General features: G+C 43.5%; 50 protein-coding genes (2 of these 50 only partly in view). 42 read left to right on the plus strand and 8 right to left on the minus strand.

Features of this window, described 5'->3' with window-relative positions:
* Positions 1–685 carry the 3' portion of an AraC family transcriptional regulator gene (locus CA598_RS00720; RefSeq protein WP_094874959.1) on the plus strand. 344 nt of this gene lie to the left of the window's left edge, so 685 of the gene's 1,029 nt are visible here — the last part of the coding sequence; the start codon falls outside the window, past its left edge; it ends in the stop codon at positions 683–685.
* Between the two features lie 92 nt (positions 686–777).
* Positions 778–1,572: an SDR family NAD(P)-dependent oxidoreductase gene (locus CA598_RS00725; protein ID WP_094868784.1), complete on the plus strand. Its 795-nt coding sequence runs from the start codon at positions 778–780 to the stop codon at positions 1,570–1,572.
* Between the two features lie 55 nt (positions 1,573–1,627).
* Here CA598_RS00725 and CA598_RS00730 read toward each other — a convergent pair whose 3' ends face one another.
* Positions 1,628–4,624: a hybrid sensor histidine kinase/response regulator gene (locus CA598_RS00730; protein WP_256990291.1), complete on the minus strand. Its 2,997-nt coding sequence runs from the start codon at positions 4,622–4,624 to the stop codon at positions 1,628–1,630.
* A gap of 319 nt (positions 4,625–4,943) precedes the next feature.
* On the opposite strand from CA598_RS00730, the gene CA598_RS00735 reads away from it, so the two are divergent.
* Together CA598_RS00735 and CA598_RS00740 are read left to right on the plus strand one after the other, a co-directional pair.
* Positions 4,944–5,744 carry a phosphotransferase gene (locus CA598_RS00735; RefSeq protein ID WP_094874961.1) on the plus strand — a complete coding sequence of 267 codons (801 nt, stop codon included), beginning with the start codon at positions 4,944–4,946 and terminating at the stop codon, positions 5,742–5,744.
* A 76-nt stretch (positions 5,745–5,820) separates the two neighbouring features.
* Complete coding sequence (locus CA598_RS00740; RefSeq protein WP_094874962.1) at positions 5,821–6,174, plus strand: VOC family protein; 354 nt, start codon at positions 5,821–5,823, stop codon at positions 6,172–6,174.
* A gap of 138 nt (positions 6,175–6,312) precedes the next feature.
* On the opposite strand, the gene CA598_RS00745 is transcribed toward CA598_RS00740, so the two are convergent.
* On the minus strand, positions 6,313–7,011 hold the full coding sequence (locus CA598_RS00745) for a MerR family DNA-binding transcriptional regulator (RefSeq protein WP_094868788.1): 699 nt from the start codon (positions 7,009–7,011) through the stop codon (positions 6,313–6,315).
* A 158-nt stretch (positions 7,012–7,169) separates the two neighbouring features.
* Here CA598_RS00745 and CA598_RS00750 point away from each other — a divergent pair, with 158 nt between their 5' ends.
* The 7 genes from CA598_RS00750 (at position 7,170) to CA598_RS00780 (ending at position 15,128) form a co-directional block, all read left to right on the plus strand.
* Complete coding sequence (locus tag CA598_RS00750; protein ID WP_094868789.1) at positions 7,170–8,036, plus strand: alpha/beta fold hydrolase; 867 nt, start codon at positions 7,170–7,172, stop codon at positions 8,034–8,036.
* Between the two features lie 221 nt (positions 8,037–8,257).
* The gene (locus CA598_RS00755; RefSeq protein WP_094874963.1) at positions 8,258–8,815 is read left to right on the plus strand and encodes an RNA polymerase sigma factor; all 558 of its coding nucleotides are present in this window, start codon (positions 8,258–8,260) and stop codon (positions 8,813–8,815) included.
* The gene (locus tag CA598_RS00760; RefSeq protein ID WP_256990292.1) at positions 8,812–9,720 is read left to right on the plus strand and encodes a hypothetical protein; all 909 of its coding nucleotides are present in this window, start codon (positions 8,812–8,814) and stop codon (positions 9,718–9,720) included. Before CA598_RS00755 ends, CA598_RS00760 begins: the two co-directional genes overlap by 4 nt.
* Before the next feature lie 233 nt (positions 9,721–9,953).
* Positions 9,954–10,286: an ArsR/SmtB family transcription factor gene (locus CA598_RS00765; RefSeq protein WP_373455802.1), complete on the plus strand. Its 333-nt coding sequence runs from the start codon at positions 9,954–9,956 to the stop codon at positions 10,284–10,286.
* Complete coding sequence (locus CA598_RS00770; RefSeq protein ID WP_094874965.1) at positions 10,283–10,699, plus strand: SRPBCC family protein; 417 nt, start codon at positions 10,283–10,285, stop codon at positions 10,697–10,699. Before CA598_RS00765 ends, CA598_RS00770 begins: the two co-directional genes overlap by 4 nt.
* A 137-nt stretch (positions 10,700–10,836) precedes the next feature.
* Positions 10,837–14,007, plus strand: a complete 3,171-nt coding sequence (locus CA598_RS00775) for an ATP-binding cassette domain-containing protein (RefSeq protein WP_094874966.1) — start codon at positions 10,837–10,839, stop codon at positions 14,005–14,007.
* A 194-nt stretch (positions 14,008–14,201) separates the two neighbouring features.
* Complete coding sequence (locus tag CA598_RS00780) at positions 14,202–15,128, plus strand: VanZ family protein (RefSeq protein ID WP_094874967.1); 927 nt, start codon at positions 14,202–14,204, stop codon at positions 15,126–15,128.
* Between the two features lie 47 nt (positions 15,129–15,175).
* Here CA598_RS00780 and CA598_RS00785 read toward each other — a convergent pair whose 3' ends face one another.
* Positions 15,176–16,210 carry a PocR ligand-binding domain-containing protein gene (locus tag CA598_RS00785; RefSeq protein ID WP_094874968.1) on the minus strand — a complete coding sequence of 345 codons (1,035 nt, stop codon included), beginning with the start codon at positions 16,208–16,210 and terminating at the stop codon, positions 15,176–15,178.
* Positions 16,211–16,412: 202 nt separating this feature from the next.
* Here CA598_RS00785 and CA598_RS00790 point away from each other — a divergent pair, with 202 nt between their 5' ends.
* The 5 genes from CA598_RS00790 to CA598_RS00810 all read left to right on the plus strand — a co-directional run bounded on the left by CA598_RS00790 (position 16,413) and on the right by CA598_RS00810 (position 22,842).
* Positions 16,413–17,549 (plus strand): glycerol dehydrogenase, encoded by a 1,137-nt coding sequence (locus CA598_RS00790; protein ID WP_094874969.1) that lies wholly within the window; start codon positions 16,413–16,415, stop codon positions 17,547–17,549.
* A 1-nt stretch (position 17,550) separates the two neighbouring features.
* Complete coding sequence (gene dhaK, locus CA598_RS00795) at positions 17,551–19,311, plus strand: dihydroxyacetone kinase subunit DhaK (protein ID WP_094874970.1); 1,761 nt, start codon at positions 17,551–17,553, stop codon at positions 19,309–19,311.
* Positions 19,312–19,565: 254 nt separating this feature from the next.
* On the plus strand, positions 19,566–20,540 hold the full coding sequence (locus CA598_RS00800; protein WP_094874971.1) for a helix-turn-helix domain-containing protein: 975 nt from the start codon (positions 19,566–19,568) through the stop codon (positions 20,538–20,540).
* Between the two features lie 128 nt (positions 20,541–20,668).
* Positions 20,669–21,658 (plus strand): ABC transporter substrate-binding protein, encoded by a 990-nt coding sequence (locus CA598_RS00805; protein WP_094874972.1) that lies wholly within the window; start codon positions 20,669–20,671, stop codon positions 21,656–21,658.
* A gap of 284 nt (positions 21,659–21,942) precedes the next feature.
* The gene (locus CA598_RS00810) at positions 21,943–22,842 is read left to right on the plus strand and encodes a glycerophosphodiester phosphodiesterase (protein ID WP_094874973.1); all 900 of its coding nucleotides are present in this window, start codon (positions 21,943–21,945) and stop codon (positions 22,840–22,842) included.
* Between the two features lie 35 nt (positions 22,843–22,877).
* On the opposite strand, the gene CA598_RS00815 is transcribed toward CA598_RS00810, so the two are convergent.
* Positions 22,878–23,447, minus strand: coding sequence for a hypothetical protein (locus CA598_RS00815; RefSeq protein ID WP_094869039.1), 570 nt, complete (start codon positions 23,445–23,447; stop codon positions 22,878–22,880).
* 182 nt (positions 23,448–23,629) lie between these two features.
* Positions 23,630–24,499 (minus strand): helix-turn-helix domain-containing protein, encoded by an 870-nt coding sequence (locus CA598_RS00820; protein WP_094874974.1) that lies wholly within the window; start codon positions 24,497–24,499, stop codon positions 23,630–23,632.
* A gap of 123 nt (positions 24,500–24,622) precedes the next feature.
* On the opposite strand from CA598_RS00820, the gene CA598_RS00825 reads away from it, so the two are divergent.
* The 4 genes from CA598_RS00825 to CA598_RS00840 all read left to right on the plus strand — a co-directional run bounded on the left by CA598_RS00825 (position 24,623) and on the right by CA598_RS00840 (position 29,540).
* Positions 24,623–25,681, plus strand: a complete 1,059-nt coding sequence (locus tag CA598_RS00825; RefSeq protein ID WP_094874975.1) for a Gfo/Idh/MocA family protein — start codon at positions 24,623–24,625, stop codon at positions 25,679–25,681.
* The gene (locus CA598_RS00830) at positions 25,678–26,535 is read left to right on the plus strand and encodes a sugar phosphate isomerase/epimerase family protein (RefSeq protein ID WP_094874976.1); all 858 of its coding nucleotides are present in this window, start codon (positions 25,678–25,680) and stop codon (positions 26,533–26,535) included. The genes CA598_RS00825 and CA598_RS00830 overlap by 4 nt, the downstream gene beginning before the upstream one ends.
* A 25-nt stretch (positions 26,536–26,560) precedes the next feature.
* Positions 26,561–27,454, plus strand: coding sequence for a sugar phosphate isomerase/epimerase family protein (locus CA598_RS00835; protein WP_094874977.1), 894 nt, complete (start codon positions 26,561–26,563; stop codon positions 27,452–27,454).
* A gap of 148 nt (positions 27,455–27,602) precedes the next feature.
* Entirely contained in the window at positions 27,603–29,540 is a 1,938-nt protein-coding gene (locus tag CA598_RS00840; RefSeq protein ID WP_094874978.1) for a YhfM domain-containing protein, read from the plus strand.
* A gap of 135 nt (positions 29,541–29,675) precedes the next feature.
* Here CA598_RS00840 and CA598_RS00845 read toward each other — a convergent pair whose 3' ends face one another.
* A complete protein-coding gene (locus tag CA598_RS00845; protein ID WP_094874979.1) occupies positions 29,676–30,209 on the minus strand; it encodes a GNAT family N-acetyltransferase in 534 nt (177 codons plus the stop codon).
* A gap of 294 nt (positions 30,210–30,503) precedes the next feature.
* Between CA598_RS00845 and CA598_RS00850 the strand changes: the two genes are divergently transcribed.
* The 14 genes from CA598_RS00850 (at position 30,504) to CA598_RS32830 (ending at position 41,778) form a co-directional block, all read left to right on the plus strand.
* On the plus strand, positions 30,504–31,397 hold the full coding sequence (locus CA598_RS00850) for a LysR family transcriptional regulator (protein WP_094874980.1): 894 nt from the start codon (positions 30,504–30,506) through the stop codon (positions 31,395–31,397).
* 118 nt (positions 31,398–31,515) lie between these two features.
* Complete coding sequence (locus tag CA598_RS00855; protein WP_094874981.1) at positions 31,516–32,031, plus strand: GNAT family N-acetyltransferase; 516 nt, start codon at positions 31,516–31,518, stop codon at positions 32,029–32,031.
* A 4-nt stretch (positions 32,032–32,035) separates the two neighbouring features.
* A complete protein-coding gene (locus tag CA598_RS00860; protein ID WP_094874982.1) occupies positions 32,036–32,887 on the plus strand; it encodes a transporter substrate-binding domain-containing protein in 852 nt (283 codons plus the stop codon).
* 33 nt (positions 32,888–32,920) lie between these two features.
* A complete protein-coding gene (locus CA598_RS00865; RefSeq protein WP_094874983.1) occupies positions 32,921–33,706 on the plus strand; it encodes an amino acid ABC transporter permease in 786 nt (261 codons plus the stop codon).
* Positions 33,703–34,413, plus strand: a complete 711-nt coding sequence (locus CA598_RS00870) for an amino acid ABC transporter permease (protein ID WP_094869028.1) — start codon at positions 33,703–33,705, stop codon at positions 34,411–34,413. Before CA598_RS00865 ends, CA598_RS00870 begins: the two co-directional genes overlap by 4 nt.
* The gene (locus CA598_RS00875) at positions 34,410–35,162 is read left to right on the plus strand and encodes an amino acid ABC transporter ATP-binding protein (RefSeq protein WP_094874984.1); all 753 of its coding nucleotides are present in this window, start codon (positions 34,410–34,412) and stop codon (positions 35,160–35,162) included. Before CA598_RS00870 ends, CA598_RS00875 begins: the two co-directional genes overlap by 4 nt.
* Positions 35,163–35,173: 11 nt before the next feature.
* Positions 35,174–36,190, plus strand: a complete 1,017-nt coding sequence (locus CA598_RS00880; RefSeq protein WP_094874985.1) for an LLM class flavin-dependent oxidoreductase — start codon at positions 35,174–35,176, stop codon at positions 36,188–36,190.
* A 51-nt stretch (positions 36,191–36,241) separates the two neighbouring features.
* Positions 36,242–37,423 (plus strand): amidohydrolase, encoded by a 1,182-nt coding sequence (locus CA598_RS00885; RefSeq protein ID WP_094874986.1) that lies wholly within the window; start codon positions 36,242–36,244, stop codon positions 37,421–37,423.
* Between the two features lie 44 nt (positions 37,424–37,467).
* Complete coding sequence (locus tag CA598_RS33305) at positions 37,468–38,106, plus strand: FAD-dependent oxidoreductase (RefSeq protein WP_306440442.1); 639 nt, start codon at positions 37,468–37,470, stop codon at positions 38,104–38,106.
* A complete protein-coding gene (locus tag CA598_RS33310; RefSeq protein ID WP_306440443.1) occupies positions 38,039–38,596 on the plus strand; it encodes an FAD-dependent oxidoreductase in 558 nt (185 codons plus the stop codon). The genes CA598_RS33305 and CA598_RS33310 overlap by 68 nt, the downstream gene beginning before the upstream one ends.
* Entirely contained in the window at positions 38,596–39,075 is a 480-nt protein-coding gene (locus tag CA598_RS00895) for a DinB family protein (protein WP_094869024.1), read from the plus strand. Before CA598_RS33310 ends, CA598_RS00895 begins: the two co-directional genes overlap by 1 nt.
* 75 nt (positions 39,076–39,150) lie before the next feature.
* Positions 39,151–40,488: an LLM class flavin-dependent oxidoreductase gene (locus tag CA598_RS00900; protein ID WP_094874987.1), complete on the plus strand. Its 1,338-nt coding sequence runs from the start codon at positions 39,151–39,153 to the stop codon at positions 40,486–40,488.
* Positions 40,489–40,589: 101 nt separating this feature from the next.
* Entirely contained in the window at positions 40,590–41,420 is an 831-nt protein-coding gene (locus CA598_RS00905) for a M20 metallopeptidase family protein (RefSeq protein ID WP_256990294.1), read from the plus strand.
* Entirely contained in the window at positions 41,401–41,778 is a 378-nt protein-coding gene (locus CA598_RS32830) for a M20/M25/M40 family metallo-hydrolase (protein ID WP_256990295.1), read from the plus strand. The genes CA598_RS00905 and CA598_RS32830 overlap by 20 nt, the downstream gene beginning before the upstream one ends.
* Here CA598_RS32830 and CA598_RS00910 read toward each other — a convergent pair.
* Entirely contained in the window at positions 41,751–42,797 is a 1,047-nt protein-coding gene (locus CA598_RS00910; RefSeq protein ID WP_094874988.1) for a stalk domain-containing protein, read from the minus strand. The genes CA598_RS32830 and CA598_RS00910 overlap by 28 nt on opposite strands.
* A gap of 247 nt (positions 42,798–43,044) precedes the next feature.
* On the opposite strand from CA598_RS00910, the gene CA598_RS00915 reads away from it, so the two are divergent.
* Positions 43,045–44,100, plus strand: a complete 1,056-nt coding sequence (locus CA598_RS00915) for an LLM class flavin-dependent oxidoreductase (protein ID WP_094874989.1) — start codon at positions 43,045–43,047, stop codon at positions 44,098–44,100.
* 19 nt (positions 44,101–44,119) lie between these two features.
* The gene (locus CA598_RS00920; RefSeq protein ID WP_094874990.1) at positions 44,120–44,686 is read left to right on the plus strand and encodes an NADPH-dependent FMN reductase; all 567 of its coding nucleotides are present in this window, start codon (positions 44,120–44,122) and stop codon (positions 44,684–44,686) included.
* An 85-nt stretch (positions 44,687–44,771) separates the two neighbouring features.
* Here the strand turns inward: CA598_RS00920 and CA598_RS00925 are convergent, their stop codons facing one another.
* Entirely contained in the window at positions 44,772–45,608 is an 837-nt protein-coding gene (locus tag CA598_RS00925) for an AraC family transcriptional regulator (protein ID WP_094874991.1), read from the minus strand.
* Between the two features lie 167 nt (positions 45,609–45,775).
* Here CA598_RS00925 and CA598_RS00930 point away from each other — a divergent pair, with 167 nt between their 5' ends.
* The 6 genes from CA598_RS00930 to CA598_RS00955 form a co-directional block, all read left to right on the plus strand.
* Positions 45,776–46,435 (plus strand): ThuA domain-containing protein, encoded by a 660-nt coding sequence (locus tag CA598_RS00930; protein ID WP_094874992.1) that lies wholly within the window; start codon positions 45,776–45,778, stop codon positions 46,433–46,435.
* A gap of 24 nt (positions 46,436–46,459) precedes the next feature.
* The gene (locus tag CA598_RS00935) at positions 46,460–47,563 is read left to right on the plus strand and encodes a Gfo/Idh/MocA family protein (RefSeq protein WP_179283548.1); all 1,104 of its coding nucleotides are present in this window, start codon (positions 46,460–46,462) and stop codon (positions 47,561–47,563) included.
* Between the two features lie 237 nt (positions 47,564–47,800).
* Complete coding sequence (locus tag CA598_RS00940; RefSeq protein ID WP_179283549.1) at positions 47,801–50,260, plus strand: GH39 family glycosyl hydrolase; 2,460 nt, start codon at positions 47,801–47,803, stop codon at positions 50,258–50,260.
* 370 nt (positions 50,261–50,630) lie between these two features.
* Positions 50,631–53,435: a glycoside hydrolase family 2 TIM barrel-domain containing protein gene (locus CA598_RS00945; RefSeq protein ID WP_094874994.1), complete on the plus strand. Its 2,805-nt coding sequence runs from the start codon at positions 50,631–50,633 to the stop codon at positions 53,433–53,435.
* Positions 53,436–53,899: 464 nt separating this feature from the next.
* Entirely contained in the window at positions 53,900–56,542 is a 2,643-nt protein-coding gene (locus tag CA598_RS00950; RefSeq protein ID WP_094874995.1) for a glycoside hydrolase family 2 protein, read from the plus strand.
* A protein-coding gene (locus CA598_RS00955; RefSeq protein WP_094874996.1) for a hypothetical protein crosses the window boundary here: on the plus strand, positions 56,535–57,671 show its 5' portion. The gene runs 969 nt beyond the window's last position; 1,137 of the gene's 2,106 nt are visible here — the first part of the coding sequence; its start codon is at positions 56,535–56,537; its stop codon lies off the right edge, out of view. Before CA598_RS00950 ends, CA598_RS00955 begins: the two co-directional genes overlap by 8 nt.

Raw genomic sequence — 57,671 nt, forward strand, 5'->3', positions numbered from 1 at the left:
CGAGGAGGGAGAGCTATGTACAATCGAATTGAATTGGCAGCATCCCGAGTATTCCGGTCTACCGCTGCTGCTTGGCCTTACCCTGGCGTTTTTACTGGAGCTTGGGCGGCGGGGAACAGGTATACCTATGACAGCACAGTTTGTAGAATTTTCACAACCCATAGGGGATTTACAGGTTCTTGAAGCTTATTTCGGCTGTCGAATTCAGATCGGTGCTGAGACTAACCGTTTAACACTACGCCGAAGTGATTTGGATCTGCCCTTTATCTCGTATAACGAAGAGTTGCTAGAGATTCTGACTCCCGTTTTGGATCAGACACTTGCTGAACAACAGGGCAGTCACTCCATTACGGAAAGGGTCAAATGGATTATGAAACGCAGTCTTAGCGGAGGGAAACCCGAGATTCAAACCGTTGCAAATGAGCTAAGGATGAGTGCTCGTACCTTACAACGGAGGCTTACTGAAGAAAATACGAGCTTCAAGCATTTGCTGGCACAAGCTAGACATGAGCAGGCGCGAGCGTATTTAGCAGATCCTTCCCTCGATGTTAAAGAGGTGGCTTTCTTGATCGGATATGAAGATCAGAACTCATTCTACCGTGCCTTCCGACTTTGGGAAGGAGATACTCCTTCAAATTGGCGTGTTAAACAAGAAGTTTGGCGCAAGATGCTAGTTACTGAATAATCCCGGTAAGATAGTATAATTACTAGCCGGTACACAGTACAGCGCTTGAGAAACTGCTAATTAACTCGCCATGATAAAAGGAGAAATGAAATATGGATATGGGATTAAATAATAAGATAGCTTTAATTACAGGATCAACAAAAGGTATTGGTAAAGCTATCGCCTTTGAACTTGCCAACGAAGGCGTTAATGTACTAATAAATGGACGGAATTATGAAAAGGTAGAACAAACAGTAAATGAAATTAAAGCAAAATTTCCGGAAACTTCTCCTCAGAATGCTGCTGCCGATATTGTAGATATGGGACAGAGAGAAGCTTTACTTGAAAAATACCCCCATATCGATATTTTAGTTAATAATATGGGGATTTATGAACTGATGAGCTATGACGACGTTGATGATGAAATATTTGAAAAATACATCCGTACGAATGTTCTTGCTGCAAATGGATTAACGAAATTTTATATGCCAAAAATGTTAGAAAACAATTTTGGACGCGTGATCTTCATCGCTAGTGAAGAAGCAATAATGCCGTCAGCTCAAATGCCACAGTATGCAATGACAAAATCAATGCTATTATCGTTGGCAAAAAGCTTATCTAAATTAACAATCGGAACAGAAGTTACCGTCAATACTATCATGCCAGGACCAACACTCTCTGAAAATGTGCACCAAATCATTGATGGAATGTATTCAGATGAAGCGTTGACTTTTTCAGAAAAAGAGAAAAAATTCATGGCTGCAAACTTACCGCAATCTGAAATACAGCGATTTATTAAACCTAATGAAATAGGTAGACTAGCAGCATTTATGAGCAGTCCCTATGCCTCTGCATTTAAAGGCTCTCCGATCCGGATGGATGGGGGCATGGTACCTACTATTTTCTAAATGTAGTATCGATACAAAAAAAGCCACGCCTTATGGAATGGCTTTTTTTGATATATTATTCACTGTCCTCCGGTATAACAAAGGATACCAAAGTACCTTCACCTTGTTTACTTTGAATAAAAAGACCCTGACCATACAATTGCATCAGTCTTCGATGGGTGTTAGCCAGTCCGATGCCGCTTTTAGCTTTCATGGTCGGTTCCAGCAACAACGCAAGCGTGCTATGATCCATACCTAACCCATTATCCTCCACTTCGATCTTTATAGCATTGTTCAGACGTGTGGCCCGAATATAAACGGTACCACCCTGCTGACGCTTGAGCAGACCATGCTTAATAGCATTTTCTACCAAGGGCTGGATGGATAGAGGGGGTAACAGGATATTAATGTCTGGATCCACCTCCCAAACAACAGAAATTCGTTCTGCGAATCGTGTTTGTTCAATATACAAATAAGATTCTACCAGCTCTAGTTCATGAGAAAGGTTCACGAGTTCTCCGATATTTAAAAAGTCAAAGCTGATTCGCAAAAAGGAAGTAAATGCAGTAATGAGCTCTTGCATCTTTTTAGTATCCATATCACTGAGTGCCGCAATAGAGTTCAATGTATTGAACAAGAAATGGGGTTGAATCTGTGCCTGTAGATAAGCCGCTTCAATACGCACCCGTTCATTAAAAGAAATTTTCATCGCTGTTAAGGCTCGAATGCGATATTTGAGTTCAACTGCATCCACAGGTTTGGTAACATAATCATTTGCGCCGGAGTAGAATCCTGTGTAGATATCCTCAGGTTGACTGCGGGCAGTCAGCAATATTACTGGGAGCTCATATAACGAATAACGCGCGCGAACCTTTTGCGTTAATTCATATCCTGACATATGCGGCATCATTACATCACTAATCAGTAAATCCCAACGCTTTTTATCTAGCCAATCCAGTGCTTCTTGCGCTGAGTTCACCGTCGTAATGAGATAAGGTTCGTTTTCAAGAATGCCCTTTAGCACATTCAGATTAACAGGGTCGTCATCTACCACCAAGAGATTCACCTTGGCGTCTGTAAAGAGTGGCGGGATTTTGTCAGTATGTTGATTAGTTTGTTCGGAAATCCCCCATTTAGCCATCTGCTTATAAATCTCATCTGGTGTATACGTTGTTATAGGTGCAGCCTCTCTTACTATCTGTTCGCTATAGGGATCAGCAAGGGGGAGTGCAAAACTGAAAGTTGAACCTTTGCCGAATTCAGAAAGGATGCTCAAGCTGCCACCATGCAGTTCTACCAGCTGCCTGCTAATGCTAAGTCCCAGTCCAATTCCACGCCCGTCATTTATTCCGTGAGGGCCTTGCTCATAGGGGAGGAATACCCGCGCCATGGTCTCTTCGGTCATGCCTACTCCGGTATCTGTTACATAAATAAAGATATGAGCGTCTTTTTCCTCAGCTGAAACAGAAACAAGTCCTTGCTCGGTGTATTTGAGCGCGTTGTGCACTAGATTTAATAATACTTGTACTAGTCGTTTCTCATCCGCAAGAATAGGAGGTATAGATTCTGGTATGTTCATGGATAACCGTACCGGTTTACCTTCAATCATATATTGAAGCATATTGATGACTCCGGGAACCACCGATTGAACTAAAATAGGCTCCTGATGCAAAATAACGCGATGCTCTTGAAGACGTACTACATCCAGTAGATCACCAAGCATATGGGACATACGGCGGCTGATGGTAATCAGTAACTCCATATCTTGCCGACTACTCTCGTTGAGCCTGTCCTTTTCCTTCGTTATTATATTTTGCGCGATATTCATAATTCCATGAACTGGTGTTCGCAGCTCGTGAGAGGTATTGGCAAGAAACTGATCCTTAAGTTTATCTGCTTTTTTCAGCTGCTCATTTAACTCCATGTTCTCTTTGGCATTCTGAAAATACTTTTTAAACCAATAAGCTGAGAAGCCTACGATGGCGGCAATAATATCCACAGGATAGTAGACAATTGAATAGTGGCCGTTACTATCCCACAAGTTCCATAACAAATTAGAGATGATGGCCGCACCTGATATCAGTAGAAAAACAATATCTTTATCATCTTGCCTTTTGAACAATAAGCGTCCCAAGCTATAGATCAACCAGATAAAGGGAATATACTGAAACACTTGAATGATACCCCAGTGAATCGATGTACTGACCAAATAAGCAGGAACGATAAATATAAATAAGGTATAAAGGAAAAGACACCACGTGTAAGCGCGTAACCACTTGTTGACTTCGGCACCTGAGGTGAATTTCCTGAAAACAAGCAGAATAAAAAGGTTCTGCCATAAGAAGGCGATTAAACGGATTTTTAAAGACCAAGTGTAATTAATCGGCAGTAATACTAGAACTAAATTGTCATTTCGGGCCAAAAGGATGACGGCTACAGATAATGTCATTAGCCCTACAAGGAACAGGGCACGTTCTTTAGGATTAAATAAATACAGAATACAGGCATACAGCCCATGTAGTAGCAGGATGATTGCAGTAAGCATTTGAAATCCAACGGTATAAAAATTTGTCCGGTTAACCACTTCCTGAGAGCCAAATAAAATAGGCCCGCTAATACCGCCTTTATAGGGGTGATCAAAGTTTACTACCTGAATAAGTACATCTATTTCTGTCATATTTTCCGAAAAATATGATGCTGTAAATGAGGTGGTTTTTGGTGCATATGTATTGGTATCGAGAGAAATTATCCCATTATTGTGAATAGGGCTGCCGTTAATTTCCACACTGGAGGCGGAATAAATTTGTTTGATCCAGAACGAGATAGGCTGCTGAAGCGGTTCTACCAAAATACGCAGGCGGTACGTCCCATATCCATATGATGTTGTGTGATCAGTTCCGATAGCATTGCTCCAATTCCCAGGAACTTGAAGCGCTTGGGATTGCCTTGGGATAGTGGAAGTCTTGGACGAAACAAATTGCGAAGGATAGAAGCTCCATTCACCATCTAGCCTGAATAAGTTCGCCTTCTCCAGATCCTGGCCACGTAAATCCAGTACACCGTTTCTAATCATAGGTACATTGTTGGAAACCTTAAATATGTTGAACCAAATGCAGCGTAGGCCAAAGAGAATGCTGATAAAAAGTAGAATGATTGCTAATTTGTTTAAGATAGTATTATTTTTCATGAGAACATTATAGCAAATAATTCTAATTTAGAATCTAAAATGGATTTATTAATCTAAGATGAGCAAATACCAGCATGATCTTAACGGCCAGTATAGTTATAATTGTTCTTTATAAACAATAACTTGTAAATATTGTTATTATTAGAGAGGGAGTTTTCAAAAATCTGCAATAGGTAATGCACTGAAAAGAAAAGGAATGAACCGAATGCCTAAGGAAGAAGTGTTAAAAGGCGGTAATGTAAATCATATAGTCCGTATGGCGGACACTGTTCGCCGCCCTATAGGTTATTGGAGTCCAAATGTTCATAAACTACTCAAACATTTGGAACATCAGGGCTATGAGGGAGCACCAAAATTTCTCGGAATCGATGATTCTGGCCGTGAAATATTGACATTTATTTCCGGAGAAGTTCCAGGGAATAATTATCCAAACCTTGAACCGTATATGTGGACGGACGAAACGCTTGCCGGTTTGGCACATCTTATGCGTCGTTTCCATGATGTGACTATAGTGTTCCGGCCCAATATGGAGGACAGATGGCAGCTTAGCTATGCCGATGATGCCGAACACGAAGTGATCTGTCATAATGACGCAGCGTTGTATAATGTTGTCTTTCAAAAGGAGGCTCCTGTGGCGTTGATTGATTTTGACATGGCAGGTCCAGGTCCGCGGATGTGGGACATTGCGTACACCCTTTACACTTCTGTTCCTCTTGCGAGTTTCGCACCTAACCATACTTCTGGAACCACAGAAGCATATCAATTTGAAATCCATGCCGTAGAGCGACGTCGGCGAATTCATTTGTTTTTTGAAGCTTATGGAATTCCCGTCCCAAATAATCTGCGACAGTGGATTATACAACGTTTGATAGTACTGTGTGATACGCTACGAAATGGTGCCGCCGAAGGGAATCCTGCCTTTCAGAAAATGGTTGACGAGGGTCACTTAGCCCACTATGAGAGTGAGATACGTTTTGTAACAGATCATTTCGAAGATTGGATATAAAAATCGGATATTCCGCTCACGGACAGGATAATTGAATAAAATTAAAAAAGTATACCATTGGAATTGAGGTCTGAGAATGAGAGTAAAGCGAATTGTAACCAATATTAAAACACAGAATGCTTCAGCAGCAAAAAGCTTTTACCAGGACGTCCTCGAGCTTGATTTATTGATGGATCATGGTTGGATCGAAACATACGGCTTACTAGGGAAGGAGAACATTCAAATAAGCTTCGCCTCACAGGGCGGCTCCAATACGCCAACTCCAGATCTATCAATTGAAGTTGATGATGTCGATGCGGTGTTTGAACGTATGAAGAATGCTGGATACACGATAGAATATGGACCTGTTGATGAGCCTTGGGGAGTCCGGCGATTCTATGAACGCGACCCATTTGGCAAACTTATCAACATCCTTGCTCATGGACATTAGATAAACGGTCACATCGTGCAGAGATCTAGATTGTTAATCTATCGGAATCAATTCCGTCCTTTTAGGGACGGAGTTTTTTGCGTTCTTATAAATGATTTTAAGGAAGCGTGATTAGGTCCTCCAAAAATCTATGCTCACTCAATAGTATTTCATATATTTCATAAGCTCAGAAATTCCTAAAAACTGCTTCATTAATTGACTATTTAATTTTTGTAACGCAAGCTCGAAAGACAATTCAACTTTCTTGTAGTTTTGTGTCTCTATTTCATTCAGGAGTTGTTTCATATTCTCGATATAATACACGGTCTTCCTTAAACTGCTGATGAGGATAATCTTTCTTAATTCCGTTAGCGTATAAACTCTATAGCCGTTGTCTTTGTTTCTATTCGAGGTAACTAGTCCTTCTTGTTCCCAATGTCGAATGGCTGATGGCTTAACGCCTGCTATTTGTGCAACTTCACCAATTGTCATTGCGTTTATTTCCTCTAAATCATTGTATTTTGATATATCTGCGTTTCGGAACATGCTTAATACATCCTCTAACCTATGTTTTTCCGTTTGTGTATTATACTGTTCCTGATTGATTGACCAAAGTACATACTCCATTTGCCGGGCTTTAATCTTTCTCATCACATCGTACACAACTGGAATCTCATATCCTTGTAAAAGTGTCCGAATCGTAATAAAAGCTTGAATATGAATGTCTGTATAACATCGACGATTGCTAGCAGTCCTCGGGACTTCGGGAATTAAGCCTTGATCTTCATATCTTCTTAAAGTAGTGGTACTTACATTTAATTTCTTAGCTATCATTGTTGGTGTATAAATATCTCCCATAATGGCCATCGCCCCCAAAACATTAAAGTTAAACCTTCAAGTGCTACAACAATATTAAATCTAATTTAACGACATATATCAAGCTTTAGAATGGGATAAACCGAAAGATTGCATGAATGTTATATGATATTTCTATAAAACACTAAGGAGAGGATTGTTTGAAAAAAATCATACGATTAAACAACCATTCAGCAATAGAAGTAGGATTAACAGGAGGATCAGATCGTCCAACCATCATGTTACCTATCGCTAAAAAATCCGTGTACAATCAGGAAGCAGAAAATCTAAAGCTTTGGGGCGTAGATCCTGAAATAGGTAAACATTTTGTTGAAGGTCTTTCGGATACCTTTCAAGTGCTTTACTTTGATTATGAAGGTCATCTCTTTCAACATCCAGTGGACAACTTAACTGTAGACCATATTGTGAAGGATCTGCTCCTCATTGCTGATGAAATGAACGTTAAGAGCTTTAGCTACTACGGATATTCATGGTTAGCTTTAATTGGTCTACAATTGGGTATCAGAACAAATCGTCTGGAAAGCTTGGTCATGGGAGGTTTTCCGCCTTATAAGGGTCCCTATCAAGAGATGCTGATTGTAACTCAGAAAACACATACCCAAGCTTTGAATAATCAAAATGAGGCAGCTGAAAAAAGCTCTATCGAAACAGAGAATCTTGATGAGATAGACTGGGACAACATCAAAGTATCAATGGATACCCGTGTAACAGCTCAATTTGTTGCCTTATACGAGAGCCTTACCGCTTTTGATGATCGTAGTATTCACCATTTGCTGAGTCTCCCAAAATTAGCTTTTGCAGGAGAAAATGATACTATCGTATATGGTGAGAATTTTGGGAATGTTACTGTGGACATCGGCGGGATATTAAAAAAGAATAAAGAACAATTGACTGATTTAGGCTGGGATGTTGAAATTCTAAGGGGAACCCAAATGGATCATACCAAAGCTATGCAGCCAGCCGTGGTGTTACCATTGATTAAGCCCTGGTTTGTAAAACAACTATAAATAAAAAAGGGAAAATTTAATAGATTAGCCGGTGTTGCCTATTAAAGGGTAAACCGGCTTTTTTTCACGCGTCATATTTTTAGCATGGAATGTCGAAGCTTATGAAGACCCAAAATGTTTTCTTGCTTTGATTACTTAAGAAAATAAACTTTTTTGCAACCTAAACCCTTCTTTCCTTACTTTATAAGTGAGGCCTTAATAAACTGAACGGAAGTGATGGAGTGGAAGATAGTGAAATCATACAATTGTACTTTGCGCGCAAGGAATCAGCAATAGAAGAAACCTCCCGAAAATATAGGAACTATTGTATTAAGATCGCTCATAACATTTTATCTAATATTGAAGATTCGGAAGAATGCGTGAACGATACTTTTTTAGGGGCGTGGGAAGCGATACCGCCGAAATCACCTGCAAAGCTATCATCTTTTCTGGGGAGGATCACACGAAATATCGCGTTAAATAAATACGATTATTATATGGCCAAAAAGCGGAATAAAAAATTCGATACGATTCTTGATGAATTAAATGATTGTTTATTCTCGCCAGACAATGTTGAGAGTCAATACGAGGAAGAACAGATGGCTGAATCCATAAGCAATTTCCTGCTGAAGATAAACGAAGATCATCGAAATATTTTTCTGAGACGTTACTGGTACTCCGATTCTTTGGCTGAAATCTCAGTGCGATTTGCAATAAGTGAAAGTAAGACCAAATCAGTTCTTTTCAGAACACGAAAAAAACTCCAAATATACCTTATGAAAGAGGGCTATATCCTATGAATAATAAAGATCTATTTAAGACGATTGGTTATGTAGACGAAAATCTGGTAGAAAAGGCTAACACAGCTAGACGCACTCATAAGAAAACATTTGCGAAATGGGGAACTATGGCTGCTTGCGCTGCTCTAATATTAGGAATTTCCATTTACAGCTCTCCTCTGAAGACATCAATGACTAATTCACCACAAATATCGCAGCAAACACCAGTATCAGCTCCCAACGGTGTTCGGAAAATATTAAATTACAACGGATATCGTTATGCATTCGTAAGTGATGGTGCTCAGTTTAAGTTCACAGGAATGAAGCCTGAGAAATCACTTGGAACCTTAGAGTATGATATGAACCAAGAGATCGGAAAGGACGATGGAGATAAGGATCTAGATAAGGATTATTCCTCTACGTTCGCTGTTGGCGGAAAGCTATATGAAATTCCGACGTATCCATCCCATTTCCGCATAGCGGTCAAGTATGAAGAACAATTTTATCTGGCTGAAGTCGTAGCGAAGTTAAACGATGCTAAGATGACCGCAAAGGAATATCTGGATATGTCTAACCTGAAAAAGCATGTGAAAGACATCCATGTTCTTAACCATGTGGGCAATGAAGAGTTGAAAAAAATGACGGATCATGTTGCTGTTGAATCTATCATAGATGGGCTATACACCTCGACAACAGCTAGTTTAAGCAATAAGGAATATGAGGCTATTGCAGGGGCCCAGTCTCAAGGGAAATCGTATCAACTTCAGTTCAACCTGAAGGATGGAACCCATATGGCTATGTATATCATTCCCGAATTAAAAGTCGTATCTATGGGAGATGCCTATTATCAATTGTCGGACAACTTCTTTGATCAATCCGGTGAGCTCTTTTCAGGGCTTGAACAAGAAGTGTTGCCGCTTTACTGAGTAGAGAAATTTGGAGCTGAAGAATTACCAGAACTCAATTAATCTGGAATAGGAAGGCGTGTAGTCCTCCTATTCCATATTTCAATATTTAAAAGAACAGATAATTAAATTTCAAGGATGTTGACACGACACCAAATGGTGTCCTATAATCAATTAGACACTGAATGGTGTCCAATTGGGCATCGATGAGTATAATCGGTGACACTACAGGTAATATTACGGAAAAGGTGGGGGTGGTTTTGAACGATAATAGTCAAGTGAGGGATGTTTATGACGCTGTTGCAGATCCAACTAGGCGAAAACTACTTCAAATATTGGCTGATGTTGATGAATTACCCCTACATGAAATTACGGTTCATTTTGAAATGGGTCGTACTGCAGTTTCTAAGCACTTGTCTATTCTTAAAGATGCTGATCTTGTAATGGCTCGAAAGGTTGGGAGAGAGACGAGATATAGGTTGAATGCCAGTCCATTGAAAGAAATTCGAGATTGGGTATCTTTTTATGAAGGTTTCTGGAAAGAAAGAATTGATAAACTAAAACTTTTATTGGAGGAAGAACTATGAAACCAGATGTATCCTTAGATTTTCAATTTACAAGTTCAATCGAGAAGGTATGGAACGCTTTAACGGATTCAGATACACTTGCGAAATGGATTTGGAGCAATGACTTTAAACCAGTCGTAGGACATAAATTCCAATTTCGTGCAGAGCCTAATGAATGGTGGGATGGCATTGTAAATTGTGAGGTTCTCGTAGTAGACGAGCCGAATACATTATCCTATACTTGGCATAGTGCTGGAGAAGGTACTACGGTTACTTGGACTTTGAGCAAAGAGTCCGACGGTAAGGTTCATCTTCATCTTGGTCAATCTGGATTTAGTGAAGAAACCAAAGCACGTCAAGGTGCGATCGAAGGGGCTAAATATGCCTGGACGAATATGGGCAGCCAGCTTGAAAAGGTATTAGCAGAATTGTAAAATAAATCGCAAATGATTTAAATTCATTGGCTTGGTTCAAGAATTGGGCGCTTTTCTGAAATAAGGAAAGTGCCCTTTTTAATGGAATAAATCATGGCAATACTATTTGATGAGAATGGAGATGAGATGAAATCACTATGAGAATAAACCGATTAATTGCGAACAATATTAATAAGTTAGATGCAGTACTACCCGTAGAGCAATCCCTAGGGATTGCAGGTTTGTCTGGTTCTGGTAAAACAACCTTTTGTCAAACCATCGGCGAAGAATCCAAGAAACGTCTCGTTTCTTTATTGCCAAAGGCAGAATATCAGTATTTATTCCCTAACATTATGGAAACTAACTTTAGTGCGATCCAGATGGAAGCAATGCCACTTGTACTTTTTCTAGGGAGATCATCGATTTCTTCCAATCCTCGATCAACCATAGGCACACATACGGGTGTGTTTACAGAGATTCGTGTTACGCTTGCTGAACAATTCAACCTATCTCCTGAGGTATTTTCATTTAATAATGAATTAGGTTGGTGTCCGGATTGTAAAGGTCGCGGCACCACTAAAAATATCGAATGTAAAAAGTGTAAGGGGAACCGCTATAATCACGAAACTGAACAATATAAAATAAAGGTATTGAATCAAGACATGAGTATTTCCGATATCAATGACTTGAGTATTGAAACTGTTTTTTCTTTGGCAGAAGTGCTGAATATTAGTGAAGGTAAACAAAACATTCTAAAGAACATAATCCATATGAATATTGGTTATTTAACCTTAAATCGCATTATGGGCACATTGTCAGGAGGAGAGTTAACACGACTTTACTTGGCAGAATTCATGGCAACCAGTGAAAATACAGTAATTATTATTGATGAAATCTCTGTGGGTCTGGATCATCAAACCCTTTTGAAAATATTAGAACAGATTAAACAGCTAGGATTTAAAAATCAAATTTGGCTCATTGATCATTCTGACACGGTATTAGATATTACGGACGAGCAATTGTTCTTTGGACCAGGTAGTGGTAAGTACGGTGGAAAAATTGTTGAAGAATCGCCACGTCCAAGCCCGATCAATGGAGACATTAATCAGGTTGCACCAACAGAATACTATCATTTTCATGATCTTTACTGCCGTAATATTCAAATGGCTGAAATTCAGATCCCCCGCAATAGAGTTGTAACTTTCACAGGTGAATCTGGTTGCGGTAAATCCACACTCGTTAATGAATGTATGTCCAAAGATTTCCAGAAGCGCTATCCCAAAGATAAACTGGTGATTGTAGGGCAAGATCGGAACCAATCGATAACCAGTCGTTCGACGGTAGCGACTTTTCTAGATATTAAAAGAAAGCTCACCAAATATAGCGAAGAGATTGATGAACTTTTCCAGCGCTCCATAGAAGATATTATTGATGAACTCCCAAATGAAGACATAGCACATAAACGCTTAAGCTTATTGATCAAGCTTGGACTTGGTTATTTGACGTTAGAGAGAAAAACCCAGTCTTTATCAACCGGTGAATTTCAATGTGTACATTTAGTTTCCGAGCTATTTGCGGGTTCTAGAAACCCAAATACGCTTTTTATTTTTGACGAGCCTTCTAAAGGGTTATCACAAAATATTCTAAATCAGTTCATTGACAGCATCAAGGTCATTCTTCAGGATGAATCCGTCTCTATTATGATGATTGAACATAACTCATATATGTTAGAAAACTCTGACTTTATCGTTGATTTTGGCAAAAGACAGCTCGAACCGGTGGAGCATCTCGATGTTGTCAGCCATGAAGCGTATTATCGTCAACTTAACCGTGAAGATCATGTCGCTCCATTACAAATTCCTTCCACACTGCGGCAACAAAATGGCGTCAACTATTTAAAAGAAGATCAGATTGCCTATTTCAAAAATGCAGAAAACATCTATAAAGGTGGTATCCTAAAAAGCTTATCCTCCATGGCACGTTTGATATATGGTGAATATGAATCAGATACGATTGCACCGGTCATTGCCATTGATCTGGAAAGACATTTATATAGTCAATATACTTTTCTATATGAAATTGGTGGTTTGATCAACCATATTGTTACGGCGCATCCAACGAATAAAGATACGAGCAGCTTCGATTTCTATTATCAAGATAATCATTGTCCGTGCTGTAAGGGACGTAGAGTCATTGAAAAATTTGATTTTGATATGGTGCTTCAGGACAAAAATGTGCCGTTCTGGGATGGTTTAATGCATCCAGATGCAATGGATATTCTAAAATTCTATCAATTCCCCAAGATCAAATTCATCTTTGAAGAGATTAAGAATGAACTCGGACAAGATCTCAGCAAGAGCTATAATGAGATGACGGATGCAGAAAAGCATACGTTTTGGTACGGGTATTGGGAAAAGTCATTTTATGATAAAGCAAGCAAAGCGACAAGAACTTGGGAAGGTTTTAATTACATCATTGGGAACTACATGGTGATCTCGAAGGCGATCATTAAAGAGCATATTAAGCAGTCGAAAATAATGATCACTTGTCCAATTTGTAAAGGAACCGTACTGAATCATCATAAAAAGCTCAAGTTTGGCGACACGGATATCCGTGATATGATTGGGCAACCTCTGGATCAAGTGATGGGAACCGTTGGCAAATTACAGGCGCTTGAAAAAATGAAGGCTATTGTTGGCGGTGATATGGTTCTGACAGAGGATGTCTCGCTAATGCCAAGGGAAACACAAGTCGCTCTAAAAATGCTTGAACTAGAGCTGGCGAGCTTTGCGCATTATGAAATGGTGTTACAAAATGCTTTGCCATTCTGGGGCAATATTAGCGGCAGTATTGAATCCATCAGCGTTAATAATCGGATTACAATTTGTGATTTTGACAATATCAACGAAACCAGAGAGAACATCATTGATAAGTATTTCACGAATGGAAAATACAAGAAACTGACCTATGTTTATGAAGCGTTTGGGTACAAAAAACTGGTCACTTTGATTAATAAGATAAAGGCTAGTCAACCCTGTCCATTCTGCAAAGGGAAGAAAGTCATATCAGAAGATGGACTGCATGATGGTGTTTATAAGCTAACGATTCCATGTGTTCGTTGTTATGCCAGTGGCATTAATGATGAAGGGCGAAAGGAAAGCGTTGAAGGCATTGATGTGCAGACCTGGCTAACAGGTACGGTAAGTGATGTCGTGACGGAAAGCTCAACTATTGCGGCGGTAGCTGATATTCCAATCTTCAATCGTATTCGTGAGTTGCATAAACAAGAAATGATGGCCGTTTATCAATATCTTGAGCAAAATAACTAAAGAAGCGCACCGCTTAGAATAGACATTGGATCAACCTCAGGGTAAATTCCGATGAAATTCTAGGGGGTGTGTTTTTTTATATTAGCAATGAAAAGTCTTGAGTGACTATATCGTCACTTATAGTGTCACTGAAAAGTCACTTTGGAGAGATATACTTAATCCATTGACAAAATGGAGGGAATTGTGGAGACATTATGGGAGTGAAATTACGAAAAATCCTTAGTATAGGAACTATTCTTTACACGCTTTTAATTTTATATTTTTTGTTTTTTGCTTTCAACAGAGTTGCGCATCAATACAGTGAGTATGGGTATACGTTCATGTGGATTCCAGAAGATGTTCCGCTGCTTTTCCCCAACCTTTCTGACCTATCCTTTTCTTGGATTTATAATTTGGGGAATGTCGTTGCATTTATTCCATTTGGGATACTAATCCCATTATTGTATCCTACATCTTTTAAAAAGTTTATCTTCATGTTTATCGTTAGCATTTTCGTACTGGAAACTCTTCAATCTTTAACTTTTCTAGGTACATTTGATGTAAGTGATATCATATCCAATACTTTAGGGGCTACCATCGGATATTGTGCCTATAGGATAGGATTTATTACAACAATCACTTGGAGATCACTAGTTAAATCGGCGTTAACTGTTGTTGTTCTATTGATAGCAATCATGGGGATCTCTGAGATCATTGATTTTACTTTGGAGAAAAAGGAAGGCGTTATCCATGGACTTCAGGAGGTGAAAGAACTTACTGGAAATATGCCTATCACGCAAGATCTTCCCAGTTTAACAATCACAGGTAAGACCATAAACCCGAAAATGAACTTGTATAGCAGTGAAGGTGAGGAAACTCATCAATACAAATACATTTTGGGGGATAAAAAAGAGATATTGTTGTATCTTAACTTTGCTTTCCCTGTCAAAGATGATTCTAGCAGTGAACTAATTATTGTAGCTGATGATAACGTAATCTTTCAAACGGCTGAACAATATAGTCCGGATATTGAGCTTATAAATACTTCGTTAATTACCGTAAACGAATTAACCATTATCCTGAAAGGGAATGTGAAGTTATGGGATGTTGGTTTTAGTGAAATGAAACACTGGTGGGAATAAGAAATAACCCTTCGTTAATTTATTTAACGGAGGGTTTATTTTGTAGCCTATCCCTTATACATATTCCGATATACCGCCGGGGTGAGGTTCTCGAACCTTTTGAATATTTTAATAAAATAGCCCGTATCACAGAATCCTAAATCATCGCTCACTTGATGAATGGGGGCTTCGGTGGACTCCAGCAACTGTTTAGCCCATTCAATCTTGAGTCTGGCAACGAAGAGGGAGAAATTCTCACCTGTTTCTTTGGTGAATATGCGGCTGAAATAACTGGGGCTGATATGACAAAGCTTGGCCATCTCTTTTAGATTAAAATTTTCATTCTTGTGCGCATAGATGTAATCAAACGCAGGCTGAAGTACAGTATTTGAAGCGACGAGCCTTTGAGCTCCATTTTTCAATTTGGTCTCAATGAGCGCCCCTGACAACTCTTGCTGAAGAGACTGGATTTTGCGATAGGCCAGGTCTGTCTCTTCAACAGTTTCTGCGGAAGCAGATGTATCCATATCTGTGGTCAGCACTCTTTTGTACAAATCGACGGTAGTACGCTTCTGGATCGCTTCTTCCACGATGTAGGTACTTAACTGAAGTAGTAGGTCCACGCACTTCGTTACTTCATCGTAGGATAAGACAGGAAGTGCCTCGTAATCCTCTTTGAGTGCTTGAAACTTCAGGTTCGACTCAACATTAGGGGGTCTAGATACAATCTGCTCCAGATGTGACACGTCAGGTTCACGAAGCTTGAGCTGTCCGGCCATAATTGCTCCCAGATATTGATCGTCAATAATAATGGGTATGGCAATATCAATAATATTGAAATGGCATAAATAAATATAAGGCTTGTTCTGGCGAACAGCTTCAATGCCGGCACGGGCATCACATTTTTGACAGTAGGGAGAGAGAGTAGAATCTTGGCGCACGCCTTGGCAGAAAGGCTGACAGAAGCTGTGCTTAGTCACGGGAACCCCTTTATAATCTACGGTAAGAATCGCCATTTTAGTCACGAGCGACAGAGAGTCCTGTAGTTTCTCCCATTTCTTCAAATCAATTATTTCTTCTAAATTAAATCGAGATTTGGACATCACGATAATCTCCTAGGAAAGTTATAGAAACATAATGAACATTATAGCGAATTTTTGTGCAAAAGGACAAGATAATACAATTTATTAATGAGAAGACAAAAAAACTCGATAAGAAAACGCTTTAATCTGATCTTATTGTTTCATGCATACCGAAATAGAGCAATCTATAATAATAACTATATACAACCTAGGAGGAATGAAAATGAGAAGAGCGTTTATCAGTCCGACGAAATATGTACAAGGTGAGAATGAACTTTTGAATTTAGGTTATTTTGTAAAAACATTCGGGGATTCTGCACTACTCATTGCCCATCCAGATGATGTTACACGTGTGAAAGATAAATTGGAGTCAACTAAACAGAAATTTAATATAACGCTTGTTGAAAGTGGCTTCCAAGGGGAATGCTCAAGACAAGAAGTCGCAAGATTACAAGCTCTAGCCAAGGAACATCAATGTGCATGTACGATTGGTTTGGGTGGAGGTAAGGCAATTGATACGGCAAAATGCGTAGCAGAAGGAGAAGTATTGATCATCGTTCCGACGATAGCAGCTACGGATGCACCAACCAGTCATTCCGCCGTCCTCTATACTCCTGAAGGGGAATTTGATGATTATGCTTACTTCAAGCAAAGTCCGAGTGTAGTCATGATCGACACCACAGTGATCGCCAAAGCACCGACAAGATTTCTTGTTGCAGGGATGGGAGATGCACTCTCCACTTATTTTGAAGCAAGAGCTACAGCAAATTCTTATTCTAACGTAAATGCCGGCTTACCTTGCGGAGTTCGTGAAGGAGTATGTGGGGAAGCTAAGGGGACAATTACCGCGCTAGGTCTTGCCAGACTATGCTATGACACTTTACTTGAAAATGGCTTCAAGGCGAAACAAGCCTGCGATCTGAATATCGTAACTCCAGCCTTGGAGAATATCGTTGAAACGAATATTCTGTTATCTGGATTAGGCTTTGAAAGCGGAGGTTTGGCTGCGATTCATGCGATTCATAATGGTTTAACAGCTTTAGAAGGAACACATCATTATTATCATGGTGAGAAGGTAGCCTTCAGTACAATTGCTCAGTTAGTGCTTGAGAATGCGGATCGTACTGAATTAAGAGAAGTATTGGACTTCTGTCTGTCGATTGGTCTTCCCGTGTGCCTAGCGGATATTGGAGTGGAGCAAGTCACTTACGAAGAACTTCTTGAGGTGGCTAAAAAAGCTTGTATTGCTGAGGAATCCATTCATTCCATGCCGTTCCCAATTTCAGAGGAGGCGGTTGCATCAGCCATTATGGCTGCCGACCAATTAGGCCGTCAATATAAATTAAGTAAGGAGCTTTAAGATGAAGAAAATTATGAACAAACCGGAAACGTTAGTCCGGGAAATGTGCAATGGACTTGTCTTGGCGCATCCTGAGCTGGATTTCAACGATAAATTCAAAGTGATTTCTAAAAAAGAAATCAACAACAATAAAGTTACTTTAATTAGCGGTGGCGGAAGTGGACATGAACCGGCCCATGCCGGGTTCGTAGGCAGCGGTATGCTGGATGCAGCCGTGTGTGGCGATGTGTTTGCATCTCCATCTCAGATTCAAGTCTATCAAGCGATCCGCCGTTCTGCGAGCCAAAAGGGAACGCTGCTTATTATTAAGAACTACAGCGGCGATATCATGAACTTTAAAAATGCAGCCCATCTTGCAAGTGAAGATGGCATACAAGTGGAATATGTCAAAGTAGACGATGACATTGCCGTTGAAGACAGTCTCTATACCGTAGGGAAACGAGGGGTGGCCGGAACTGTTCTAGTTCATAAAGTAGCCGGGGCTGCGGCAGAAGCAGGACTGTCCCTGTCGGAAGTGAAAGAAGCAGCACAGCATGCGATTGATCATGTTCGGACTATCGGCTTCGCTTTCACGTCTTGCACCGTTCCTGCCAAAGGTACCCCGACGTTTCATATCGAAGAGGATGAGATGGAGTACGGAGTCGGAATTCACGGTGAACCTGGAATACGCAGGGAAAAAGCCGTATCAGCGGATGAACTGGCGCAGCGAATGGTTACGTCCTTGCTAAGCAACTTGCAAATGAACGATGAGTCGCAGCAAGAGGTTGCTGTTCTGATCAATGGATTTGGTGGAACACCACTGCAAGAGCTTTATTTGTTGAATAATTCTGTGATCCGTGAATTGACGGCGAAGAATAAGCAAGTGTTTAAAGTATTTGTCGGCAACTATATGACCAGCATCGATATGGCTGGCGCATCAGTGTCGATTATGAAGCTGGATGAGACGTTGAAGAAATGGTTGTCTGCTCCGTGCGATACACCGGCATTGTCGGTTAAAGGTCCATTTGAACCTGTGAACTATACAGAGATCATCAAGGAAGAGAAAGCAGACAGCACAGTATCCTTTAAGAATAATACGGATGCTGAAGCAGCGGTGATTAAGAATAACCAGTTTTCCTTGCAAAATATCGTCTATTTGATCGATCAAATGAGTGAGCTCATTATCGAGAATGAGGTGCCTTTCTGTGAGCTAGACGCCCACGCCGGTGATGGTGATTTCGGGATGAGCGTAGCCAAAGGCTTCAAGCAGTTAAAAGTAGAATGGGAAGACATTCTAGCGCATCATCTTAACAATATCGGTGACTTCCTTGATGCGTGTTCATTGATCATTATGGAGCATTGTGGTGGAGCTTCAGGACCGATCTGGGGATCGGGCTTCCGTGCAGCAAGTAAGTCTGCACAGCAGAAGCAGGAGGTGTCCATTCAGGAGTTTGCGGATATGATGCAGGCTGTTGTTAAAGGGATTCAGGATACGGGTGAAAGATCTTTCGGTAGGGGTGCTGTCGTTGGTGACAAGACCTTGATTGATGCGCTCGTTCCGTTCGCGGATGCTTGGACCCATAGTGCAGAGCAAGGTGAAGATATCAAGGTGGCAGCAATCAAAGCAGCAGAAGCGGCGGTGCTCGGTGCCCGGAAGACTTCCGATATCGTCGCCCGTATGGGAAGAGCAGGTACAGTAGGCGAACGCAGCATTGGTTATCCGGATGCGGGAGCTTACGCGCTTGGAGTTATTTTCACAGAGCTAGCTAAAGCGATGAAATAAGAGATGAAAGAAGCTGAATCCGAAGCTGGATGATGCAACGAAAGTTAAAAGCCGATGGAATAGAAATGGACACCCCCGTATCCTTTAGGATGAGGGGGTGTTTGTATTGTCCGTTGCAGTTTAGCTAATGTCTCGAATATAATGATCTAAATGATAATCGTTATCATTTAATAAATGAATAAAGGTGATCTTCTCATGATAAAACACTTTACTGGGGTTTCAGTGTACCGCGGATCTGCTGTGGGTATAACTTAATGTCAAAAAAATCAATCCATAATATCTATAACGGGTACTTTAATGATTTGTTTGAGACTCCGGCTATAAGGGACACCACAGAGCGAATGCATTTCTCACAACCTAGTGACCATGGATACGTCGATAGGGTTATCACACCTTCCGGGATTGAAATTGTTGATAGTAATTACCGTTTCACTGAGGATCGTTTAGTCCGTGTTCAATCCGAAGCAGCTATGATTGAGCTAAGCTTTTGTCTACAGGGCAGCGGAGAAGTTCATGTAACAGGCAACAGTCACGAGTTGGTGCCCGACAGTTGTTCATTGCAGCTCATGCGAGATTTCCACGCCGAATTCCACTATCGCAGTGCAGAGCCCATCCGTTTACTGTCCATTGGTGTGCCGGTAGCACTGTTCGATTCGTGGATGCTGGAGCAAGAATCTACACATTCTTGCAGTTTATCCGGGCTGTTAAATACACAATCTTTTCGGATGTTCCGTATGCCGATTCTTCCAGAGACCTCCCGGTTATTGGTTCAATTGAGGGATTGCCCCTATCATATCTCGATGCGTCGGTTGTACGTAGAAGGTAAGGCATTAGAACTCCTTTCCGCCTATTTTGGCGCTTTTCTTTTTGAACAGAATCGTTCCAAACGCAGCTTGCATTTATCTCGCAGTGACCGAGAAAGCATTCGGAGAGCCAGGGAAATTATCCTTGAGCAAATGGCATACCCTCCTTCGCTCATTGAACTATCCAAGCTGGCGGGGATTAACGAATACAAATTAAAAGTTGGTTTTAAGGAAGAGTACGGTACGACTGTATTTGCCTATTTACGGAACAAGCGTTTAGAAAAAGCATGGGAAATCATGCGTTCTGGGGACAGTAGTGTTAGTCAAACAGCGACGATGGTAGGTTACAACAACTTTAGCCATTTTGCGGAGGCCTTTCGGAAGCAGTATGGAATAAATCCTTCTGAAATCATAAAAAAACGTTAGAAAACCAATAAATATCCGCCAAACCGTTATTCAATCCCTCTGCCGGTAGTACAGCCTATCAGCAGAGTGTATGATCGGACTTGCTAATAGTGAGAATGATTATCAATAGATTGGAGAGGGTTGGAAAAATGTTCAGTTTAAAACGTATCTCTTTTGTCGCAATTGCCTTATTCATGATGGTGATGTTGTACGGATGTGGGAATTCAGGGCAGGAGACTCAAGGAGAAAACGCTCCACCTGCGGTGAAATCTGAACCCGTCGCTACGAATTCTTCCGGAACACGTACCATTAAGGACGCCAAGGGAGATGTTGAAATACCGGTAAACCCGGTTAGAATTGCCGATGTATCTGGCTCAACCGAAGAACTTTTGGAGCTTGGATATAGACCTGTGATTACTGGGAATACAGATATGGCTAATTCACTGGAAATCACACCTATTCTAAAAAAAGAACTGCCGGATGTAACTCCCGCTGGATGGTTTCAAACGGAAGTGAACTTGGAAGCGATCATTGCAGCAAATCCCGATTTAATACTGGCAGGGCCTACGCAAGAGAAAATCTATGATCAACTAAATATGATTGCTCCAACAGTAAGGGTACCTTATGGCTTTAATGCTTTTAGAGAGCGCTTTGCTTTTGTTGCCGAGGTACTTGATAAGAAAATGGAAATGGATGAGTGGCTGAAAGCCTATGACCAACGCGCTCAACAGCTGCATGATCAAATCACAGAGATTACCAAAGAAGAGACGTTTGCAGTAATCGAAGCTACAGAGAAAGAAATCCGGATCTATTCACGCACAGGTATTGCTGATATGATTTTTAATGATCTTGGATTAATCATCGCGCCAGGTACACCTGAACCAGACCCATGGGGAGGAAAAGTAACAAGTCTAGAAGCACTATCTACCTTTAATCCAGACCATATCATTTTATTATCTGATAATGACCAGAATGTTCTTGATCAAAGTAAGGTCTGGAGCAGCCTAAAAGCTGTGAAATCGAATAATATCTATCGCATGACTAGCAGACAAAACTACAATGAAGCTTTCTTTGCATTAGGGAAAGAGGCATTGCTGGAACAAATCGCTGAGCAAATCAAGGAACATATCAACAAGTAAAGCAATTCTATAAAAAAATGAGTCGCTTCAAGACACTGATTCTAAACTGGATCAGTGTTTTTTAGTTTGAGAAGGACTGAAATATGAAGGTTTTTTCATGAAAATCAAAAAGTTTTTATAAGCTGTACGATTCGCTGGAAGTCAGAACTTGGATGCTGATTGTCGTAAATTTGATTTTTGGTGTATTGTTGATTAATCTGATTGGTGCGCCTATCATGGAATTGATTATGAAAAATAGCACCAAGTAAACAACAATAAATTATTGAAAAGAAGAGGGAAGCTTTATGCAAAGGATTCAAAATTCTAAGATGTATTTTATATTTATTCACATATTTTTGTTGATCTTATTGTGTACCTCGATGTATGCCTATTCTCCATGGATTCGTACTAAAGTGAAGGAAATTCTCGAGCCTGCGGACAAAGTCTATACCATTGCTCACCGTGGTGCTTCGGGATATGCTCCTGAGAATACTTTACCTGCATTCGAACTAGCTATTGATATGGAGACCGATTATATTGAATTAGATATTCAGTTAACTAAGGATCGTGTTCCTGTTGTTATTCACGATGAAACTATTAATCGCACGACAAATGGAACGGGTTATGTTAAGAATTATACCTTAGAGCAGCTTTCGAAATTAGACGCTGGCTCTTGGTTTAACAAACAGTATCCCATGTTTGCCAGGGATCAATATGCTGGAATACGTATTCCGACTTTAGAAGAGGTATTTGAAAGGTTTGGAAAAGAAGTAGACTATATGATTGAGATTAAAGATCCCGCTTCGAATCCGAATATTGAAACTATATTAAACGAACAAATTGAAAAATATAATCTGTCTGATCATGTTTCCGTACATTCATTTAGTGAGGCGAGTTTACGTAGGCTTCATTCGATTAACCCGGAGATTCCGCTTTATCAAATTATCTGGTATAATATTCCGGTTTATAAAGTACCAGAATCTTTCATCAATCGGGTGAAAACTTATGCGGTTGGTATTAGCCCTAACTTTCAAAGAATAAATTCATCCTATGTCGCACAGATGAAAAATGCTGGTCTAAAGGTGTTTCCGTACACAGTGAATTATCAAGTGAATATGGACAAAGCCGTGGTTTGGGGTGTAGACGGGGTACATACCAACTTTCCTGACCGTTTTAATGAAGTGATTAAGAATAATAAGAAATGAGGAGTTAAAAAAACGAGATTTCAACTATCGGAAATTCATATGCCGAATACATCGATTTCAGAGACAGGATACCATGTTTTTGAATTTACGTCTTTAAAAAACACTTGAATTGTATAGGTGCCTTTTGTATTAAACGAATAAGTAAATTCGTTAGTTTTGAACCAAAAGTTTTCTTCACTCTTCTTAATTTGTTGATTATCGATAGTTTCTGTTTTGTCAGCGGGATCAGTGATTGTAAGTTTTATATCTGAAATTTCTGTTTTTAAATGATCCACTTGTAATAAGGTTGAAAAGGCAAACCGTGCAGGGCTTTTTACCTTACCGAAAATCTCTCCATTGTTATCAAGCAATACCATGTTCACATTTGGCTTGTAGATTCGAACCGATTTACTTGTTTCATCTAAAGTGATTAAAGCAAACAAATTTTTAGAGAGCTGTTCAACAGGTAAGAGAATGTCTCCCTCGGATATTACTGCTGCCTGTTTTTGTACCACATTATTGAAATATAATGAAACTTCAGATGGGTTCGATGCGGCATAAATCATTGTTCCCGGTAGAATCATTATGCCAAGTGCTAATATAGTCAGTTTAATTATTTTTCTCAATGAAATCTCCTCCTATATTTTCATTATGTTAATTATACCCATAAGATGGAAGATAGTTTCTTTTATGCAATTAATAAAATAAAAGAGAAGGTCAGACGAGGGGACTACCCTCTCCTGACCTTTTTGATGTTAAAATTAAGGAGCGATAGCAAGTAGAAGACGGCTTCCTTTGTTCACCCTAACTAGAACCCTCTCACACTGCTTGGGGGTACTTTTCTATGTTTTTTGAAAGTCCGGCTGAAATAGTAGATATCACTGAAGCCAGTAGTGGTAGCGATTTCAGAAATCGTCAATTGGCTATGCCTTAATAAATAATCTGCACGGTCTAAACGGACAGCATTTATATATTCCGATATCGTATGACCAGTTAATTCCTTGAAGAGACGGCTGAAATGGAACCGGCTTAGCCCTGTTAGTGCCGCAAGTTCGTCAACTTGAATGGGTTCCTGGTAATGGGTATCGATATAACGTAAAACAGGTGCGAAGCGTTCAACGGTTTGAATACGTCTTTCTTGCTCAGCCTGTGAGAGCACGGTGACGATATGTCTGCGCAATAACAGCGTTAGCAGGCGGTATAGCTCGGACTTGACGGCCAGCTCATATCCAAATTCGCGAAGTTCTAGCTCCCGAATAATCGCCAGCGCACAGTCAGTAATGTGCTGATCCCCACGGATATGATTACGTAACAGCAGCTGGTTCTGCTGAATCGGGGCGATGAACTTGGTTTCGGCAGCGTCGCTAACCGCACTATGCAGCAAAGAAGTATCTGCAATAATCGCATAATACAATAAATCAGAAGATGCACTGACCCCATAATGCAGCTCGTTGCTGTTCACAGCAACTAAATCACCAGCCCGTACGTTGATCGGTGTTCGTCCGCATTCAAAAACAGCCTCACCGCTTTCAATAAATAGAAACTCAAGATGCTCATGCCAATGATGCGGGAACAACAAAACTCCCTCTTGGTTGAAGCGCTGGGTATGTACTTTAATCGGAAACTCGGGATCTGGCATGTCCATGGGTTCCTGTAGATGTTTATCATAGTCCAACATTTATTGAATGCACCTCCTATAGCACAATTGTACAAATGAAACCGCAAGGCTCTGCATGGTGTTTAGGGTTGAAATCATTATAATACGAATCATAACCTATGCAAAATAAAGGAGAGAGTATTAATGGATATGATCAAAATTGGCGTAATAGGAACCGGCTCTATCTCCGGCATGCACTTAAGTTCTTATCGGAATAATCCGCAGACAACCATATATGCGGTTTGTGACCTGAATGAAGAGCGTGCACGAGCTGTTGCTACTGAGTATAACGTGGAAAACGTATACACGGATTATCGTGAATTGCTGGCTAACTCCGAAATAGATGCCGTCAACATCTGCACATGGAACAACTCTCATGCTGAGATCAGCATCGCGGCACTTGAGGCAGGCAAGCATGTACTTGTGGAAAAGCCGCTTTGCCGCACGGTTGAAGAAGCGCTTCTGGTTCAGCAGGCAGTGGAAAAGAGCGGAAAAATTTTGCAAGTAGGCTTTGTACGGCGTTATGACTCTAATGCCCAGCTACTTCAGACATTGGTGGAGCAAGGAGAATTCGGCGAAATCTACTATGCGAAGGCAACAACGTTCCGGAGACTTGGTAATCCCGGAGGCTGGTTCAGTGATATTGAACGCTCCGGCGGAGGACCATTGATTGATATCGGCGTCCATGTGATCGATCTATGCTGGTATTTGATGGGCCGTCCGAATCCAGTATCAGTCAGTGCCAATACCTACCGGAAGCTCGGCAATCGTTCTAATATCAAGAATCTTTCTTTTTATAAAGCCGCTGATTACGACGCAGCGAACAATACGGTAGAAGATTTAGCAAATGCACTAATTCGCTTTGAGAATGGAGCTTCGCTGATGGTTGATGTTAGCTTTACACTGCATGCCAAAGAAGACGAGCGCTCGGTGCGCCTGTACGGTGACAAGGGCGGGTTTGAAATTGATCCTGAGATAGTCATCGTCAAAGAACAGTCGGATACGATCGTCAATACCTACCCGCAGACCGATCATAAGGGGTTTGAGTTCAACAGTGCATTCCAGAATGAGATTAATCATTTTGCGAACAACATCAGCAACGGCTCTACACCGATTAGTCCTGTGCAGGACGGCGTTACAATCATGAAGATTCTCGGCGCGATCTATGAATCCGCTGCCAAAGGCGAAGAGGTGAAACTATGAAGCTAGGAATCAGTACCTACAGTTTGCATTCAGCTTATTCAACGGGTGAGCTTACGCTTGAAGGAGTGATTGAGACGATCGCCGATCTGGGTGCGGAGCATGCGGAGATTGTACCCTTGGGCATCAATTTGGTTGAGAATCCTGAGCTAATTGATCAGATTGTACGAACGGCAGCAGGTCGTGGACTAGAGTTGTCTAATTATGCTATCGGGGCGAATTTTTCCGGGCTGGAGGCAGTGGAAAGAAAGCGGGAAGTCGAGCGGGTAAAGCGGGAAGTAGACGTCTGTGCGGCATTAGGCATTCAGCGGATGAGGCATGATGTAGCCTCGTCAAATGATCTATCAATTACGCACTTTTTGGAAGAGCTTCCAGATTTGGCTGAAGCCTGTCGAGAAATTGCTGATTATGCCGCAGGTTTGGGCATCACGACCAGTGTGGAGAATCATGGCTACTTTATTCAGCACAGCGATCGTGTACAGGCGTTGGTTCACGCAGTAGGAAGAGATAACTTCCGTACAACACTCGACATTGGTAACTTCCTGTGCGCCGATGAGAATCCGCTTATTGCTGTGACTAACAATATTAAGCTTGCTTCGATGGTACATTTCAAAGATTTCTATATTCGTCCGCAGGATCGCCAGCCTGGCGAAGGCTGGTTCCAGTCTACTGGTGGGAACTGGTTGAGGGGTGCCATCGTTGGTCAAGGAGACATTGACATGCCGAGTGTCATTCGAACCGTTAAGGAAAGCGGTTACGACGGATATATCTCTGTAGAATTTGAGGGAATGGAAGAGTGCCGTAAGGGGACGAGACTTGGGTTGGAATACATCAAGCGTGTTTGGAACCAAATCTAATTCATTTTAAAGGAGGATTATTGCAATGGTTAAACCAATTATCACTAACAAAATCGGCGTTATCGTAGACAGTTTTCAGGTCGGAGTAAAAGAGGGTTTGCGCAAGGCAAAAGAAGCAGGGGCTGATGGCGTTCAGATTTACGCGGTGCAAGGTGAATTTGATCCCGCTAACCTATCTCCGTCAGCACGCCGTGAATGGAAGGAATACATCGCTTCACTGGGTCTCGAAATCTCTGCCCTCGTTGGAGATTTAGGCGGACATGGCTTTCAGGACCCTGCACAGAACCATGCCAAAATCGAAAAGTCCAAACGCATTATGGAGCTGGCCAAGGAGCTAGGTACAGATATAGTCACTACACACATCGGTATTGTTCCCTCTGACAACAACAGTAAAATTTATGAAACCATGCACATCGCCTGTGAGGAACTAAGCAGATACGCGCATGAGATGAATTCTTACTTTGCGATTGAGACTGGGCCAGAACCCGCTGCTCGTCTGAAGACGTTCCTCGACGGTTTGGGTTCCAAAGGGGTTTCTGTTAATTTTGATCCGGCCAACATGGTGATGGTGACTGGTGATGATCCCGTGCAAGGTGTTCATACACTAAAAGACTACATTGTACACACCCATGCTAAAGATGGTCTCAAACTTGCCGATATCGATCCGCGCGATGTTTACGGTCAATATGGTTATGAAGCACCCGCATTAGACCATGAGAAGATAGCTGAAATGGCCGACACCGGCACAGCTTTTCGTGAAGTTCCGCTCGGAGCGGGCTCTGTTGACTGGAACAACTATCTGCAAGCGCTGAACGACATCGGTTATACAGGATTCCTGACCATAGAACGGGAAGTTGGCACTAATCCAGAGGAAGATATCCGTCAGGCTGTGAATTTTTTAAAGGGCTTTCGGGTCTGAACACGTAGTGATAAAGATTAAATAGTTCTTCCAGCCTTTGGGATAAAAGAGAAGCTGCCTTACAGGAAAACAGGCCTGTACGGTGGCTTTTTGCAACTTTATCCACTATTTGACGTTAAAGAAGAGAGAATACGAAGGGGGAGCCTATATGAAAAGGATAAATCTACTAGCCCTTTTAGCAGTCATTTCAGTAATCATTGTTGGATGTATCAATACAGGGAATAAGGATAAAGCGAATCAAACAATGATCGATCTAAGCGCTGTTCATTCCATAACAATTCAGAACGACAGCGGTGAATCGATGACCATAACGGACAATAATTTAATAGAACAATTCAATGAAACTATACATACTGCTGAGTATGACAGCGCTAAGCTTGATATTGCTACACCTGATTATGAAGCCATTGTTGAAATGAAGAATAAAGAAAACGCAAAATTCTCATTCTGGATCTCTGGCGAGAATAATGGTCTTATCACCAAATCTGGACAAAATGGGCATTACAAGTTGCCGGAAACAGAAAAAGCAGTATTGCTTCACTTATTTCAATCAAATGATCAACAAGCAGAAACCGATAATCTAAAGATCGATGAGGACATTAAGCGAATTACAATAGCGGACTCTCTAGCACATGGTTCTGTGAATGCTAACATAAAGGAAGAATACATAGATCATGAAACCATAGAAATTTTCGTCCGAGCCATCCGTAACGCTGTACAAATACCAGGGAATTTAAATACCGCAACGCCTAACTACGATATTGTTCTAATTTCAGATAATAATAAATATGCCTTTCATTTATGGATTAACGAATCAAGCGAGCAAGGCATGTTAATGAATGTGAATGAGACGAGCACAGGCTACACGCTTACTAAGGAATCAACTGCCGAGTTAAAAAAAATTACGTTTATGGATTCAACATTTAAGGGGCTGGAGTTTAATGCAGTACGGAGCTCAAATGGAGATCTGGTGGCTAAACCAATGGGCATATCCGAAAATAACTATATATTAAACGGTGGAGCAGTAGTTGAGCTGCAGGGAATCACATACCACACCATTCATTTTTTCTATGGAGATCACAATGCAATCAATGCTTTGCTAGCCCATGATCCTGCTACGGATGAGGTTAAGGTGAAATGGAGCGATGAGCTGAACGATTCCAATAATCGTTGGAACAATGCCTTTATGAACAACTATAATATGCTAATCCCGTTGGACGGGGATCATCTATTATTTCTGGAATCGGATCTGACGAAAGAAGCTGGGGAATATCATTTGTCCTCATACAATGTTGTTACAGGAAAAATCGAACGTCTTCGGGAAGACTTTTGGCCGCTTTCTGATGATTATGATTACATTTATAAATTTCAATGGAAAGCTGATGAGCAAAAATTGTTTATGCAGAGTTACCTCGGTAATGTATGGATCTTTGATCTGAAGAAAGGACAGGACGATGTCCATCTTCTGAAATATCGCGTAATCCCTCATTCGACGACTGGGGCGCCATCCCTATTTCTTTCACCAACCTTTAAGAGATTTGTACATGATGATGAGAGCGGGCAATTAACCTTTTACGATAATAAAGGAGCTTCGCTACATACTGTACCGTTACCACAAGAGCGATATGTACCTTCTGAGAAAATAAAGTGGAACCCGGCGGGCACGATTGCTTGGATGGATACAGCAGAGGTCAACCAAAACCGAATCCATGACATCGATATCGATTATTTGAAAATAGCTCCACAAATAATTAATTTTTATAATCAGGATGGGCTTCCCATCTGCACTATTATGACTGAAAGCGACCATGAAGATGCAGCGGTTGAAGTTGTAGGATGGATGGATGCTAATATAGCCGTGATGAAGTCCTATTCTGTAGAACTTTTGTACAAGGATACTATAGGGCTGAAGGTTAAGAATGTTTCTTATTATCTCTATGATGTAAAAAAGAAGCAGAGGGGGGCCAGCATTTCGTCCATCCCCTCCAGCGCAACCGTTACGCCAGATCATCAAATGAGCGATGCCGATAATGAAAGGAATATTACTGTGAGTTTTAAAGAAATTACCTATAAAAAAGGAAATTAATTGAGCCTCGGAAGCTCGCTGCAATGATCACATAAGATCATTGGGAAGCTTCCCGAGGCTTCTTTTTTATAATTTCAAGACAATGCTTAAGAATACGTTATATTCATCGGGTTAGTCTGTACCCGAATTTTATAATTAGCCTGCTGTAGTTCGGGCGGAAGTCAGTAGGTCTAGCCGGAAACCCTGTACCAGGGTTTTGCCGTTCATAAGATCGGTCTCATACGCCCGTTTGAAGCCTAAGCGATAGTAGAGCTTAATTGCTGAAGCCATCATTTCTGAGGTATGCAGATTCAAAGTGGTGGCACCCAACTCGCGAGATCTCCTTGCAGCTTCGTCAATTAGATGGGTTGCAACACCGAGACCGCGAGCGGATGGGGATACGGCAAGTAAGCGCAGGATAGGGGAGTGAATGCCTAGCTCAGGTTTACCGTATGCCGTTTCCGAGGAGCTGAACAAGAGTGCGCTACCAATGATTTTCTTGTCGATTTCAGCGATGATCCGCACGATCGGGGCATCGCCATGGACAGATTCAAGAAGTGATTTCCGGTAAGCTAGCCACAACGGCTCGGGCATGATCTCGGAATATTGGTGGTAAGCGTCCAGTATCACTTCAGCGATGGCATCGCGGTCCTTATTCTCAGCTTCACGGATAATAATCTTTTGTGACATATTCTCGGGATCCCCTTTCAGTCCAATGTATTAGTTCATAAGAATGAAGTCATTATAAACTATAATTCCGAGTTATATAAGGGGTATTTTATAATTTTGATATATGAATAGAAAAGCTCTATATGAAATAAACATAACGTTTGATTCAAAATCCGATTGATTTACACGGAATTTAAGTTGACAAAAAATGGGGACGTGAATAAGATATAAACAAAATCTATAGGAAAGCATCGTCATATTTCATTGTTTTTACATCGGAATAGTAAAGTTAATATTAGTTTAGGGGGATTAGGGATGAACATTGAAAATATTGAGGCTTTTGTCTACATCAACCATTATGGAAGCTTCAATAAAGCGGCCGAAGTCCTATATATCTCTCAGCCGACAGTTACGGCACGGATTCAATCGCTCGAAAGAGAATTGGATTGCAGAGTGTTTGATCGGTTAGGTAAGCAGATTAGCCTAACGGATAAAGGAAAGCAATTTCTTCCCTATGCCCAGCAGATTCTTCAGATCTATCAGAACGGTAAATATCAGGTGCAGGCCAAGGGGCATATTCCAAATGAACTGAGGATCGGCAGTACTGTTTCGGTTTCCAATTATTTAATGCCGCATCTGATGCTTCATTTGAAGCGCAGGTATCCGCATATCACGATTAAGCTGACGACAGCTTCTACGGAAGTATTGATTGATAAGCTGAAATCGAAAGAGCTAGATCTGGCTTTTATCCGTAAGGTCGTAAATCCGGCCATTCAAGCTTTTCCTTTCTGCGAAGATCCCATCTCTCTGTATGTACAGGAGGGACATCGCTTAGCTAAGGTACAACGCGCTTCGCTGGAGGATATCCGTCAGGAGACGTTGGTCTTTTTTGAATGCGGGTCTTTGGATTGGATGCGGCTGCATCGTGTATTTGAGAGCATGGAACAGCCGCCGAAGATTGAATATCAGGTGGATAACCTGGAGACAGCCAAGAAGCTGGTGTTGAAAAAAGCAGGCATCTGTTTCCTTCCGGCACTTAGTGTGCAAGAGGAAGTAGCGGCAGGGACGTTAGTACGGGTGGATATTGCGGAGACGGAAGGCATCTCCTTACGAACCAGCCTGATTTCATTAAATGGGGAGAACGCTGAATTCATAGAAACTCTTCTTGAACTCGGTATTGGTAAAACAGGAGATCGACTAATTGTATAGATGTATTAAAAAACTCTATTAGCGCATGGTCACATGCAGTGATAAAGTTAATTGCATATAATGTTGACTATTTCTATAGGAATTATAAATTTAATTTTGGAAGGATGGAGGGCTTGCGATGAGTGAGACATACAGATTGGCAGAACTGAAAGATGCGGAGAATTTACTAGAGGTTACATATCGTGCGTATGAGCTGATTCGCGAGCTCGGGCTGCATTGGCCGGCGGCTACAGCTGACTTGGCACTTATTGAAGACAATATTGCTACGAATGAGTGTTATGTGCTGGAAGTTGATGGAACGATAGTTGCGACGATAACACTTTCAAAAGAAGAAGAGATGAAGAAGATTAGCCCACTGCCTTTTATTAAATGGTTTGCTGCTCATCCGGATTACAGTAACAGAGGTTATGGTGGAAAGCTTCTGAATTGGGTGGAAGAGCACATTATTGCTGGACAATTGGGTTCGGCTGCGGTCACGCTGGCAACGGCGAAGAAGCACCCATGGTTAGTTCAAATGTATGAACGCCGGGGGTATGAACGGTTTCTGGAACTGGATCAGCAGAATGGTGACGGCATTATGTATCTGATGAAAAAAACACTCATAAATAAACCACAATTCATTCAAAGGGGATAGAACAATGAAAAAGTCCATTTCATTAGTAATTGCATCGTTATTGACACTGGCGATAGCAGGTTGCGGAAATAACAGCACGAACAGCAGCCAGAATGGAAATGCAGCCGAAGCTTCGGCAACGGCAAATGGTTCGACAAAGGTAACTAAGGTGATCGTAGGCACGGGTACTGCTTTTCCGAAGGTCTGCTTCATAGATGAGAACGGCAAGCTTACAGGCTTCGATGTGGAACTGCTCAAAGAAATCGATAAGCAGCTGCCTGAATATGAATTCGAGTTTCAAACCATGGATTTCAGCAATTTACTGCTGAGTCTGGAAACTAAAAAAATCGACCTGGTTGCTCATGTCATGGAGAAAAATCCGGAGCGGGAGTTGAAATATTCTTTTAACAAAGAAGCCTATGCCCACTGGAGAAACCGCATCGTAGTGGCGAAGGATAATGACTCGATCCAATCACTGGATGATCTCAAAGGAAAAAAGGTGTTAGTCGGTGCGACAAGCGCACAAGCGCAAATTCTGGAGAACTACAATAAAGAGCATGACAATGCGATTAATATCGTGTATCAGAACGGTGCAGCGAATGATACCGTCGCACAGATTAGTACTGGGCGTGTGGACGCTACGCTAGCTGCAGATTTTGTACTCCCGATCATTGATCCGCAGAGTCAGCTAAAAGCAACGGGCGACGAGCTGTCCTCTGCGGACATTCTCTATGTTTTCCGTAAGGATGATGCCGATTCACAAAAGCTGTCAGATGCGATTGACAGTGCGATTAAAGAGCTGGAGACGGATGGAACACTGGGTAAGCTGAGCACGGAATGGCTGGGTGCGGATGTTACAGCGGATTCGGTTAAATGATTGAGCCGGTGAGCACGGGAAGGGAGGGAATATATGGGCGCACAGTTTGATATCAGTTTTGTATTTTCGTTTTTGCCTAAGCTGCTAGGGACTTTAAGCACCACGCTTCTGATTGTCGCCTGTTCTCTACTGACAGGAATTATTGTCGGCTTTCTCGTAGCTCTGCCAAGACTTTATAAAGTGCCTGTGTTAAAGACCCTCTCCGAAATCTATATTTCTTTTTTTCGGGGAACTCCGATTCTTATCCAGCTCTTCTTGTTTTATTATGGTCTGCCTGAAATCATGAAGCTGGTCCATGTGGATATGACCCGAACTCCAGTACTTGTCTTTGTGATTCTAACCTACGGTCTGCATACGGGAGCCTACATGTCCGAAATGATTAGGGCTTCTGTGATGGCGGTGGATAAGGGGCAAGTGGAGGCTGCATATGCTGCGGGGATGACGGGATTTCAAGCTTTTACACGAATCGTGCTGCCCCAAGCGCTAGGTATAGCAGTTCCTGTATTCTCCAATCTAGTAATTGCACTACTGAAAGATACGTCATTAGCTTTTACTCTCGGCGTGATGGAAATGACAGGTAAAGCTCAGACGCTTGGCAGCTTAACACAGCATTTTATTGAAACCTATATCGCGCTTGCGCTTATCTATCTGGTCATCAGCTTTACGATTGAGAAGCTGCTGCTTGTAGCAGAACACCATCTGCTACGGCATGAAAAGCGAAATACGCCTGACAAAAAATTGTTTAAAATTAACAAAAACTGGTCCTACCGACGCATTATTGCAGAATTGGGACCGGGCAAAGGAGGCACCGGATTATGAAATTGGACCCATCGTTTATATGGACTGCGCTGGTACAAATTCTGAGTGCAATTCCTACGACCTTATATATTACGGTTGTCTCTGTATGGATTGGTTTTGTGATTGGAGTGGCTGTAGCCTTGATCCGGCTTTACAGAGTTCCACTGCTGCATCCGCTGGCCGTCGGTTATGTTACATTCATCCGCGGGACACCGATGCTGACGCATCTGCTGCTTATATATTTTGGGCTTCCTGTGCTGATTGATGGTCTGGCGGCTCATTTCGGCTGGAGCTTTAGGTCGGTTTCGATTCCGATGATCGGTTTTGCTTATATTTCGTTCTCGATTACTGCTGGAGCTTATATGTCCGAGGTCGTCCGTTCCGGTCTGCTCGCTGTGGATCGTGGTCAGCTAGAAGCGGCCCACTCTATCGGTATGACAACGCCCCAAGCACTAAAGCGGATTGTTTTTCCTCAAGCGCTGGCGGCAAGTCTGCCTAATCTTTCGAATTCAGTTATCGGTATGCTGCACGGATCTACCCTTGCTTTTACGGTTTCGGTGGTGGATATCAATGCTAAGGCACAGATAGTGGCTTCAACGAACTGGAAGTTTTTTGAGGCATATCTGGCGGCAGCGCTGATCTTCTGGGCACTAACGTTTCTGATCGAACGTGTGACGTCGGTCATTGAGAAAAGGATTAATCTTTACAATCGAGGTGGAGTAGCATGATTAAACTTGCGCAAATTTCGAAGTCATTCGGTCGGAATCAGGTGTTAAACAATATAGATTTAACAGTGACGAAGGGGGAGGTTGTCGTCATTCTCGGTCCCAGTGGCTCAGGCAAAACGACTCTCTTACGCTGCGTGAATTATCTGGAGAGACCAAGCAGCGGAGAGATCGCCATTGGCGATTTCAAAGTGAACTGCAGACACGCCCGAAAAAAGGAGATTCATCAACTTAGGCAAAAAACGGCAATGGTATTTCAGCAGTACAATTTGTTCCGTCATAAAACTGCGCTGGAGAACGTGATGGAAGGGCTGTTAATTGTCAAAAAGCTTCCGAAGGACGAAGCGAGAAAGCGGAGTATAGCACTGCTTGAAAAGGTAGGTCTTGCCAGCAAGCTGGACGCTTACCCGAGTCAGCTGTCCGGGGGTCAGCAGCAGCGCGTAGGGATTGCCCGAGCCTTGGCGCTTGAGCCAGAGGTTATCTTGTTCGACGAACCCACATCGGCGCTGGACCCTGAGCTAGTGGGTGAGGTGCTGGCTGTTATCCGGAAAATTGCCAAGGAAGGCATCACGATGATTGTAGTCACCCATGAAATGGGGTTTGCTCGTGATGTGGCGAATCATGTAGTTTTTATGGACGGAGGCGTCATTGTTGAAGAAGGAACGCCGACAGAGCTGTTTAATCATCCGCGCGAAGAAAGAACGAAGCAGTTCCTGAAGCGAATCACACCTGAATTTAACTATTCCATATAGGAGGAAAAACAATGGCTATTACAATCAGCGTACTCGATCAAAGTCCGATCTATCCGGGAGAAACGCCAGAGGAAGCATTCCAGCATACGATCAAGCTGGCTCAACTGTCCGAGGAGCTTGGATTCCGTCGATTCTGGGTTTCGGAGCATCATGACTCCGAGCAGGTGGCCGGTTCTTCTCCAGAAGTACTCATCGCACATCTGTTGGCCAAAACAGAGCGCATCCGCATTGGCTCCGGTGGCATCATGCTCCAGCATTACAGCCCGTACAAGGTGGCGGAGAACTTTAATGTGTTGGCTACACTTGCTCCTAGCCGAGTGGATCTCGGAGTGGGACGCGCTCCCGGCGGTCTCCCGCGCAGCACACAAGCGCTTCAGCAGGAAAGAACCGAATCCCCTAGCCTAACGGACAAAATCATCGAGCTGGAGAAATATGTGCATAACCGGCTCGAAGAAAACCACCCGCTGGCTGGGTTGAAGGCAGGTCCCCTTCCTGGTATTCCGCCTGAGCTGTATGTGCTTGGCGCGAGTGTAGGCAGTGCAGAGATTGCTGCTGAACTTGGATTACCTTATGTGTTCTCCCTATTTATTAATAGCGATAAGACAGTAGCGCTAGATGCTATTCGTGCTTACCGCAGCGGTTTTGTTTCTTCACAGGGCAGACAACCGCAAGCAATTATCGCTTTAGCACTAGTGGTGGCTGAGACCGAAGAGGAAGCGAAAGAACTGGCGGGCGCACATAAGTTGATTCGGATTCAGCTGGCAAGCGGGAAGAAGCTAACCGTTGGAACCCGGGAACAGGCGGAGGAGTTTGCCCGCCAGAGCAATGAAGCCTACACGATTGAAGAGCTGGAACCAGAGATTACCAAAGGAACAAAGAACTCTGTACGTGAACAGCTGTTGGCACTTTCAGAGGCATCCGGTATTGAGGAGTTCATCATAACTACGAATGTGCAGCCTTTTGACAAAAGGTATCGCTCCTTTGAGCTACTGAGCGAAGCAATCGCTGAAGTGCCGGCAGAGGCATGAGCCGGCGGATCAGGATCACACAGGAAATCGTTTAAAGGAGGGTGACTGTATATGACTAGTAAAGCTAAAGAGCGGAGTGCGGAAGCGCTTGGAGAAGAATTAATCGGGATACGCCGTCATCTGCACCGGCACCCGGAACTGTCCAACGAAGAATATGAGACAACAAAATATATTATTTTCCTGCTGGAGCGGACAGGAGTCAGGATCATAGATTACGGTCTGTCTACCGGAGTGATCGCAGAAATTGGGGGCAAGCAGCCCGGTCCGGTCATCGCGCTGCGCGCAGATATCGATGCCTTGCCAATCCAGGAGGAAACCGGAGCAGCTTATGCTTCGTTGTATCCCGGCAAAATGCATGCCTGCGGACATGATTTTCATACAGCTGCCTTGATCGGTGCCGCCTATCAATTGAAGCAACGCGAGGATCAGTTACCAGGAACGGTACGCCTGTTGTTTCAACCGGCCGAAGAGAAGGCGCAAGGGGCACAGCGGCTCATTGCTAGCGGGGCGCTAGAAGAAGTCCGGGCAGTAATCGGGCTGCATAACAAACCGGAACTGCCAGTCGGAACGATCGGTATTACGGCGGGCCCTCTAATGGCAGCGGCTGACGGGTTTGTGATTGAAGTGCAGGGTGGCAGTTCTCATGCTGCCGTTCCAGAAGCGGGGATAGACCCGATTGTAGCTGCTTCGCATATCGTGACCGCATTTCAATCCATTGTAAGTCGTAATGTCAGTCCCCTACAAAGTGCGGTGGTCAGTGTGACGCAGATTCACAGCGGAAATTCATGGAATATCATCCCCGAAAAAGCCGTGCTTGAGGGTACAATCCGTACCTTTGATGAAACGGTGCGCAGCAAAGTACTTGACCGCTTTCGGGAAGTGGCGACTGGTGTGGCAGCTGCTCTTGGAGCAAAAGCCACTGTCCGCTGGATCGAAGGGCCGCCTCCGGTTATCAACGACGCCGCCTTAGCAGCGTTAGGAATAGAGTCGGCTGAAGCTCTTGGCTACCGGACGGTCAAACCAGAGCTTTCATTGGCCGGAGAGGATTTTGCCTTCTATCAGCGCGTTGTACCGGGATTGTTCGTCTTTATAGGTACTGAAGGAAGCCAAGAATGGCATCATCCAGCCTTCAATTTGGATGAACAGGCACTTCCTGTGGCAGCACATTTCCTTGCGGATGCAGCTGTACGTTCCCTTGAGTACTACAATTCCGGTGGAAGTGCAGAATTATAGCTGAACATAAAAGTTACGATGTAATTATCGTAGGCGCAGGCTCGATGGGCCTGAGTGCTGGTTACAATCTTGCGAGGCGTGGAGTGAAGACGCTGCTAGTTGATGCCTTCGATCCTCCACATACACAGGGCAGCCATCACGGGGAATCCCGGCTGATCCGGCATGCCTACAGTGGTGATCCGGCCTACATTGATTTAGCTTTGCGGGCAGATACACTATGGAAAGAAGCGGAACAGTTGAGCGGAACAGAACTGCTTGTCCGCTCAGGCGTATTGAATCTCGTAGACAGCACAGTGTATTCCTTCAACGGTCGTCTCGAAGAAGCGAAGAAACGGAAGGTGCACGTACAGCATTTGGATGCCGAAGAGATCCGGCGGCGCTGGCCAGCACTGAACATACCGGAATCATTCGCGGCAATGTATGAACCAGATGCCGGGTATTTGTACAGCGAACGCTGTATTTCCGCCTACCGTCAGCTTGCCCTTGGACATGGTGCGGAACTGTTGACGAACTCTCCAGTAGTGAATGTCACCGCTCGCGAAGGCAGCGTTTCAGTTCATACGACAAATGGCGATTATCACGGAGCGGCAGCTATTCTTAGTGCAGGAGCTTGGTTTGGCAAATTTGCACCTTTTGTACATTTGCCGATTAAAGCAATCCGCCAAAGTTGTGGGCTGGTTTGAGAGCTCCCCTGCTTTTACTGCTGGTAATTTCCCTGGCTTTACGTTAGGAGCAGAGGAGGGTGGCTATTACGGATTACCCAGCATTGATGGAGCTGGGCTAAAGATAGGCCGCCACGATACAGGGCTGGAATGGAAGCCGGGTTCACCGCTTGCCCCGTTCGGCAGTGAAGCCAGCGATGAGGGTGACCTCCGCAAGGTACTGGAGTCTTACATGCCCGGTGCAGCTGGTCGATTGCTAAAAGGTTCTGCATGTAAATATGAGCATACGCCTGATGAAGATTTCATTATAGACTGCCATCCGCTTCATTCCAATGTGCTGATAGCTGGAGGGTTTTCGGGGCATGGTTTTAAGTTTTCTAGTGTTGTGGGTGAAATACTGGCTGACTTAGCGATCGGCGGAGCTACAACTCATAACATCCTGCCTTTTTCGTTATCTCGTTTCGCACCACCGGATCATTCGCGAACAAGTCTTATATTGGAGGGGATTTAATGAGCAGAGTTCAAATCAGTGATTATCTAAAGACGTATCATCAATTGGTAAAGTCGACCGCAGGGTTAACAGAGGAACAGCTGAAATGGAAGGCAGAACCCGCCAGTTGGAGTGTGACTGAGGTATTGACTCATCTGGCTGACCACAGCATCGTAGTTTCGTTCCGCATTCGTGATATTTTAGCGGCTACGACTGCACAGCTTCCGGTCTTCAATCAGGATGCTTGGGTCAGCGGTCAGTACGCCAACAGCGGCAATGCTTCCGACAATTTGGAGCTGTTCCGCAGCCTGCTTTACTATAACAGCCTTTTGTTTGAACGGCTTAGCGAAGAAGATTGGGAGAAAAGCGGAATTAATTTCAAGGGGGAGACTGTGAAAATTTCCGATATCGTGCGCGGCTTCACTGCACATGTGGAGAGACATCTTGGCCAGATCGAACGAATCAAACAGGGCGCAGCTAATGCATCGTTTGTGCAATGATTGCTTCCGAAGTCAGTTTTTCATGAATTGAAATCTAAGAAGCGTATGCTCACAAAACTTTTAGGAGGAATGAACATGACCAAACCAAGACAACTGAAGCTGGGTGCACTGCTGCATGGGGTAGGAGGCAGCACGTCGATGTGGCGCCATCCAGATGCCAAACCAGATGCCAGTGTAAACTTTGAATTATACAAAGAGTGGGTACAGAAGGCAGAAGAAGGCAAGTTGGATCTGATCTTCATCGCAGACGGTCTGTACATTAATGAAAAGTCCATTCCTCATTTCCTTAACCGGTTTGAGCCGCTGACCATTCTTAGCGCACTCGCAGCCGTCAGCACTAACATCGGTTTAGTTGGTACCCTGTCTACTTCGTACAGTGAACCATTTACCGTAGCGCGTCAATTCGGCTCACTGGATGTAATCAGCGGCGGCCGGGCCGGCTGGAATGTGGTGACTTCACCTCTGGAAGGATCTGCGTCAAATTACAGCAAAAAAGAACATCCTGACCATGGCAAGCGCTACCGCATTGCTACCGAATATTTGCAGGTGGCGCGCGGATTATGGGATTCTTGGGAGGATGATGCGTTTGTACGCAACAAGGAGTCAGGTGTATTCTTTGATCCGCAAAAAATGCATACCCTGGACCATCAAGGAGAGTTCTTCTCTGTGAAGGGACCGCTGAATATTGCTCGTTCGAAACAGGGGCAGCCAGTCGTATTTCAGGCAGGATCCTCGGAAGTCGGTAAAAATTACGCCTCCAAGGAAGCAGATGCTATCTTCACTGGACACGAAACGCTAGAAGATGCCCAAGCATTCTACAACGATGTTAAGACACGGGTAGCTTCGTTTGACCGGAATCCGGAGGAGGTGCTGATCTTCCCTGGAATCGCTCCAATCATCGGTGACACACCGGAGGAGGCAGAGCGCAAATACCAGGAGATTGCTGGCCTTGTAACGATTGAGAATGCACTGAACTACTTAGGCAGATTCTTCGAGCATCATGATTTCTCGCAATATCCGCTGGATGAGCCCTTTCCTGAGCTTGGCGAGCTCGGACGTAATAGCTTTCAGAGCGGAACGGATAAAATCAAAAAGGATGCGAAGGAGAGAGGCTTGACACTTCGGCAGGTCGCCTTGCAATCAGCTACTCCACGCAGCAGCTTCATTGGAACACCGGAACAAGTAGCTGATCAGATTCAAACTTGGTTTGAGAGTGGTGGGGCAGATGGATTTATGATCGCGGCTGCCGTCCCTAACGGACTGGAGGAATTCATCGATCGGGTGGTACCGATTCTGCAGGAGCGGGGTTTGTTCCGCACTGAATACGAAAGTGGCACGCTGCGTGGAAACCTCGGCATTCCGTTGCCGGAGAACCGCTATTCCAAAGCTTCTCAGCCAGCAGGGCAAATTTGACGGTTGATCCAGTATTCGCAATCCACCAAAACTCAAATATTGCGGAGATGATGCATTACACCGGTCAGCTGCAGGATGAAATGATTGAATACCGTCGTGATTTGCATGCCCATCCGGAGCTACTGTATGATGTCGTCCGCACTTCTAATAAAGTAGCAGAATTGTTGGAGGAGTGGGGGATCACAGTACGGAGAAATGTCGGCAAACATTTCGGAATGGGGGTGGTCGGCCTCCTGCAAGGCCTAGCAGGCAATGGAAATAGTGGCCCCACGCTTCTTCTAAGGGCAGATATGGATGCTCTGCCGATACAAGAGTGCAATGAGTTGCCTTACAAGTCAGTCAATGACGGCATCATGCACGCCTGTGGCCATGATGCCCATACCGCTATGCTGTTGGGGGCTGCCCGAACCTTGGCAGCCTTCCGGGAACGATTGATTGGCACCATTATTTTCGTCTTTCAACCAGCTGAGGAAGGCGCGGTCAAGAGTCCGCTTGATGGAAGATTACTCTCGGGCGGCCGCGATCTCATTGAGGATAACGTGCTGGAAGGTGTCGATTATGCCTACGCGCTGCATGTCATGCCAGAGCTTCCAGTTGGAACGCTTGGTATTCACCCTCATGATGCCATGGCAGCGTCCAGCCATTTTAAGGTGGAATTTCAGGGGACATCCGGTCATCATAGTGCTCCGCACAGAGCTGTAGATGCGATCCAGATGGCGGCACAATTTATAGGAGAAATTAACGGTTTAATGGCTAATCGAATCGATCCGCAGGAGGCGGCGGTGTTGGCCTTCGGAACGTTGCAGGCTGGTACTGCTGTTAATGTGATCGCTGAACACAGTGAACTGACAGGAACGTTCAGAGCATTTACCAAGACGACGGTAGCTGAAATTACAAATGGTTTACAGCGCCATGCTTTCAGCTATAGCTGAGTCTTACGGAGGGAAATACAAGCTGGAGCTGCGTGAAGGAATTGCAGTAGTGAACAATGCGGAAGCGGTGCAGCAGGTGCTTCATGCAGCCCGTGCAGTTCTAGGAGAGGATCAGGTAATACTTCTGGAGCAGCCAAGTCTGGCTGGTGAGGATTTTGGTTGGTATCTTGAAAAAGTCCCTGGTGCCTTCGCCTTTATCGGTTGCGGCAATAAGGAGAAGGGGATTTACCATGCTATCCATCAGCCACAGTTTAATATCGATGAAGCGATGCTAGTTCCTGGTGCGAGTATACTGGTTAGACTCGCTATACAGCATAATAGCTCGTCAGCTCACCAGAAATACGTTTCGAATGTGTAACCGTTTTTCCCAAAGAAAGTTATCTCTCCGCTTGTCACTTCCTCAGGAATATCAAAAAACATGCCTTGTTTCCCTGCGATATCATAGGTGTGAGTTACTCTCTTATCATGAACTTTATAACTTACATCGAAATGACTGAATTGCTTCTTAAGACCTTGATCGAACATACCGACACTAACGAGCTGTCCGCTCCGCTTCACTTGGACGTCGTCTCCATCATCCCCCATGCCTAAATCCATACTCCAGTCCAAACTCCCGTTTTTTAAACGATCGACGTATTTCAACGTAAGCGATTCTACGCCATCTTCCTCTTCGATATGTAAGAGTACAGCCGTATATTTATCAATAATCCGAGAGTCCAGAACTGGAAGTCCGCTCAAAATAGCAAATTGAGTTAACTCCTGCTCTGTTATTGCCTCTCCTGAGGGGTCATCCATCTCTATAGGTTTCATGCCTAGCCAATCTTGCCACGCCTCAGGAGATTCGAGTTCAGCACGAAAGTCATCATCCGTGGTAATGTTCGCTGTTCTAGTTGCTACATCCCAATCAACGGAGATCCCGATTCGTTCGGCAATGGCGCGCAATGGGACCATAATATCACTGCCGGAGAGATAAGGTGTAGGACTCTTCCAATCGATCCAGACGTCAGAATCCTCTATATCTTCGTTGTAATCGCTAAACATATAATCACTTTTATCCGGATAAATAGAAAGTGCTCCGTTAAAATGAGAAATAAAAACATGCGGATAAGGGTTATCTATAAACTTCGAAATATCGGCTTGTATGTCAGGATGCTCAAAAAGTTGGGTTGGAACGAACGTTGTTCCCTCTTTTAGCGTAGGCAACTCATCTTGAAAGAAAAAGTTTATGCCATTAATTGTGACAGAGGGTTGGATTGCAGAACGTTGGATAGAATCGGATAACTTCGGTACAACCGAAGCCGATGCGAAGATCGGAGTCGAATTGGAAGCCGATAAGAAAAGAATAAGTAATACGTTCATGAAGCGGCGGTTGTGCATGACTACAAGTCTCCTTTTTTTGTTTATCACTTTAATAATCAAATCAATATCCTATATATACCATGTGGAGATTATTATAAGGGATTCTTAGCAGAAAGGCTTGATTCGAGTAGTTTTTTTTCTTAACAGGGTCATTAGTTTGACATTATGAGAGCACTTAACTATAATTATTATAGTGACTAACTTAAATATATTTAATGGGAAAATCATAAATGAATTCTAACTTTTTAAAGAAAAGAGGATAATTATGGAACAATATCGGATCAATGCAGACAACGGCTTAGAGTTTGGACTTTATACATTAGGTGATCATCTAGCGAACCCTGAAACTGGGAGCAGAATATCTGCCAAACAACGCATACGTGAAATTATTGACTTGGCTCAATTAGCGGAGCAAGCAGGAATTGATTTTTTTAGTGTAGGAGAGAGTCATCAAGAGTATTTTGCTACTCAGGCGCATACCGTTGTGCTGTCAGCTATTGCACAGGCTACTAAGAAAATGAAAATAGGTAGCTCATCTACGATTATAAGCACCTCTGACCCGGTTAGAGTGTACGAAGATTTCGCTACAATTGATTTGATCTCAAATGGTCGGGCTGAAATAATAGCTGGCCGTGCCTCTAGAGTGGGGTTATATGAACTATTGGGCTATGATCTTAATGATTATGAGGAATTATTTGAAGAAAAATTCGACTTGTTATTAAAGATAAATGAAAACGAAGTTATGAATTGGAAGGGAGAATTTCGTAACCCTCTCAAAAATGCAAGAATCCTCCCCCGTCCTGAGGGAAACTTACCGATATGGAGAGCTGTAGGGGGAACTTCTGCAAGTGCGATCAAAGCAGGCATTGCAGGTGTTCCAATGTTTTTGGCCCATTTAGGGGGTCCCGCAGTCTTGTTTAAAAGATCCATTGATGCTTATCGTGAAGCTGCAAGCCAGAACGGATTCGATCCGTCGAAGTTGCCTGTAGCGACTGCTGGATTCTTTTACGCGGATGAAACAACACAGAAGGCACAAAGAGCCTATTATCCATATATAAACGAAGGAATGAAATTAACCAATGGACGTGGTTTTCCTAAACAGGCTTTTGCTCAAGGAGCCGATCCGCGCGATGTTATGAATATTGGCAGCCCACAGGAAATCATTGAAAAAATTCTATATCAACATGAACTCTTCGGCCATCAACGATATATCGCACAAATGGATTTTGGTGGCGTACCTTTTGAAAGTTTAATGAAAAACATAGATTTAATTGGTTCTGAGATTCTACCGGCTATTAAAAAATATACGGCAAAAAAATAAACTCTAGGAGGTCAGAAATATGAAAATCATAGCGTTATCGGGGTCAAAGATAGGCTCAAAAACCAGAATCGCCATGAATTACACAGTAAATTCGTTCTATAAAAAATACCAAGATGCAGAAGTTACACTTCTAGATCTGGCGGAGTATGATGTTCAGTTCAGTGATGGTCGCAATTATCTGGAATACGAAGGGGATACCAAGTACGTCATTCAAACGATCATGGATGCAGATGTAATTGTAATCGGAACACCTATATTTCAAGCCTCCATCCCAGCAACACTAAAGAATATATTCGATTTAGCGCCTGAAAAAGCATTTCAGCACAAGGTTGTAAGTATGCTCGTCACGGCAGGATCTGCACGACACTATCTGGTAGCTGAGCAGCATTTGAAACCGATATTGGCCTATATGAAAGCGCAAATTGTTCAAACGTATGTATTTATAGAAGAGAAGGATTTTTATCGAAAAGAAATAGTAAATGATGATGTGCTATTCCGTATAGACCGCTTAGTGGAAGATACCTATGTACTCTCTGAGACTTATGCCAAAATTCGAGAGGCTGAAGAAGCTAAATATGGTTTCTAAGGAAGATTAAAATAAAGCCGATGATCTAAACCAAAAGATCATCGGTTTTTTGTTTGCATAAATAAGATAACGGACGATGTATCATTTAACGTAATTCACTTGGAGTCCGTTGTTTAATCTGTTTAAATACTCTGTTAAAGGTGCGGATATTAGTGAAACCGCATTCCAGCGCGATATCCAAAATGGTTTTGTCTGTGGTCAGCAGCAGCTGTTCTGCCTGGTTGACTCGGATGTTGCTAAGGTACGCAATATAGCTCATACCGGAAAGATTCTTGAAGAAGCGGGAGAAATAAAAGAGGCTCATATTGGCTTGCCGTGCAGCGTCAGCAAGTGTGATGGGATGCATGTAGTTGACGTCGAGGTATTCAAGAACACCTTGCATAATCTTCATGTTAGTGATGCGCCTTTTATCTTTCTGTGGATTAATCTTATCCGAAGGAACATGCCGTAAAATGAGTCCGCTCCATTCGTGCAAAAGGCCAATGATTACCTGTTCATGATACTCCAGCTTCTGATTATATTCATTCATAAGTTCTTGCAGGATCAGAGAAAGACGGTTGTTGATACACACTTCTTCTTCTCGTGTAGCAATTTTTTTCTCTATAAATGGTGAAGTCAGTCTCACATTCAAAGGCCATCCTCCAGGAAAACCGATTAACGAAGGATTGAATATCACCATCATTATCTTGGAGCTGCTGTCTTTACTGTCATAGTAGTGGATGTCTCCGCTGCTGCATATAGCCATATCTCCCGCTTTCAAGATCCTCGTTTCGGAGTTAATTCCCATCCGAATTGAACCTTCAAATACATAAACTATCTCAAGATCGTTATGCCAGTGGGCTAGAAAATCAATATCATTAGACATTATTACAGTGAAGGGGAAAGTGGAATGGTAAGTTCTATTTTCGTGAAAGGCTTTCATGAGATCTCCTGTTCATGCGGTTTAAATTTTAGGTTCACCAGTAAAACTTAGCAAAAAATGACCATTCCTACAAGTGAAATGGCGAGCATACCTCTCTGATCTGGATTACAATTTCATCAGATGGACAAAAGGTTGATTACATATGTAAAGGAAAAGGAGATTGCAGGATGAAGAAGAAAGCATTGATTGTAAAAGGTGGATGGGATGGGCATGAACCAAATGAAGTAGCTGCAATTTTTGCTGGTATTCTAGAGGCTGAGGGCTTTGAAGTTGAAGTGTCTGACACGTTGGAGAGCTTCAACAGTGCAGAAAAGCTTGCGGATTTAAGTCTTATTGTACCGGTATGGACCATGGGAGAAATCAGTAATGATCAGGTATCCTCGGTTCTGAAGGCAGTAGCTTCTGGAGTAGGAATTGCCGGTTGTCATGGAGGAATGTGCGACTCTTTCCGTAACAATACAGAGTGGCAATTTTTGACCGGGTCACAATGGGTAGCACATCCATTTAACGACGGGGTAGAGTACGAAGTTAATATCGTACATTCTGGCTCCAGTCCCATTGTGGAGGGCATCCAAGACTTCAAGGTAAAATCGGAACAATATTATTTACATGTAGATCCTGCAGTGGATGTCTTGGCAACGACTACCTTCGTAATGACTGAGGGCGAACATTCAGCAAATGGTGTCATCACGATGCCCGTTGTATATACGAAGAAATGGGGAAAAGGGAAGGTTTTCTATAATTCACTTGGACATCATGCAGATGTTTTCGATATTCCGGAAGCCAAGGAACTGATGCGAAAAGGCTTTTTGTGGGCGGCTAACTAAAACTGAGATAAGGTGGGAACGATCTTGCGCAAAGTGAAGGTAGGTATAGTCGGCTGTGGCAACATCAGCAGCATTTATTTTGAGAATTTGAACGGGACTTTCGTTAATACTGAGGTTTATGCTTGTTCCGACCTGGATAAAGGTCGTGCAGAGCAAGCGGCGGAGAAATATGGCGTTCCACATGTATGGACGACAGAACAATTACTTAATTCGGAAGATATTGAAATCGTCGTTAATCTAACAACGCCTAATTTTCATTTTGACGTATGCAAGCAAGCCTTGCTAGCTGGCAAGCATGTGTATGTGGAGAAGCCCTTATCCCTTTCCCTGGAAAATGGTACCGAGCTAGTTCGTCTGGCGAAGGAAAAGAACCTGTTCCTTGGCTGCGCACCAGATACTTTCCTTGGAGGTGGTCTGCAAACCTGCAGTAAGCTGATAGCGGATGGTTATATCGGGGAGCCGGTGGCAGCAACTGCCTTTATGCTTTGTCACGGACATGAAAGCTGGCATCCTGATCCGGAATTTTATTATAAATCCGGTGGAGGACCCATGTTTGACATGGGACCCTACTATCTAACCGCGTTAGTATCTTTGCTAGGCCCAGCTAAAACAGTTTGCGGCATCACTAAAACCTCGTTTGCTCATAGAACGATCACGAGCGACAAAAAGTTTGGCAAAGTCATTGATGTAGAGGTGCCCACACATGTTGCTGGAACGATTCAGTTTGAGAGTGGTGCTGTGGCAACCATGATTACTAGCTTTGATGTTTGGCACAGTACTTTGCCGAGGATCGAAATCTACGGATCGCAAGGAACCTTGATCGTACCGGACCCTAACAACTTTGGAGGGCCAATCCTTTTACGCCCGGCACACAGCTCGGAATTCCAAGAGATCCCACTTATCTACAATTATACAGATAATAGTAGAGGCATAGGAGTAGAAGATATGGCACACTGCATAGACACGGGGGAAAATCCTCGTGCAAACGGAGAACTCGCGAATCACGTACTTGAGATCATGCATGCATTCCATACAAGTTCTGACTCTAAGCAATATGCTCAGCTGGTAACCAGCTGCGAGCAGCCCAAGCCATTGCCGCTGGGCTTAGTCAAAGGGTATTTAGATTAGTAAATTCCCAGAGCAAATACTAAGTGTACGCTGCAGATAATCAGCTTTCAAAAAGGGTAGAAGACAGATCTATAAGTCTTCTACCTTTTTGGTAATCAGTAACGGGTGGAACAATACAACGTTCGAGTACTGACGCAAAAAGTCATTATTAACAGTTAACTTGATTTCATGGGTTTATATGATAGGATTTTGGAGGAGGCAAGGGCTCTACTAAGATTTATGAATAGGAGGTTAGGTATGCAAGAAAATACATTGATAGCCTCGGATTTTAGGTTTTCAATTAACCTCCCTGAAGACGCTATCGCTTCCTGGCATCAAGAACTTGAGGTAATGTACATCTTGCAGGGAACTGGGGTCCTACAGCTGGATGACAATCAGTTTACCTATGAAGTTCGGCAGGATGACATTATTGTGTTGAATAGCTACCAACTGCACGCTTTAAATATGCTAGGTTCGGGCAAGGCGCTGTCGCTGTTTATCTCGCCCGCATTTTTGGCAGCTTTTTGTCCTGAGATTGAAAGTATATTTATAGAGTGTAAGTCTTTTCTATACTCTAAGGACGAACAAGATCGCTTTAATGTAGTCCGAAGTGAGTTCGCCAGTGTATTCCAGGCCTATTACAAAAACGAATCTCGTTTACCTATACTAATGCGTAGTCGTGTAGGTGTATTGCTAAACAGTCTAGTACATACTTTTCTTGAGCAGAGCAAGCAAAAGGATCCCGCCAAATCCTCAAGTAAGGAAAGATTGCGCAAAGCAACCGACTTTCTCCACCGGCATTATCGAGAAAATATCACTCTGAGTGGTCTGGCTTCTACTATCTATTTAAGTAGCTCCTACCTGTCTCATTTATTTCAGAAACAACTTGGCCTTACCTTTACTGCCTACCTTACGAATGTCAGATTGAGTCAGGCGGTGGCACTTCTTCCTAGTGAAAGAACGATCACGGACATCGCCTCAGAAGTTGGGTTTCCAAGTACCAACGCTTTGATCGACGCCTTCAAACGGCGCTTTGGTGTTACACCAGGGCAATACCGTATAGTAAATGAACATGATGCGACAGATCCAAAGGATAACGATATGATTTCAGCGGAATTTTCGACTGATTTCACTTCACTAATGCAGCATTTGCATCACAACGACCACTCCATTGTCCAACCCCAGGTCAACGAGGGATATGATCTTCATGTGGACACTAACCGTAAGATTCGGACACTGAGTCATAACTGGCGGACGTTGATTAATGCAGGATACGCCAAGGATCTGTTGAATGGCGCGGTACAGGCACAAATACGAAAGCTGCAAAATGAGATTGGCTTTCGCTATATGCGTTGCAAAGGTCTGTTAGACGATGACATGATGCTGTTTGTCAGGAAAATGTCTGGTAGCGCAGAGTATAACTTTGTTTATGTAGATGAAGTACTGGACTTCATGCTTTCAGTGGAGTTAAAGCCTTATGTGGAATTTAGTTATATGCCCTCTGCATTAGCGAGGGAAGCCGTGTTTCCATTTAAGAGACCAAGTATCCTATCTATGCCTGAGCATCTAGACGAATGGCTCGCCCTTGTGACTTCCCTTGTTAGGCATTTCATTGATCGGTATGGAATTGAGTCCGTGCGGGAATGGAGGCTTGCTCCCTTCGTGAGTCCAGAGTTTTCTGGATATGGTGTGTTTACCATGGAAGAATACTGGGTGCTTTACCGAGAAACCAGCCTCGCCATCCGCGCAATCGATCCGCAACTACATATTGTTGGTCCAGGAAGCAATATTGATGCAACTGATTTTATCAGTGAATTTCTAGTGTCTTGCAGTAAGGGGAATTGTATGCCCGACTCTCTGGCTCTACGTGCTTATCACAGCATATTACCGGGTCAGGAAGATACTGGTCTTCAGCTCATGGCAGAGGATGAAGCTTTTCCACTTGCGGTAAGTGGTGATGAACAGTTTTTGAAACACTCCTTACATAAGGTCAAAAAACTGTTGCGTCAACGTGGTTTCGCTTGTCTGCCCGTGATTCTTGATGAGTGGAGTAATAACATATGGCAGCGTGATTTGTGTAATGATACTTCCTATAAATCTGCTTTTCTTTTCAAAAATATCCTGGAGAATTACGACCACTTTGAGGCTATGGGATACTGGTCGCTCAGTGACCATATGGAGGAGATTATTCCTTCGTCGGATCTTTTTCATGGCGGGTTTGGTTTATTCACTCGCGGAGGTTTGCCCAAAAGCTGTTATCGGGCACTGCAATTGTTACGTTATGCAGGAAGCGGTCTGATAGCTGAAGGTGACGGGTATTTTATAACTTCCTCAAAAGGTGAAATACAGATATTTCTATATAATTATTGTCATTATGATACTCTATATCGCTACCGTCATACTACTCACTTGACTCAATCCGAACGTTACAATGTGTTCAATATACGTAATACCCGTCAGTATCACATTCGTCTAGACGGCTTAACGTCGGGTGTTTATACAGAGCGAAGGTATTCGGTAGGTCCAGCTGGGGGAAGCGCCTTTGATGAATGGTTGAATATGGGGGCACCTAAGGACATGTGTCCAGAAGAATGGTCTTATCTTGAAGGTCGGTCCATGCCGTTATTTCAAATGCGTTCGCTGCAAGTGACAGCAAATTTTGTGGTAAATGCTGTTGTACAACCACACGAGGTACAGGTGATTAGATTAACTCGTTAAATAAAAATAATATAACAAGGATGACATTAGTGTCGTCCTTGTTTGTATTGTAATTTTTCTCTCGATATCAGATTTGAAATCGCTTTCGCTAATAATGATAAAAGAAGGACTGGATATCCTGATTAAACCTATTTCTGAAACCGATAAGCCTGGCGTGAAAAATATCCAAAAAAGTGCAGCTCAAATGCGCAAGATGTTGGAGGCGGTTTCGTAGCAGGAGCCTCCGAGGTAGTAGAGGACATGTGCAAGCTTGTGTTGGAGAATGTGTAAATAACCCCTCTACTGAATTATCTGGTTTAATATGCTAATCTTTATATAGTAGAGCATTATACTGCTAGAGTTCAGTGATTACCATAATAGGAGTGATATTTTGCAGACAAAGATCAACCTTGAAGGCGAATGGAAGTTGCAATTGGACAAGACTAAACAGGGACTAACCTTGCCTTTTACAGATGTTATCACACTGCCGGGAACAACGTCATACGCACGTAAAGGACCAAAGAACGAGGAAGTTTTAGTAAGCGCTCTAACGGATGAATATCTGTTTGAAGGGCAAGTCTGGTTCGCAAGAGAAGTATTCATTCCGGATGAGCTGGCCGGTAAGGCCTGCTATCTATTTTTGGAACGGACGAGACTTACGACGCTTTGGCTCGACAATACGGAGATCGGTAGCCGTAACAGTCTGAATACCCCGCATATATATGAATTGCCGAAGCTACAAGCTGGAATTCATACAATCACTGTCCGTGTGGGCAATACCGATTACCCAACCAAAGGCGGACATTTGACTTCACAGGATACCCAGACCAACTGGAATGGGATTACCGGTCGTATGGAGCTTCAGTTCTATGGGGAATCGCAGCTTACTAATATCCGACTGGTGTCGAATCTGGCTGCACGTACGGTTCGTATTACAGCAACCTTGGACAGCAACAGTGAAACTACGCTTGCGGTGTCTGCCCAAAGCTTCAATAGTGAAGAGACACACGCGGTGGACGAGCGTGAGTTTCCTGTTTCACCGGGGCTTTTTTCCGTCGATTATGTGCTAGGCCAAAACGCGTTGCTCTGGAGTGAAGGCGCTCCCAATCTTTATAATATAACCCTTGTTTTGAAAGACAGGGATGGACATATCACTGACCAACAGGAGCTCAGCTTTGGTTTGAAGGAATTCCGAGCGGAGGGCGACAAGTTTACAATCAACGGAGAGAAAACCTTTCTCCGCGGCAAACATGACGGCCTGATCTTCCCGCTCACCGGCTATGCCCCAACTGATGTCGAGGAATGGGTAAGAATCCTTGGCATTTCCAAGTCCTACGGTATCAATCATTATCGCTTCCACACCTGCTGTCCACCGGAGGCTGCATTTACCGCTGCAGATATGCTTGGGATCTATATGCAACCAGAACTTCCATTCTGGGGTACAATCACGGAAGAAACGGATGAGGGCCATAATCAGGCCGAACAGGATTATCTGATCAACGAGGGTTATGCCATTCTCCAGGCTTTCGGCAACCATCCTTCCTTTGTGATGATGTCCCTTGGTAATGAGCTATGGGGCAGTAAAGCTAAAATTGATTCTTTCCTGAAGGCATATAAAGCGTTCGATAATCGGATTCTCTATACACAGGGCTCCAATAACCACCAATGGGTACCGGAAATTCTGGAACATGACGATTTCTTCAGCGGTGTGCGCTTCTCCAGAGAACGACTCTTCAGAGGTTCTTATGCAATGTGTGATGCACCACTAGGACATGTACAGACTGCGTTGCCGAGTACAATGAAGGATTATGATGATCAAATTGTACCCTTGGATCTCTTGAATGGAGAGAAGATGGAAGATACAGCTGGCGGTGAGATCCAGATTCAGTATGGTACCGAAGCCAAGACCGTGAAGGCAGATGAGGCTTCCGGAGAATGGATACCGCATATTCCTGTTGTCTCGCATGAGATTGGACAATACGCAACCTATCCAAATTTTGAAGAGATCGAAAAATATAATGGACCACTCAAGGCCGAGAATTTCAAAATTTTCCGTGAATGCTTAGAAAGTAAGGGACTGGGGCATTTAGCCGCTAAATACTTCGAATGTTCAGGGCAGCTGGCCGTAGCTTGTTACAAAGAGGAACTCGAGGCGGCATTCCGCTCCCGGCGGCTTGCCGGCTTCCAGCTCCTAGATCTCCAGGATTTCAGCGGTCAGGGAACAGCATTAGTAGGTGTCCTCGACGCCTTTATGGATTCCAAAGGAATGATTAGCCCTGAGGAATGGCGGACCTTTTGTAACGATGCAGTCCTGCTGGCGAGATTTCCAAAGTATAACTATGTCTCCGGTGAGCCGTTCGATGCTCATGTAGAGCTAAGCTGCTTCCGCAGCGGTATGCCGAATACACTTGAATTACGTTGGGAACTGACTGCGGATAACGGTATATTGTCAGAAGGGACAATCGAGGTGAACGTTCCCGCCGGAACGAATTACATTGATATCTGCGATTTGGAAATAACGCTGCCTGTAGTTGACCGGATGAGTACACTCGTATTGTCTCTCTCGATACAGGGGACAGATATTCGTAAGAGCTATGAGCTATGGATTTACCCAGAAAAGAGCGGCAATATGCTGGAAGGCATCCATGTATTCGACAAGCTGTCTAGTGATGCGCTTGCACTGCTGGAGCAAGGTGAGCGCGTGTTACTGATGCCGAAACCGGAAACTCTCCAAAATGCTGTTGAAGGTTATTACTGCACAGATTTCTGGTGTTATCCAATGTTCCGCTCAATCTCAGAGAGCATGAACCGTCCAGTTCCTGTGGGTACCATGGGGCTGCTAATTGATAACAGCCATCCTGTATTCCACGAGTTCCCTAGTGAGGAGTATTCAACATATCCATGGTGGAATATCGTTCAGCACTCAAAATCCATTATCATGGATGAAGCTGATCGCAGTTGGAATCCCGTGGTGCAGACCATCGACAATTTTGAAAGAAATCATAAGCTTAGTTTCCTCGTGGAATGCAGCGTAGGAGCAGGCAACTTACTAGTGTGCGCTTTAGATGCAGACAAGGTAAGCGATTCGCCTGAAGGAAGACAGTTCTTATCAAGTCTTGCGGGTTACATCAAATCCGCAGCGTTCAAACCACAATACAAAGCAACTGTGAATGAGCTTCTTGAGTTGATCAAGTAGGGGATTGCGGGCTCCTCATTATATTTCACATGGGCGAACATAACAGAAGGACTATGCTTCTGTAAGTAAGATGGGCTGTTTAACAGCAGAGCAGCGATTCTCTATGTAACAAGAGAATCGCTGCTCTTTTTGCTAGATAAGGGGTAGACTTCAACTTCACAGTATAATCATCTTCTAAGATTTGGAGAGTTTCGGACCCAGAAGACGCTAATTTCCAAAATTCAGCCTTTTTCGCGTTCTACAAATAGCTTTTATCTAGAATGGTTGTTGGTACTTATCTGCAACTGAGCAGATTAACAAACGATTTCACAGGGTTAGGGGCCTTCGAAAATGATAACCCGATGCTATCATTGATAATGAAGCTGGATGAATAGAATTGTAAGCGCATTAACCGATGGCGCCAGAGCCGTTCTTAATCATGAACAGCGCCAAATTATGCAGGATTTGGGGGAACGGGAGAAGACATGAAACAAATTTTATTGAACGATCTAAATTGGGAAGTCAAAGGGTACTGGCCTTGGGTGCCGTTAAAGGGCACCAGCATGGAGCTGGGGCAGGAATTGATGGGAGTTACAGACTGGATGTCAGCCACCGTGCCGGGTGGAGTTCATTATGATCTATACAGACAGGCCTGGATTACCAATCCTTATGAAGAGTTGAACAGTTTAAGCTGTGAATGGGTGGAGAACCGTTGGTGGGTTTACCGCACGACCTTAAAACCTCCAGAGCTAGAGTCAACGCGAGTTGAGCTTGTCTTTCAAGGTCTAGACTATGAAGCAGCTGTTTACGCCGACAATTTCCTGTTGGGTGAGCATAAGGGAATGTTCGAGCCGGCTGTATTTAATATTACAGATCTACTCTCGGAGCGGGAGAGTCTGGAAATCTCAGTGCTCCTGAAGCAAGCCCCGGATGAAATGGGGCAAATCGGCAAAACCTCGGCCACCTTCACGCAGAAGAGCCGTTTTAATTATAAATGGGATTTCTCCACCAGGTTAGTCAACGTCGGAATCTGGGATGATGTAGTACTGAGGGTTCACCGGGATTGTTCTTGGCAAGACGTGTCGATCACTACAGATGCGGAGCTTGGTGAGAATGGCGGGCAGGTGTCTGGTCGAATTTCTATTCAGGCAAGCATCAAACAGATGGCTGATCCTGAACATGCAGGGAGGGTGACAGCGAGCATCACTTGTTCTGATCCGAAGGGGAATCCACTACTGGTTCAGTCGTACTCAGTTCTCGCGGGAGAAGTTCTGAACGCAGAGTTAGAGATACCTGAACCTCAGCTATGGTATCCGAACGGTTACGGAGAGCAACCGCTCTACAGCCTTGAGTTGAAGCTAATGGACGAATACGATATGGAGCTCGATACACGAAGGTTTCAGACAGGCATCCGCAAACTTAATTATCTCCTTAATGAAGGAAGCCCCGACAACGCGCTACCTTATACGGTTGTGATCAACGGGTGCAAGATTTATATAAAAGGGGTTAATATCACACCCTTGGATCATCTCTACGGAAATGTGACGGTCGAACAGTATCAGCAGATGATCCATCTGATGAAAGCGGCACATATCAATCTCGTTCGGGTATGGGGCGGCGGAATCATTGAGAAGAAGGCCTTCTACGACTTATGTGATGTAAACGGCATTATGGTCTGGCAGGAGTTCATCCAATCGAGTTCAGGCATTGATAATATTCCATCCAAGCTGCCTGAGTTCCTGGAACTGCTGCGCAAGACGGCTTGCACCACACTCTGCGACAAACGCAATCATGTATCGCTGACGGTATGGAGCGGTGGAAATGAATTAATGAGTGAACCGAACAAGCCTTCAGACCTCAGCGATTCCAATCTGGCGATGCTAAAGGGGCTGGTAGAGCAGTATGATCCGCAGCGGCTCTTTCTGCCTACCTCGGCATCTGGTCCGGTGGAATATATTACGGAAGCCAGGGGACAGGGTCATGATGTTCATGGCTACTGGAAGTATATGGGCAACCCCTATCACTACGAATTATATGGCAGTAACGATAATCTGCTGCATAGCGAATTCGGAGTGGATGGACTTAGTTCTCTTAAAAGCCTAGAGAAATTTCTGAAGGCAACCAACCAACAGCCTGTCTCGATGGAGAACAATGCGGTATGGAGACATCACGGGGAGTGGTGGGATACGCTTAGCCGTGAAGAAGAAATGTTTGGTAGCATGAGCAATTTGAAGCAGTTTTCCATTTGCAGCCAATGGATGCAAGCAGAAGGTATCCGCTTCGTGTTGGAGGCCAACCGTCGCCGAAAATTCAGAAACAGCGGGAGCATTGTGTGGCAGTTCAACGAGCCTTGGCCGAATGTTTCTTGCACCAATCTTGTCGATTATTATGTGGAAACGAAGATGGCCTACCATTGGGTGAAACAGGCCTTCCGTCCGCTGCATGCATCGCTAGATTATCGCAGTCTACTGCTAATACCTGGCACCGGATTTCAGGGAAATGTATTTGTTCATGGTGGGGATGGAGGTAGGATTAATGTTGAAGCGGAAGTACTCGATGCAGCGGGCCGGGTCCTACATCGGCAATTCTTTGAAGCAGAAGGAGACAAAGAGCGTGCTGTCTGTGCTGGCGAGCTTAATTTCAGCGTGTCTGAGGATGAGGATCAATTATATTTTGTTAGATTGTCATTCCGGAATGTTGAAGAAGATCTGCAGCAAAATTTATATGTCTTCTCCACAGCCAAAAAACATCTTTATGCCCCAGCACTTGAGCTTACAGGTGGAAACCTTCACGTGCGGCAGGAAAGCTTATGGCTACCCACTGGTGTAGGAGAGTTAAGTCACCAAGCTCACTTCACCCTCCATAATACTGGTAGTGAAGTACTGCTTCATGTACATGCTGAGGAGAAGGGGAACCGCTACTGGATGGAAGCAGAAGAACAGTTCCTCACCCTTTTTCCGGGAGAAAACAGGACGGTAACGGTTACTTGCACACCGAAACTGTCGGGAGGATTTCTGGCTGGGGAGAATTACAATAGTACCGACGGCTTACCAGAAATTAAATTTTGCTCGTTTCTGACAGCACAGGGCGATACGTTGCCAGATGGAGGAGAGGGAAAACATGCGTAAATCATTGTGTTTTGTACCGGGGAAATACGTTCCGCTAAGTCGTTTTATTCTTAGCGGTGGACCTGAACCCATTGCTGTACCCGTTACTAGGGCTATGGCTGATTATTTAAAATTGCACAACGCAGAACTGCTGCTGGCCTGCTTGCGGAGCGGTGAAATAACTTATCACAAAGCCGGTTGGTCACCACTGCGAGAGGATGCAGTCGAGGCTGAGAATGCGGAAGGAACCCAGAACTCAGAGGAAGGAGTGTTCGTATTGGTCAGTCCATTACTGATCAATACGCTTCCAGTAGTATCACACTGGGATAACAGTGCTGCAGAGGGGAAAGGCGGCTTCCGTTATGGTGGGACCGACGGCATCGGGACCCTGCGGATGGACGAAGCTGGAGAGAAGGTTGTAGCTGAGCATGTACGGCTCAATAATAACGATCCAGATAGCCCTTATGTATACAATACCGGAGATTATCAGTTGTTCGGCAGTAACGATGGGGATAAAGCTCTTAAAACCCCGCAATTTGAACACTATATTGGTGACTGCTACAGTCTCTATGCAGTAGATGATTTAGTTGCCATCTCCTTGAGCGACCGTATCCTGAAGATCTTCGGGTATCCGGTGGTCTACCGTAATGAATCCGCTGACGATGGGGCTCTTTTAAGCAATGCGCCTGTGTTTCAGCTCATCAGCGGCAGTCTGTTAGTTACGAAGAACGGTCAGCATAGCCTTGCGTCCTATATTTTGCCGCCCAATTGGAGCGCGAAAAGTGTTAAGGGCTATCCGCTGTTATTCAACGGTTATTATGATGCCAATGAAAATACCTTCAGCACTGTAGGTCCCTCATTTCTGGAGATCATCGGAAAGATTCTGGCCAGCACAGGCAAAGGTGTTGTTGGTGTTCTCTGGAACGGCGGGGGGTACATCGGCAGCCGCTCCCTGCAAGGCTCCATTTACGCCGGCATTGGGGCGGCAATTGCCAAAGGCCAAGATAGCTATGGTGGTAATGCGGAGCAGGTTGTGGCCGTGGGTGGCTCACGCGGTGGGCTAACCGCGTTGCTGGTAGGAGGTAATCCTCTAAGGCTGCCGTACAGGGTGCGGTACACATTGTGTTATGCACCTCCGCTAATTCTGAAC

It is taken from the genome of Paenibacillus sp. VTT E-133291, assembly GCF_002264395.1.
GTDB classification, from domain to species: Bacteria; Bacillota; Bacilli; order Paenibacillales; family Paenibacillaceae; genus Paenibacillus_AQ; species Paenibacillus_AQ nitricinens.

Coding starts and splice junctions, on each gene's coding strand:
- CA598_RS00725 (WP_094868784.1), top strand. CDS start 778: ATGGATATGGGATTAAATAATAAGATAGCTTTAATTACAGGATCAACA.
- CA598_RS00730 (WP_256990291.1), bottom strand. CDS start 4,624: ATGATTAGAAACGGTGTACTGGATTTACGTGGCCAGGATCTGGAGAAG.
- CA598_RS00735 (WP_094874961.1), top strand. CDS start 4,944: ATGCCTAAGGAAGAAGTGTTAAAAGGCGGTAATGTAAATCATATAGTC.
- CA598_RS00740 (WP_094874962.1), top strand. CDS start 5,821: ATGAGAGTAAAGCGAATTGTAACCAATATTAAAACACAGAATGCTTCA.
- CA598_RS00745 (WP_094868788.1), bottom strand. CDS start 7,011: ATGGGAGATATTTATACACCAACAATGATAGCTAAGAAATTAAATGTA.
- CA598_RS00760 (WP_256990292.1), top strand. CDS start 8,812: ATGAATAATAAAGATCTATTTAAGACGATTGGTTATGTAGACGAAAAT.
- CA598_RS00770 (WP_094874965.1), top strand. CDS start 10,283: ATGAAACCAGATGTATCCTTAGATTTTCAATTTACAAGTTCAATCGAG.
- CA598_RS00775 (WP_094874966.1), top strand. CDS start 10,837: ATGAGAATAAACCGATTAATTGCGAACAATATTAATAAGTTAGATGCA.
- CA598_RS00780 (WP_094874967.1), top strand. CDS start 14,202: ATGGGAGTGAAATTACGAAAAATCCTTAGTATAGGAACTATTCTTTAC.
- CA598_RS00785 (WP_094874968.1), bottom strand. CDS start 16,210: ATGTCCAAATCTCGATTTAATTTAGAAGAAATAATTGATTTGAAGAAA.
- CA598_RS00790 (WP_094874969.1), top strand. CDS start 16,413: ATGAGAAGAGCGTTTATCAGTCCGACGAAATATGTACAAGGTGAGAAT.
- dhaK (WP_094874970.1), top strand. CDS start 17,551: ATGAAGAAAATTATGAACAAACCGGAAACGTTAGTCCGGGAAATGTGC.
- CA598_RS00800 (WP_094874971.1), top strand. CDS start 19,566: ATGTCAAAAAAATCAATCCATAATATCTATAACGGGTACTTTAATGAT.
- CA598_RS00805 (WP_094874972.1), top strand. CDS start 20,669: ATGTTCAGTTTAAAACGTATCTCTTTTGTCGCAATTGCCTTATTCATG.
- CA598_RS00810 (WP_094874973.1), top strand. CDS start 21,943: ATGCAAAGGATTCAAAATTCTAAGATGTATTTTATATTTATTCACATA.
- CA598_RS00820 (WP_094874974.1), bottom strand. CDS start 24,499: ATGTTGGACTATGATAAACATCTACAGGAACCCATGGACATGCCAGAT.
- CA598_RS00825 (WP_094874975.1), top strand. CDS start 24,623: ATGGATATGATCAAAATTGGCGTAATAGGAACCGGCTCTATCTCCGGC.
- CA598_RS00830 (WP_094874976.1), top strand. CDS start 25,678: ATGAAGCTAGGAATCAGTACCTACAGTTTGCATTCAGCTTATTCAACG.
- CA598_RS00835 (WP_094874977.1), top strand. CDS start 26,561: ATGGTTAAACCAATTATCACTAACAAAATCGGCGTTATCGTAGACAGT.
- CA598_RS00840 (WP_094874978.1), top strand. CDS start 27,603: ATGAAAAGGATAAATCTACTAGCCCTTTTAGCAGTCATTTCAGTAATC.
- CA598_RS00845 (WP_094874979.1), bottom strand. CDS start 30,209: ATGTCACAAAAGATTATTATCCGTGAAGCTGAGAATAAGGACCGCGAT.
- CA598_RS00850 (WP_094874980.1), top strand. CDS start 30,504: ATGAACATTGAAAATATTGAGGCTTTTGTCTACATCAACCATTATGGA.
- CA598_RS00855 (WP_094874981.1), top strand. CDS start 31,516: ATGAGTGAGACATACAGATTGGCAGAACTGAAAGATGCGGAGAATTTA.
- CA598_RS00860 (WP_094874982.1), top strand. CDS start 32,036: ATGAAAAAGTCCATTTCATTAGTAATTGCATCGTTATTGACACTGGCG.
- CA598_RS00865 (WP_094874983.1), top strand. CDS start 32,921: ATGGGCGCACAGTTTGATATCAGTTTTGTATTTTCGTTTTTGCCTAAG.
- CA598_RS00870 (WP_094869028.1), top strand. CDS start 33,703: ATGAAATTGGACCCATCGTTTATATGGACTGCGCTGGTACAAATTCTG.
- CA598_RS00875 (WP_094874984.1), top strand. CDS start 34,410: ATGATTAAACTTGCGCAAATTTCGAAGTCATTCGGTCGGAATCAGGTG.
- CA598_RS00880 (WP_094874985.1), top strand. CDS start 35,174: ATGGCTATTACAATCAGCGTACTCGATCAAAGTCCGATCTATCCGGGA.
- CA598_RS00885 (WP_094874986.1), top strand. CDS start 36,242: ATGACTAGTAAAGCTAAAGAGCGGAGTGCGGAAGCGCTTGGAGAAGAA.
- CA598_RS33305 (WP_306440442.1), top strand. CDS start 37,468: ATGGGCCTGAGTGCTGGTTACAATCTTGCGAGGCGTGGAGTGAAGACG.
- CA598_RS00895 (WP_094869024.1), top strand. CDS start 38,596: ATGAGCAGAGTTCAAATCAGTGATTATCTAAAGACGTATCATCAATTG.
- CA598_RS00900 (WP_094874987.1), top strand. CDS start 39,151: ATGACCAAACCAAGACAACTGAAGCTGGGTGCACTGCTGCATGGGGTA.
- CA598_RS32830 (WP_256990295.1), top strand. CDS start 41,401: ATGCTTTCAGCTATAGCTGAGTCTTACGGAGGGAAATACAAGCTGGAG.
- CA598_RS00910 (WP_094874988.1), bottom strand. CDS start 42,797: ATGCACAACCGCCGCTTCATGAACGTATTACTTATTCTTTTCTTATCG.
- CA598_RS00915 (WP_094874989.1), top strand. CDS start 43,045: ATGGAACAATATCGGATCAATGCAGACAACGGCTTAGAGTTTGGACTT.
- CA598_RS00920 (WP_094874990.1), top strand. CDS start 44,120: ATGAAAATCATAGCGTTATCGGGGTCAAAGATAGGCTCAAAAACCAGA.
- CA598_RS00925 (WP_094874991.1), bottom strand. CDS start 45,608: ATGAAAGCCTTTCACGAAAATAGAACTTACCATTCCACTTTCCCCTTC.
- CA598_RS00930 (WP_094874992.1), top strand. CDS start 45,776: ATGAAGAAGAAAGCATTGATTGTAAAAGGTGGATGGGATGGGCATGAA.
- CA598_RS00940 (WP_179283549.1), top strand. CDS start 47,801: ATGCAAGAAAATACATTGATAGCCTCGGATTTTAGGTTTTCAATTAAC.
- CA598_RS00950 (WP_094874995.1), top strand. CDS start 53,900: ATGAAACAAATTTTATTGAACGATCTAAATTGGGAAGTCAAAGGGTAC.